Here is a 57,671-nt window from a genome sequence, read left to right as displayed (position 1 = left end):
ATTTGCTTTACGGTAATTGTAGAGATCGACCATTGCGTCGCGGCCATCGACCTCGAGGGTTGGGGTGATCATTACGATCACATTTTTACGGATCTGTTGAATGAACGGCGTCTCCTCGACGGCGATGCGATAAGCCATTTCCATCAGCATTTCTGGCGAACCGGTCTCGGTCGAATGGATCGAGCCCGAGGCCCAATAAATAGCCACGCCCTCTGCAATTAATTGCTTTGCGATCTCATCATTTATCGTTCGCGGATCGCCGAGCTTTGCCGTTATCTCTTTGTATCGAGCTAGTTTAGCGAGATTCGCTTCGTCCGAAACGACAACCGTCATCTGCTCACGTCCCTGCTCGCTTTTCTCAGGAGCAAGAAAGGTTTTGACCCTCGGTGTAGCCTTTTCAAGCTCACGAAAATACCGATTCTGGTCCTTTGTATAGGTGAGTTTGTCAGGCGTTCCGACCGGATACCCGAGCACCTTCATCGGCGAAGGCACGGTGGCCGAAGCCGGCAGATGATCTACAAATTCGGTCAGGAAAAACTTCTCGGTCGTGTTCTTTAAGATCGAGTCAGTATATTCCTTATCAATAGCCTGCGGAGCCGCCGCTGGCGTAGGCTTACCTTTGGGTGTCTGAGCAAGCGCGGAGCCGCACAGAACGAACAGCATTAGAGCCGAAACGAAACGCTTCATTGATGATCCTCCGTCGTTGGATTGACGATAAATTTAGTTAGAATTTCAGTTGAAATTGGTACGCGGAAATTGTATCAGACAATCTGCTCGTTACATATTTGTCCGAAATATTTTTGTGCGAAAGCCCGGCTTTGGTCGAAGTATTTACCACCTTATCGACCTACAAACGGTAAGTTTGGTAGAGGTATTTACGAGATTGGTCGAACGTCTTTTTCGGCAAAATTCGGCAAAGATCCGGCACTTTTCAGCCATTTCACCCAAAATTCCGACCCCCACCGCCGCCAAAACCACCACCCGTTCCACCGCCGCCAGCCGCCGCCGAAAAACTCACTCCGCCGCGAACCGGCGCCGTCCGCCGCCTCCCGCCGGATAGAAGCAAAAAATCCAAGATTCAAAAAGCTTGACGCAGTTGTCAACCTTTGTTAGAGTTCCTCGTAAATTCAAGGCCGTGTTCAAAACATCTGCGTCGATGAAAATATCCCGCTTGACACAGTCAAGGACCTCTTAAGCTACTCTCACGGATAAATAGTATGAAGAGACGCCTATCAATTTTCGCTCTAGTCATTGTCGGTTTTGTCGTTGGCGGTTTGTTTTTGACGACTCCTCTGCAGGCACAAATTCGGACAATCAGCCCTGAGGCGATTAGGCAGATGGAGTCCTTAGCCTACGAGAAGAGGTCACGCACTCCCGCCCAAAGGAAAATAGATTCGAATCTTCTATTCACGATAAAGATGGAGCGGAAGGAAATGATTGCCGACGGCATTCCGACGCTCGAAACAGGATTGACGGCCGACGATAAAGGCTACATCGAAGTTGAGATCACAGCCAACGTGACTGCAAAGCTGATGGAGGAATTAGAGCGGACCGAGGCGGAAATCATTGCGTCTCTCCCGGAGTATCGAAGCATTACGGCTCGGGTTCCTATTGCCACAATTGAATCATTAGCCGCAATGGACGAGATTATTTTTATCATGCCCAAACAGGAGGCGATGCTTTCACAGAAGGCGGAAACTCCAATTCTAAATTTGGCAAATTTGAATGCTTCCGTTTTCGATGACATTTTGACGATTGAACCTTCTTCAAATGTCGAAGAACGAGCAAGGAACGTCAGAAACTTTATTTCATCAAATTTTTTTAACGATTCGCGACCGGAAACCGGGAGTGTTACTTCGCAAGGTGATGTTACGCATCGATCAAATATTTTTAGATCGGCGACGGGATTGAATGGGGCCGGAATCAAGATCGGCGTGCTATCTGACGGTGTAAACACGCTTGCAGCCAGACAGGCCACCGGCGATCTTCCTCCGGGGGTTACCGTTTTACCAGGCCAGGCTGGCTCTGGTGACGAAGGTACCGCCATGCTGGAAATCGCTTACGATATAGCCCCGGGAGCGCAACTCTATTTCGCAACCGCAAAGCCGTCACCAGCTCAGTTTGCTCAGAATATTCGCAATCTACGAGCGGTCGGCTGCAATATAATCATTGACGATTGGAGCTATTTTGGGGAAACGGCTTTTCAAAACGGTCAGACGGCAAACGTTAATTCCAACACAAACAGCGGTGTTGTGGTTCAAGCGGTCAACGATGTGACCGTAGGATCGCAAGCCGGGGCACTCTACTTTTCTTCGGCCGGTAACTTTGGCAACAAAAATGACGATACCGCTGGTGTTTGGGAGGGTAATTTTGTTGACGGCGGTAACGCTATTGGTATTCCAGGCAATCTTCACAACTTTGGTGGGGCTATTTTTGACACCATCACTGCCTCCGCTAGCGGTACCAATCCTATCGTCCTTCAATGGTCTGATCCATTGGGAGGGTCTGGGAATAATTACGATCTTTTCGTATTAAATAGTGCGGGTACACAGATATTGGCGACGTCTAATAATCTGCAAAACGGAACTCAGGATCCAATTGAATGGGTACCAAATACTGTAAATGTTGCGGACAACTTAGTCGTTATTACGAAGGTTTCTGGCTCTGGTCGTTTTCTTCATTTGAACACAAATGGAGGAAAACTTGCGATTTCAACCTCGGGGGTAGTTTTTGGTCACAATGCTGGGCTTAATACCATCAGTATTGCCGCGAGTCCTGCGGCTTCCCCTACTCCGGGCGGCCCGATAGGCCCGTTCCCAAATTCATTTAATTCGAGCAACCAAGTCGAACGATTCAGTTCTGATGGTCCGCGCAGAATTTTTTACAATGCCGACAGCTCTCCGATAACGCCCGGCAACGTGTCTTCAACGGGTGGACAATTGCTTCAAAAGCCTGACATCACAGCGGCGGATGGAGTTACGACGACTACGCCAGGATTCAGCCCATTCTTTGGAACCTCCGCGGCTGCACCGCACGCCGGAGCACTTGCTGCTCTTCTGAAATCTGCCTGCCCATCGTCAACTAACGCACAACTTATCAATGCAATGAAATCTACGGCAATTGATATTGAAGCGGCGGGTACCGATAGAGATTCTGGTGCGGGTATTTTTATGCCGATTCCGGCACAAGCGGCTTTGTGTAGCCTTCCTTGTCCTACTACAGCCATTTCTGTCGGACAGGTGATTAACGGTTCACTGACAACTTCGGACTGTGTCTTTTCCGGAACAACACGATACGTTGATGTTTACACTCTTAACGGAATCAATGGACAAAACGGTAGTGTTTCAATGAATTCGACTGCCGTCGATTCATACTTATATATAGTCAATTCAAGTAATCAAGTGCTTTATCAAGACGACAACGGCGGTGGCGGCATGAATTCGCGCATTGTTTTCACATTACCTGCGACGGGCACATACCAAATCTATGCAACTTCTTCCACAGCCGGTCAGACGGGAAATTATTCTTTAACTTTAACTGCCCCAGCTCCGACGCCGACGCCTACACCAAATCCGACGCCAACGGTCACTCCAACACCTACGCCGAGCCCGAGCCCATCTCCTAGCCCGACCCCAGTTGTTTCCACACTGGAGGGGGACGTGGTGGATGCGAACGGAAACCCGGGCGGTGACGGTCTAATTCTGTCCAATGACGTAGCAGTTCTTCGACAGTTCGTCCTTGGCACGCGGGTTCCTGCTAACCAATCACAGTTTAATCGGGCCGACGTAAACGGCACTTGCGGAGACGGCAGTATTAATTCGGCCGACGTAACGGTGATTCGACAGTTTCTACTCGGAAATCTGACGCCATCGCCTACTTGTAACCAATTCAATAGCAGGCTCTTTCTGAGGAGTATATTTGGCTCTCATCGTTTCTGGGATCAGCAAACCTGATAATCGGAAGCGATCATCGAGACCTTGCCGTTTTTGAAGACGACGCGGGTTGTTCCGGGGCCTTCGCGATCGTTCATGGCGTAGAGCCAGATGGTTTCGCCGGTTTCGGGGTCTTTGTCGGTGGTGTATTTGCGGCCGTAGATCTTTTTTACGGTGGCTGGTGTGTCGCCGATCTTGATACCGGAAACGACGTAACCAGGAGCAGTCAATTCGAAGCCTTTGACCTCGAACGTTTTACCGCCTTTGCTGTCGCCATCCATCATGTAGAACGAAATGCCGGAGGCGTATTTGATCGACCTTTCATGCCCGCCGATGCAGCCTTCTTCTTTAGAGCCTTCGTCGGTGTCGGGCTTGCCAAGGGCTTTGACAACCTGGGCGTAGGTCGAGTCGAGGCCGATGCCTTTTAATTTGACCTTGGCGGGGTTAACCGTCTGAGCCGAGACCGAACCGGCGATCAATGTTAAAAAGACGACGATGGATAGTAAGGCTGGGATTCTCATATGATTTTGAGAATAAAATAGCACAAAACTGGAACGCCGGCATCCTGCCGGCAAGTTGTTGAATTTCAAAGGAAAAGGCCCAGGAAAATCCTGAGCCCGGGAACGCTGGCATCCTGCCGGCGTGCAAAAAGTGCCGGCAAGATGCCGGCGTTCCATTATCTGTCGCCGATCGCGACGTATTTCAGATCTCGGGCACCGATGTATTCGGCACGTGGGCGGATCAGTTTATTGTTGCCGTACTGTTCGAGGATGTGGCCTGTCCAGCCTGAGATACGCGAAACTGCGAAGATCGGGGTATAGAGGTCGAGCGGGATATTCATCAGATAGTATGTCGAAGCCGAGTAGAAATCTACGTTCGGGTGCATTCCCTTTTTCTCGAGCATGAGCTGCTCGATACGCTGCGACATCTCGTACCATTTGGTGATGCCGGTCTTGTCGGCCATGGTTTTCGAGAATTTGCGGAGCCAGGTCGCACGCGGGTCTTCGGTCTTGTAAACCGCGTGGCCGATGCCCATGATCTTTTTCTTGTGCTCGAGGGCATCTTCGACCCAGGCGTCGATCTTTGCCGGATCGTCGATCTCGATGAGCATTTTCATCACGTTGGTATTCGCACCACCGTGAAGCGGGCCAGCCAAAGCGGCGATACCAGCCGTGACCGCACCATACATATCTGCCAAAGTTCCGGCGACGACGCGCGTCGTGAAGGTCGATGCATTCAGCTCGTGATCGGCGTGAAGGATGAGAGCGATGTCGAACATTCTAGCTTCGTCAGCATCCGGCTTAACGCCGCGGAGCATGTACAAAAAGTTCTCAGCAATGCTAAGCGTGTGGTCAGGAGCAACAACTTCTTTGCCCTGACGAATCCGGTCCCACGCCGCAGCCAAAGTTCCGATCTGTCCGGTAAGCTTGATAGCCGCTTTGGTAGCGTTCTCGCGGTCGGTGCCGTGCCCGGCCTTGTCAAAAAAGTCGAGAGCCGAGACCGAAGTACGCAGAACATCCATCGGCTCAGCGTCTTTCGGGAACTGTTTCATCAAAGCGATGACCTCAGCTGGAGCTTCGTAGTGCTCACGAAGGTCAGCCTTCAATGCATCTAGCTCTTCCGCCTTAGGCAAACGCCCATTCCAAAGCAAAAAAACGACCTCTTCGAAGGTCGAATGCTCTGCCAGGTCGTGAATATCGTAGCCCTGATAAATAAGAATTCCCTGCTCGCCATTGACGTCGCCGATCGCACTTTGTGCCGCGACAACACCGCGAAGCCCTGCTGCACCTGCCGTAGTTTCTGTTGCTGTACTCATCTTAATGTTATCTCTTGATAAAAGTATCTAATCTCCAATCTTTGATTTTATCGAACCGCCCCATTTGTTACAAGCGCAGGGACCGAGTTGGTCTGACCAAATGTATCAAAAACTCGAAAAAAGGTATTCGCCGCTTCTCCTCGATCGGTTTCCGACTTTTTCACGTATTCGCAATTCCACCTATTCGTTTCAGAACAAAAAACGACCGGTTTGATCCGGCCGTGTTCTCTCTGAGTTGTTTTTATCTAGCTGCTATCTGATCTGCGTTTGATATGCCGTCTTGATCCGTAACTGCTGGTTGCGGGTGAGTTTGATATGTTTGCCGCGTTCGATCACGACGGCCCCGACGCCGAATGCGGCGCCGACTCCGGCCCCGACTGCGACACCGACAGGCCCGCCGACCACGCCGCCGATCAAGGCTCCGGCTCCGGTCGCTCCGCCGACCTTGAGAGCATCATTTTTCAGTGAACTCTGGCCGAGGGCCGTGCCTTCGAGATCAACTTTCTTAACGTTATCGCCTTTAACTGCAAGTACTTCCGTCAGGGTCGCTCCGAAGTTGCTCCAGCGGTTGTCGTCCAGAATAATGCGGTCAAATGTGAGCGAAAGCTCGCTGCGGCGTTTGATGCGGCCCGGTTTGAGGACCTTTGAAACGCGGCCTTCGACCATTGCTCCGGCGATCTCGGATGGTGAAACGATGCGGGCGGTGAATTTCTCGCCCTCGCGGCTCTGCTCCGTGCTGATGTCTTCCTGAAGTTCAAGTATCAATTCTGTTTCGCGCGGGATGATGATGATCGGCGTGCTATTCGACTGGTAATTGGTCGCAACCTGATCGACCTTTGCCGGCTGCTGATATGTAGGTTGGGTATTCTCGCTGTATCCGCCGTTAGAGGTTTGCACCGGTGCGTTGCTGCCTACCGTCGTTACATTTGAAGACTGGTTTTCGGCAAGCTGCGAATTATTGATGTAAACCGTTCCACGCTTTCTCAGGCTTGTCGGCAGGCTTGATTCGAACGAACGGCGTTCATAGCCCGTGTCGTAACCGGCTTCAAATCCCTGCTGATAGCCGTCGCGGTAATCTTCGATGGTTCCGTAATCCTTACTGTATGCACGGTCGGCCTTCGAGTAATCGTTGTGGCGGCTAAAATTCTTCGACGCACTATCTATCGTGTCGCGATAGCCCGACATGTAGCCATCCGAATATCCGGTGCGGTATCCACGCTGCAGAGCGACGCCTTCCTGTTTTTGTGTCTGAGCCAGAACCGGTGCCGTAAAAACGCTCGGCATAGCCATGGTCGTTAAAATAGTGCATAACGCGGTGACGCGTAGATTTCCACGAAACTTCATTATTATCTCTCCTGTAACTTGAGGCCGGATCGGCAAGAAATGTTGTACCTGCTTAAAGTTATACACTAATGCTTCATCTGATACAAGAACTTTTTGCTTAAGAATTGCTTAAGCAAAAAAAAGACGGCGGACCATCGGATCCACCGTCGGAGCATCATGAGGAGGGAACTTTTCTAAAAACTCTTACGGAAAAGATACGACATCCTGATAAAGAATGTTCGCCCGTTTCTGGTGAATCCTGGCTCGTACTGGCCGTTGAACGGGTTAAAGCTATTGCGGTTGAGATTGTCATTATAGCCCGCGTAAAAGGCCGTGCCGGGACTCGGCGTCCAGCCGAACAGGGCTTGGCCCGCGTAGTTCTTCTCGGTTCCGTCAAAATCGAGCCGGAATCGCGTGAACAGAAATCGCGTGAAATAATACGTCGAGCGAACACTGACAATATCCGAATCGTAAGAGCGGACCTTGTTGTCGTTACGTACCAAACGGCTCTTGGTGTAGCTAACCGAAACGCTGAGCGGATCGATCGGCGTTAATCTGACAAATAATTCCGCGTCACGCTGTGCACCGGGACCGGGATTCTGCAGTCCGGTAACAGGGTCGAAATAGAAATAATCGAATGAGTTAAGTATCGTCCCAAGGAAAAATCCGTAGCTCAACCGCTTGTTCGGCGTTTGCTCGAAATTTGTCGTAAAAACTTGCTGCCATGCCGATCGGGTTGGAGCACCGAGAAATGTGCCGAGCGGCCGCGTGGGCGAACGTTTAAGCCCAAACTCCTCTTCAAAGATCTTCTGGTAGGCGGTTTGCACACCTGCGTTTATGGACGTATTGCGAGCCAGGCTGATGCTTCCGTTGGTTTGAACATTCGCCGACGTCAGCTTGCCTTCCCAGTTATAATCAACGCCGCCCATCTGATTCCACTGGGCACGGATGATCTTTTTCTTCGAGTCCGATTTAGTTGAAAACCGGTTGAAGAAGAACATGAAATTGGTATTTGTCTGCCGTGTGAACCCCGAATCAGCCCGATAATATTTGCTTCTGCCGCCGGCTTCAAAAAACCAGCCGTGTGTTTCGGCGGAATAATCGAGATTCATGTAATAGCCAAGGCCATTGCCGGTCTTGTATTGATTGTATTTGCTGCCGAGAACCGTCACGCCGCCAAACGTGCCGCCGCCGCAGATGGCTTGATTCGATGCTGCCTGGATCGGATTCAGCGTCGGTTCGAACTCAGGGTCAAAGAAGCAGCGGCGCGAGGTCGTACCAACCACCTGAAACTGCCCGACCAGCTTCGGCGTGAACTTGATCCTGCCGTCGATCCCGCTCAAAAGATTCTTCTGCTCGGGGAAAGCTCGATAGGTCGCAAAAAAACCGATGTTGTTTTCGGAGCCGAAATCACGTTTTACACGGGCGACCGCAAACAGTGAGTTCTTATCGAGAAACTCATCGATACGCGGGCGAACATTCGGATCGTTGCGCTCGTTTTCGCTGTAGTTGCCCGGAGCGTTGTCCGATGCCGCGAGGATGCCGAATGACGTCTTACCCATTTTGCCCGTAAGTTTCAACGCGACGTCGGGATCGACGATGTTCCTTGAATAAAATACCTGCAGCGGCGAGTTAAAAATGTCTGCCCCTTCGAGAAAGAACGGGCGCTTCTCCTGAAAAAAGATCGGAAACCGCTGATTTGCCGTCACTACCGGAGCATCAGCCTCGATCTCGGCGAAATCAGGATTTATCGCGAGATCCAGCGTCACGCTCGGGTTGATCGTGTATTTCAGGTTAACGCCGATCTGCTTTTTGACCGGTTGATTAACAAATCTGCCGCCCGGAACTTCGTTAGCCTGAACCCGGCTCCCGGTCTCGCTGAGCGTGACGCTCGGCACGATCTCGAGCGTGCGTTCATACTTAATGTCATCAAGCCCGCTGATCTTGCCGTGCTGCGTGAGAAAGCCGGAAACATTGCGGTCCTCGGGCAGCCATTGATCGAATTCGTCATTGAACCGATCGATATTGCGTGCGACGTTAAAGCCCCAGAGCGTTCCTTTTCCTGTCTTGTAGCGAAGTGATTTGAAAGGTATCTTCGCCTCGACCGACCAGCCCCAGTCTTCGATCACGCCTTTCGATTCCATCACGATATCGACCGAGAAATCAGCCCCCTGGCCCTCAGTAAAAATACCGTCAGCCTGAATGCCGAGCGGATTGAATCCGATCACGTAGGCACGCCGGCGGTCATTGAAGGTGTCGAGCCACATGCGAACGTTGTCTTCGCTGAAAACGCTATCGCGTTTTGCGACGGTCGCCCGGATCTTGTCTTTGTCATCCCAGCATTTCCACGCGACGTAGAGATTCTTCTCGTCGTACATCATCATGAATTCGGTCGGTTTCGACGGTGATGTATTATTTCCGGGATAGGTCTGGTAAAAATCTTTGAAAACGGCTGCCTGCTTCCAGGCATCCTCGTCCGGCCGGCCGTCGATCACCATGCCCACAGCCATTTTTGGTATGTGCATCGGCCTCAGCTTTTCCGCCGGAACGGTAACCGCATTACCCTTGGGTGCTTCGGCCGTCTTGGGAGCTTCGCCGGATTCATTGCTCCGAGTTCCGCTGCCGTTAGTTTCCTGAGCGGAAACGCTAAGGATCGAGAGGAATAGAAATAGAATTATGAAAGAGATACTGCTTACGGACTTCATTAAAACACCTATTTATTGCTTTGGGGAAAATTCTAAGAATTAATGCAACGGAGCAATTGACTAAAACGATAGTTTAGTCAATAAGTTTCAAAAGAATTGGCGGCATGGAACGCATGCCGCCAGATCGACCTTAGTTCTCTGCACCGAGACGGTCTCGATTTTGAACGATGAGAGATCCTTCGTTGGAGATAAATCGATATTTACGGGAGCCGCTGCCGAACTTCCAGTTGCGTTCGGAGACCTGTTTGCCGTTCCCGAGATCCTCGACACGGAAGGAAAATCCGTCCTTGCCGCTTCCGGCTATATCAGCATCCAGATCGCCGGGAACGGTCAGGAGAAAGGTTCCGTCGTTGGTCTGGCCGGCAATTGAGGTGAAATCACCATCCATACGGATGTTGCCATCCAGTGTTTTAGCTATCAGGTCACCGCGAAAACCGATGATCCTGACGTTGCCGTCGGCGTTTGAAACGTTGAGTTTACCGTCCGAATCGCGAATGTCAATGCTCTGATCGCCGCCGGTAACCTGCAGCTCGCCTGAAACACCGTCGAGCCTGATCGTGCCGTTGGCATCGATCTTGAGGTTGGTTTTGCGCGGAACAAAGATCTCGATGCGTACGGGGCGCGATCCGTCAAAATATCCGTCACGAGCCTCATCCGAGGGATTGATGACCGTAATATTGACGGCTGATTCGCTGTGCTCGTCCTTGAGCGTGACCGGCTGGCGATTCCGCGCATCGGTAAACTGTGTGACGTTGTATTGAACTTCCTGTTTGTCCCAACCGCGGACCGTTACCGAGCAGCCTTTGCCCTGCACGGTCACTTTCGGCACACCCTTTACCGGAAATGAATTGCTCTTCTTTTCTACCCGCGGCAGCGTCGGAAAGAAACTTGCTTCGGCCATCCGCGCCATTGCGTCACGCTGCGCGTTCTGGGCATCACGCATACGGTCACGCATCTCATCGGATCTCATCAGATCTGCCGTCTTCGCGAGGGCGTCCGCCGTTACGACCATGGCTTCGGCGTTGATCTTATCCAGAACCGGCTGAATATTCTTCAGCTCAGCCTGTGCGTCAGCTATTGCTTTCTCGGCGACATTTGCCGAGACTGCGGCGGAAACCTTTGCCGATTCCTTGGCAGCCTTGGCGATCTGCTGGTTCATTTTTGCCGTGTCAAGCGATACGACAGCCGCTACACCGGCCATCCAATCCTCTTCGTCCTTATCCTTTTGCTGGAGAAGGTTGGTCGCCGGGCTCAGCGATCTGCCATCACTCTTGCGTCCGACAGAAAGGGCTCCGTTGACGCTCTCTAAACGGATCTGGACATCACCGCTGCCGAGTTTGCCATAGAGGTCGCGGCCGACGTATTTTCCTTTTCGCACCGGCAGCCCAAAATCGTTGCTGATAGCTCCGTTGAGCGATTCTGCCTTGACCGTGGCATTCGAGTCCGATGGGATCGTGAGATTGACGCGCCCGTTCACCGTTTCTAGCGAAATCTTGCTGCCCGTTTCGAGCCGGTCAAAATCAGCCTTGACCTCGCCGTTAACGGTCGAGAGCTTTGCCGTGCCGCGGAGATTGGTCGCATTGACCGATCCGTTGACGGCTGAGACAACGGTCAGGTTCACAAAATCAGAAACCGTGACAGATCCGTTGACCGTCTCAACTTCATTGAGCACCGCCCCTCTCGGAACCATCAGGCGAAACTCGACGTTGAGCTTGCCGCCGTTACGCCAACGTTCGCCGCTGTCCTTGCCCTTCCAGTCGTAATCGGTCTCGACGCTGAAATAATCCTGCCGCGATTCGATGCGTACTTCGACATCAGCGAGCCGTTCTTTGGAATCGGCGATCTTCGTATATTCGAGCTTAACCTCGCTGCGATCCCATGCCTCTATCGTGATCGAGCCGTTGACGTTCGAGATATTGACGCGGCCGTTCGCGTTCAGCGGATAAGACTTCTCAAACTTCTCGGTCTCATCAACCGCCGGACTAACTGCGGCCGGGGCTGTCTCTAATCGGTTTTCCGGCGTCGAAACGACAGTACCCTGCGATGTGTAAACCAAACCGGCGAAAAGTATCGTAAATAACCAACTCATAATTGCGTCTCCTAACAAAAACTGTTCGGGATGATAATGAATAATTTCCCGTATCTATGAGCAAAACACCGGCCGACTGGGATTTATGACAAATTAATTTGAAAAAATTTTACCGATCGATCCCGCCGGAATGCACAATGGCCATGCTAGACTTTTCGGGTTACTGCCACTCGGCCCGTTCGCACCGTTTTGAACGGGCATTTTCGCCTTCCATATGGTAGCATTTACGTTTTCGTTTTCCCTGGAAAACGCGATCACCAATGCGCCGTCAAACGGTATTGGGAATTACCGTGTTTGATGCGTAATGCAAGGCGCAAAACACAGGTTTGATGATGGAAAGTGAGACCCTAAAACCTCAAATGCTTATTTCCGACGATATACATCACTCGATCGCCGATGCCGACGACATCGAAGAGGTCTGGGATGACAGTATTGCGGTCGGCGATGTCGTACAAAATCTCCTTCATCACCCCGGCCAGATCATAACGCGTTGGAACTGGAAGGCTGCGCTGATGGGGGCCGTTCTGAGAGCCTCCTTTTATTTTACTGTCTATCAGGCGAGCCGTCAGAGTTGGCTCGTGACGCTTACTGCAGTTCTTGTCGAACTTTTTTTCCGCTTTATCACGACCGGAATGTCCGGTGCGGTCGTCCAATCGTTCCGTAAAGCAAAACCATTTTGGCTCGCTAATCTCATAGTTTCCATCGTGCTTCCGGCGTTCAGCCACGCGGTGGAATTCGTGACGCATTACGCCCAGGAGCGATATTTCTTTGACGTCTTCGGAGCTTCGGACAACAGCGTCGCCCGGCAGAGGGCTTTTGCGATCTCAGTGCTGTTCTCAGTTCTTTCCGCCCTCTTTAATCTCTTCGCCATGAAGCACGGCGTACTGCTCGTCGGTGCCGGCGAAGAGACTAGATCGCTCAAGGACGATATTAAGATGCTGCCGCGAATGGTTGGTGAATTTACCGCCTATTTGCCGGTACAGATCGCTAAATTCCTCGAAGAAGGAAAGATCATTAAGGCGTTGATCCCTTTCCTCGGTTTTGGATTTGCGGTCGGTACGATCCTCGGCACGGTTCGCTGGAAATGGCAGTGGGCATGGACGACGACGCTCGGTTCGTGGGCACTACTCACCTTAGCGGTCGTCATTACGCTCGTCGCGAGGTACATCCTCAAACGCAAAGGCACGATGTATCGCAAACGCTATTAACCTTCCCCTTTTTTAATGCTCGAACTCGTTTTTGCAAATTTGAGGGTCCGCCCGTTTCGCACGATTATTAGCGTGGTCGGCGTTGCTCTCGGCGTTGTGCTGGTCGTGATGTTCACGGGCCTCGCTCGCGGAATGACGCAGGACCTGGCGAAACGCGCGTCGAACTGGAAGGCCGAGATCGTCTTCACGCGACCGGGCGGAATGGACACGATGAGTTCGCACGCGTCGGTCAACATGGGCTATGTCCCCAAACTGCTCGAGATCGACGGCGTGGCGGCCACGTTGCCGATGTACAGATATGTTTCGTCGGATTCGAAAGGAACCTGGGGTTTCAGACAGATCGATGGCGTGGAATGGGAGCCGTTCTCAAAAATGAACGACATCCAGGCGGTCGAAGGCCGTGGCCCAGTCGCCAACGATGAACTCATTATCGATCAACGCCAACTGACCGACGAGAAACTAAAGATCGGCGATCCATATAGTCTCTTTGGCAGAACTTACAAGATCGTCGGCGTTTTCTCGCCGCCCTCAGGTGCCCGCATCAAAATGTCGCTCAAAGCAATGCAGGAAGCTCTGCAGAGCGACAAATGCACTTACATTCTAGTCAAGGTCAAAGACGGAGCCGATCCCGCAGCGGTCGCGGCAAAGATCGACGAGGTCCTGCCCGGCAACAAGGTCAGCCTGACCCGCGACATCGTCATCGACGCTCAGGAACGCATTCCGAACCTGAATACCTTTCTAAAAGTCCTCGTCGGCCTTGGTGCTCTGGTCAGCACGATCTTCGTCCTGCTCTCGATGTACACGACCATCACCGAACGCCGTAAAGAGATCGGCATTCTAAAATCGCTCGGTGCGTCGAAAGGATTCATCATCAAGACCATCGAGGGCGAAGCCTTTATCATCGGCATCCTCGGCCTCATCTTCGGCTTTGCCGCAGCCTTTCTCGCCGCCTACATCGTCGGATCGCAATTTAACCTCACCTTCGAATTCACCCGCGGCTGGATGCTAACGGCGGTCGCCATCGCCATCGGCGGCAGCCTCTTCGGGTCTCTGTATCCGGCGTGGCGTGCTGCGGGGATCGATCCGGTTGAGGTTATGGTGAATGAATAGATCAAAACATTTTTACCGCAGATAAACGCAAATAGACGCCGATAAGATCTTCTCTTGATCGGCGTCTATTTGCGTTTATCTGCGGTAAAAACACCTCTCTAAATTCTTCAAAATTTAATTTGTCTTTGATGTATAGATGGATTATTCTATTCCTATTGTTTCACACATGAAACATTATTTAATACCAAATGTCACACCTCGCCCTTGTCAAAACTCTTTCGCATTTACAGGAAGAGCAGCGGCATGTCGAGGAGATCGAGGTCGAAGGGTTTGGGCTGTCGGTGGTTCGCGGGTCGGTGACTGAGATCTCGGGCGAGCCGAGCAGCGGGAAAACGAGCTTTGCCCTTTCCCTGCTCGCAAAACTCACAGCCGACGGCGAAGTCTGTGCAGCAGTCGATGCGGCTGGTGGATTTGATCCGTGCACGGCAACGCAGGCCGGCGTAAAGCTCGAAAATCTGCTCTGGATACGCTGCAGCGGCGACATCGAAAAAACATTCATGGCCGCCGACTATCTGGTGCAGGCAAAGGGCTTCGGAGCGATCTGGCTCAATCTGTGCGGCCTGTCGAAGGACAAACTCCGCATGGTGCCAAAAACATACTGGTACCGCTATCGCACGCGAATAAAGGAAACGCCGACCGTCATGCTCGTCACCTCGCACGACGCCGCAACCGCATCTGCATCGCAGGGAGCCTTTGTTTTCTCTCGAGCAAAAACAGAATGGTCAGGCAGCGGAAAATTCAAACTGCTTCGTGAGTTCCATATAAAAACGCACTCACGAAAAACATTCCAAAGCCCCAAATTTTTAACGAGGATAGAGATGGATTATTCGGAGGTCTAGTACTTCGAAAGCTTCCTAAGCCATCGAAGATGGAAAGATGCCTAAACTCTACGCATGCATCATTTCGCCCGACAGTTCGCGGGACAAAGCTGCCCTTGTCGGCCTGGCGAGGCAATTTGCGCATACGATCGAGGTGATCGAGGACGGGATCTTATTCGACGTCAGCGGCCTCGAGCGGCTGATCGGCAAGCCTGATCGCGTAGCCCAAAAGATACTCGGGCAGATGCAAAAACAAGATGTCGCAGGCAATGTTGCTGTCGCGGACACAGTTGATACGGCGATGCTTCTAGCACGTTGCACAAGCCCGCGCGTAAGCAAGGGCGATACATCCAACGTCCGCAAATCGCCCCTGCTTACGCGCGGGCTTGTGCAGCCCAATATATTTGAGCAACTGCCGCTCGCCGATCTTGAGATCGAACGCGACACGCTCAATGTCTTTAACGAACTCGGCATCCGCACCGTAAAAGATCTGCTCGCCGTGCCGCATAACGATCTCGTCGGCCGTTACGGCAGATCTTTCCAAGACGTGATCGACGTGCTTGAGCAAAAAGGCCGCTCGTTCGTCACGCCGAATATCAAGGAAAACTCGGCGGCGTGGAAATTTGATCTCGACAGTGCGGTCGAGGATTTTGAGCAGTTGATATTTGTGGTCAACCACGGCCTGGAAAGGCTTTTTGCCGAGGTCAGCCATCACGGATTCAGCACCGAGCAGCTCGACATTTCATTTCGCTTATCGAACAAAGGAACGCGTGATTACGAGATAAAAACATCGTTCCCAACACTCGAACGCGTCTTCTGGCTCAAGCTCATAAACCTGCGAATTTCGCTCGACCCGCCGGAGGCGACGATCGTCGGTGTGAGCGTGGTTTCGCATTTCACCAAACCGAGACCTGATCAACGCGGCCTCTACGCCGTCTCACGGCCCGAGCCTGAAAGCCTTTTGCTAACCGTAAACAAGCTCAAAAAACTCGTCGGCGAAGATAATGTCGGCGTCCCGGTCCTGCTAAACCAACGCCTCGCGATGCCGTTCAAACTCGATGCGGAAGCGATGCCAGATGTCAGGAGAGAGACCGGCAGCGACCGGGCTCTTTCGGCGGAAAATAAATCGGGCACTATCGCCCTCACCTATTTCCGCCCGCCGGTCCGAGCCGAGGTTCTGGTACGCGAGGGTCGTCTGGTTTTTGTAAAAACCCACCTTTTCAGTGGCCACGTTATTAAATACAGCGGCATGTGGCGGGCAAATTCACATTGGTGGGACAGATCCTGGCGAACCCATGAATGGGATATCGAGCTAGAAAACAACGGCGTCTATCGGCTCTGCAAGGTGGATAAAGAGTGGTTTGTGTCGGGGGAATACGACTAGTTGCCGGGAACGCAGGCTGCCAGCCTGCATTTCAAAATAAACGCAGGCTGGCAGCCTGCGTTCCGAATATGTTCTGCGAACTTCACACACGCTCCGCGTTCAGCTTTCTATCCTCCGGCTCACAGCCGCAGAGGCTGGCGCAGCGTGCGGCGGAACTAGGAATGAGTGCCGCAGCGTTGATCGACCGCGACACGGTCGCCGGAGCGGTGCGTTTTTATTTCGAGGCAAAAGAGCATGGAATAAAGCCGATCATCGGTTCCGAGATCACGATGGACGACGGCAGCCTTTTGCCGCTCATTCCGATGACGCTCAAAGGCTATCAAAACCTCAGCAGGCTGATCACCGACATAAAACTCCGTAACAAAAAAGGCGAGCATTTCGCGACGCGAAAAGATATTGAGAAATTTTCCGAAGACTTGTTGTGCTTTACCGGCGGTGCGGATGGTTTTGTACACAAAAGCATCAAAAATGGCACGGGACAGCACGATCTCGGCTGGCTTAATCATGTATTTCCGGGTCGTCTTTATGTCGAGCTGCAACGCCATCACATACGCCACGAGGAAAATATAAATCAGCATCTACGCGGACTCGCCGCAAAGTTTCGACTCGACTGCTTTGCCAGCAACGGAGCCTATTTCGCCGACGAACATGACCGCGAGCTTTTTGACGTTTTTACCTGCATCAAAAATCACACAACTATATACGAAGCAGGAAAACTGCTTTCTGAAAATAGTGAACGATATCTAAAGAGCCACAAACAAATGCTCGCCCTCTTTGAGGACTTTCCTGAAGCAGTTGATATAACCGCAGAAATTGCCGAACGTGTCCAGTTCTCGATGGACGAGCTTCGATACAACTTTCCTGACTTCCCCATATCGTCAGGCGAAACAATGGAGGCTTGTCTTCGGGCAAAAACGATAGAGCGATCTTATGAACGATATAGACATGAACCCTGGTCGATAAGAAGCCAGGTAACATCGCGGCTCGAAAAAGAGTTCAACATCATCGAAATGAAAAAGCTGTCTGGTTATTTTCTGACAGTTTCTGATATCGCAGATTTTTGTGTAAGGGAAAAGATCTTGGCACAAGGTCGTGGCTCAGCCGCTAATTCGGTCGTCTGCTATTCCCTCGGAATAACCGCTGTCGAACCAATACAGAACAAACTGCTGTTTGCACGCTTTCTCTCTGAGAAATATGAGCAATATCCGGATATCGACATCGATCTTCCTTCGGGAGACGATCGCGAAAAGGTGATCCAGCACGTTTATCAAAAATATACCCGCACCGGTGCCGGCATGACGGCAAACGTCATCAGTTACAGAGGCAAATCAGCGGTCCGCGAGGTTGGTAAAACATTCGGCTTTGGCCCGGAGGTCCTCAAAAAACTCTCAAAGCTTAATTCTCACTACGAAACCTTCAAAGGCAAAGAACTTGACCGGCGATTAAAGGAAGAAGAATTTGACGCGTCAACCGATCTGGCTTTGAGAAAATTTGCCGATCTTTATCAGCGAATTTTAGATTTTCCGCGACATCTCGGCCAGCATTCCGGCGGGATGGTCGTTTCATGGGAAAGGCTTGACGGAATAGTGCCGCTCGAACCGGCCTCGATGCCGGGCCGAACGATCATCCAATGGGATAAAGATGACTGCGATGCTCTGCAGATAGTAAAAATAGACCTTTTAGGTTTGGGAATGATGGCGGTTTTAAGAGACACCATCGAGCTGATCGACAAGCATCATGGAAAGAGACTCGATCTGTACAAGATCTCAAAAAATGACGACAAGGTCTTTGAAGCTCTGCAAAACGCCGATACGGTCGGCATGTTTCAGGTCGAAAGCCGTGCTCAGATCGCGTTCCTTCCGAAATCCAAACCAAAAGTGTTTTATGACATCGTGGTCCAGGTCGCGATCATTCGCCCCGGCCCGATAGTCGGAAAAATGCTGCACACGTATCTCAATCGACGTCAGGGATTGGAAAAGGTCGATTACATTCATCCCTCGTTAGAGCCTACTCTCAAGCGAACTTTAGGTGTTCCGCTTTTTCAAGAGCAGCTCTTGAAGATCGCGATGGACGTAGCCGGATTTACCGGTTCGGAAGCTGAAGAATTGCGTAAAGCCATGGGGTTCAAACGCCCTGACATAAAGCTCGATCTGATCGGCGAAAAACTGCGAGCCGGGATGACCGAAAGGAATATACCTGAGGTTATTCAAGAAAACATCGTCGCCTGCGTAAAGGCTTTCTCAAACTACGGTTTTCCTGAATCTCACGCATTCAGCTTTGCCCTGCTCGCTTACGCATCGGCCTATTTCATGGTTCATTACCGAGCCGAATTCATGACGGCGATGTTCAATAACTATCCGCTCGGATTTTATTCTGCGGCAACTCTGGTAAAAGATGCCCAGCGGCACGGGCTGCATTTCCGCCCGCTGGATATAAATAAGTCGCAGTATGAATTCACCGTCGAGGAAGACGATGTGCGCGTGGGGTTGAAATACATACGTGGGTTGAGGGCGGAAGTCGGGAGAAAGATCGTTGCGGAACGCAGGCTGCCAGCCTGCGAGTTTGCGGCGGACACGCAGGCTGGCAGCCTGCGTTCCGGCGAATATACAAGCATCGCCGACCTCATCGACCGTGTTCCTGAGATAAATAAACGTGAAATAAGAGCTTTAAGCATCGCCGGAGCTTTGAATTTTGATAATACGATTCACCGTCGCCAGGCTTTGTGGGAATCGGAACTCGCGATCCAGCCGCAGGGCGATCTCTTTAATCACGGATCGCGGATTGCGGATCGCGGATTTACTAATTCTGATTCAGAAAACTCCGCGAGAAGGGAAAAATCTCCTAACAACACAGAATCCGCAATCCGCATTCCGCATTCCGCATTCCTAACCCGCCTTGAAGGCCTCGAACTGGTCGATGCCGATCTACGCAAAACCGGAATCTCTATCGGCAAACATCCGATGGCTTTTTTCCGTGAGGATCTGAACCGTCGCGGCATTTTATCTGCTCAGCAAACGCTCAACCTCAAAAAAGGCCAGGTCGTTTCGTCGGCTGGAGCGGTCATCATCCGCCAGCGGCCGATGTCGGCTAATAATGTTGTTTTTATAACGCTTGAGGACGAGACAGGCTTTTCGAATTTTGTCGTGATGCCGGATAAATTCGAAGAATACCGTGCGGTGATCAATCAGAGTAATTATCTGATCATTAGAGGCATATTCGAGGAACGCGGAATGTTAAAGGCGATCCATTTCACTCCGCTGACAGAAGCGAAGACAGAAGTTGTGGCTCACAACTTCAGATGAGTTATGAACGTACTATCCGAACAGTCCATCGATATCTCGCGAACCGTGCAGCAAACGTACAAGTTCGACCGAGTCGTCGTCAGCCAGATAAAAGAGGAGATAGGCTTCAAATCTCTTGACCGGCCAGATACGAAGGGTGAGGCCATTCATATTCTTAAAAGCCTTGACCCTGCCTATCAACGGCATTCTCGAAAGTTGCTCAAGGCTGTCTTCAACCGCGACGAGGAAGGAGATACCGATATCAAGGTTTTCCTCAGCGATGTAAACGAAGCACTCCTCGATGTCGCGTTCAGCCTGTGGGCGTTTAAAGATGGGACGAGTCATCACTTGATCTTGGCCTGCAAACGCTTGAGCCCTCGTTCTTTTATCGCCTCAAAATCTTTTTTCGTCAAAGGCGTTGGATCTCCGCTCTTTAAGCCTTCGACCAGAAGGTCTTCCAACCTTCTTTCGCGACGCTCGTGCATATATCGGCGAACCAGATCGCGAAAGAACTCACTCGTATTTCCGTACCCTTCATTGGCGATGATCTCGTCAACGTCCTGTTTCATCGAATGAGGAAGCGAAATGTTTATTGTGGATATTGATGACATAGTCGAATGATAGCGAATCAAACAACATTTGGCAATAGATGGCAAAGAATAGAACACACGATGATCATGCGATCGCCCTGGTCGATTGCAACAACTTCTACGCTTCGTGCGAGCGGGTGGTCAATCCTGAGCTGCTCACGCGGCCTGTCGTTGTTCTTTCGCATAACGACGGGATAATTATTTCGCGGAGCAATGAGGTAAAGGCTTTGGGTGTGCCGATGGTGGCGCCTTTGTTTCAGTATCGTGATCTGCTTGAGCGAAATAATACGGCGATAATCTCCGCGAACCACGCACTTTATTACGAATTCTCCCACCGCGTGATGAACGTCCTCACCGAAGACATCGGTGCCGAAAAGCTTGAGCTTTATTCCATTGATGAAGCGTTTATCGACGCCGGCGTTCCCGACAAACTCTCGTACCTCGGCACCCATATCAAAAACAAGATCCTCGAGATCACAAAGATCCCGGTTTCCGTCGGCGTCGCCCGCACCAAAACCCTGGCAAAGCTCGCGAACAATATTGCGAAAAAATCTGCTAAGGCGAACGGTGTTTTGGACCTATATGATTCGCCGTACACAGATCTGGCGCTTAAAAAGACGGCGGTTGGGAGCATTTGGGGAGTCGGGCCGCGTTCGGCGGTGCATTTGGAAGGCCGTGGGATCAAAACGGCTTTTCAATTGAAGAATTCCGATCCCGAAATGGTCCGCGGACTGCTGAACCAGTTCGGCGCTCGAACGGTTCTGGAGCTAAACGGCACGAAATGCCTCTCGATGGAGGTCACCGAGCGTGATAACAAATCGATCGCTCACACACGCACCTTCGGCCAGCCGCTGAGCGATCTCGCGGAACTGAAGAACGCCATTTTATACTTCACAACGCGTGCGTTAGAGAAAATGCGTTGGAATGGGCTCGCTACCAAGACCGTTTCGGTCTTTCTGCAGACAGATCGCTTTCGCCCCGTGCCTGCGATGTATTTCAAAACGCACGCGTATAAGTCCGTCTATCATTCCGACGTGACGAGCGAGATCTATGGATGGGTCGAGACCTGTCTGGACAAGGTTTTCGTGCCCGGTTATCAGTACAGAAAAGCCGGAGTGATCCTCAGCGATCTCACGCAGACCGGACGCATTTCAAATCGCCTCTTCGAACGCCGCGATTTCGAACGGCGGCATGTTCTGAGCAAGATAATCGACGAAGTAAACTTCCGCTACGGCCGCGACGTCCTCCGTTTCGCCGCTCTCGAAGACAAAGGCGGCTGGCAAGGCAAAAGCGAACACCGCGGCAACGACACATACCATCACGTCGGCCGCGATACGCTTGGGCAAGGGAAAGTTTTTAGTAAATCTGTGAGGTTTTTGTAGACTTGAGGAAAGCCCCTGATAGAATTTGATTAAATATGTCTTACTTGAGGGTTCTATTCGTATTATCATTTGCCTTTTTCGGGTGTGCGTCACCAGATAACATTCCGATGGAAACAAACAGGGCCGTTAGTAATAGCAGTCCGGTAAGTTCGTACACACCGGAAGCTGCTGGACCCCGGCTGAAGGATGAAAAGACAAAAAGGGTGAATCTTGCTGACTCCACGATGGAAATTCGCGATTCCATGAGGGCCATCAAAATTCTCCCGCTTGACTCTAGTGTCTGGGAGTTCAAAAACGATGAGATGACCGTCACTATCGAGCAAGGGTATTATAATGGTCCGTTAGAAAAGGATTACGGGGATTTGGACTACCTAGAATTTCAGAAAGTGGTCGACGGAGAGGAATGTAAGATTACTACCCTTAAATTTGCAGATGCTTCGGAATATAAGGAGCCTAAGAAACAGTTCAATGTGAACGCTCGGTTTAAGGAATCGCCGCGTGTCGGTAACCCGGTCTCTATATTTATCATCTACCAGAATGCAGAATCAAAACAAATTGCACTCGATATGATAGATTCGGTACGATTTACTTCTCAACCGAAAAAACCGTGAAGCCATCACATCATCTATGATCTTTTCCCAAATATCGTCATCCCGATCCCCAAAATGATCATAATTCCGGCTACCAGCAATCGCGTCGAGAAAGTTTCCGCCAAAAACACAATTCCGCCGACCGCAGCGATGACTGGGACGGATAATTGCAGGACGGCGGCGCGGGTGGCGGTGTGGAATTTTAGGGCGGTGTACCAGATCGTGTAGCCTACGCCTGAGGCGACTGCTCCGGAGAGGATGGCGAGGATGATTCCGCGGCTGGAGAGATGTATTTGGGGATAAAAAACGGCCGCGACGACTGCGATCATGGGCAAAGATCGGACGAAATTGCCCATTGTGTCTGCCAAAGGGTCCTTGCTGCCTCTGCCGCGAAGCGAATATGCTCCCCACGCGGTCCCGGCGGCTGCCATCAGTGCGGAATTAAGTAAAGGCGGCGACGTTAGGCCCGGAAACACCAGATAAACAAGCCCGCCGACCGCGATAACCAGCCCGAGCCACTCCAAAACCTTCGGCCGCTCGCCCCGAACCAGCGAAACCGCGATCATCGTCATCTGCACCGACCCAAACAAGATCAACGCCCCTGTTCCCGTGGTTAAACCTAAGTAAGCGAACGAAAAACAAACCGCATAAGCAAACAAAAAGAACGCCGAAAGCCAGTTTCCGCTCTGCAGAAGACCGCTGCCCCCTGGCACAAGCCCGCGCGTAAGCAAGGGCGAATCCTCCGACTCGCGTAATTCGCCCTTGCTTACGCGCGGGCTTGTGCCACGGCTACGAACAGCAACCAACGCCAAAAGCATAACCGCACCCGCCAACAGCCGGATCGAAGTAAAACTCGCCGCATCGATCTCATCCTTCCCCAAAGCCATTCGGCACAGGATCGAGTTGAACGCGAACGCAAAAAGCGCGCAGCTTGTGTAGAAAAAACCATTCAAAATCATTTTCAACGCAACGACGCTAAGCTGCAAAGACGCAAAGGAAGAATATGAAATAATCCTTTGCGTCTTTGCTTCTTCGCGACTTTGCGTTAAATCTCCCCGTTTCTTCTCCTATTCTCCTCCACTCCCTTTCTCCCCGTCTTTCTTCTCCGGCCTCATGTGCGGGAACAAAATAACATCGCGGATCGAGTGTTTGTTGGTCAGGAGCATGACCAGGCGGTCGATTCCGATGCCGATGCCAGCGGCGGGCGGCATTCCGTAGCTTAGGGCACGGATGTAATCTTCGTCGAGAACCATCGCTTCCTCGTCGCCGCGTTCGCGCTCGGACATTTGATCCACAAAACGCTCGTATTGTTCCTTCGGATCGTTCAATTCAGAGAATCCATTGGCGACTTCCATTCCGTTTATAAACAATTCGAACCGCTCCGCGATATTTGGATCCTCCGGCGAAGCTTTCGAGAGCGGGGAGATTGATTTTGGGTAATCAACAATGAAAGTTGGTTGAATCAGCGTCGATTCAACATGTTCTTCGAACGATGCGAGAAGTTCTGCGGCCGAGTCAGAACCACCTGCGGTAGCTGGTGGTTGAACTGTGTCGTTCTGCATGTCGGTTGTGGTCGGCTGACTTAAACCACCCGCTACCGCAGGTGGTACTGACAGATCAGCGACCGCATCTCTCATCGAAGTTCTCTTGAAGTTCGTGAAATCTATCTCATTCTCACCATATTTCACCACCAAACTGCCGTCATTTGCCTTAGCGACGGCGTCTTTTATCATGGTTTCGGCGAGATCCATCATGCCGTTGACGTCCATGTAGGCGACGTAGAATTCGAGCATGGTGAATTCCGGGTTATGACGCTGCGAAAGGCCTTCGTTGCGGAAGTTTCGGTTTAGTTCATAAACTTTCTCGAACCCGCCGACGACCAGACGCTTTAAATAAAGCTCCGGAGCGACGCGTGCGTAAAGCGGGATGTCCAAAGCGTTATGATGCGTCTCAAAAGGCTTCGCCGCGGCTCCCGTAGCCTTCGGCGTGAGCATCGGCGTCTCGACCTCGATAAAGCCGGAGTCGTCGAGAAAGCGTCGAAGGCCGGAAACAAGTTTTGCACGCCGCTCAAAAACCTCGCGGGTCGTTAAACCGTCATGTTCGACCTGCAGCGTTGTCGCAATTAGATCCGCGTAACGAAAACGCCGCTGCAATTCCGGATCGGCGATGCCGTGCATTTTGTCAGGCATCGGCAGCATCGCTTTGGCCAGGAACTGGAGCTTTTCGACATGCACGCTGAGTTCGCCGGTGTTTGTGATGAATAAATATCCTTCGGCACCGACAAAATCTCCGTGATCAAGCAATTGCCACGCGTTCCAACCGTTTTCCTCGTCGAGCGTGTCGTTTCCGTCATTCAAAACAAGCGCGAGCGGGCCTTTTTTGTTGCAATAGATCTGCAGCTTATTGATTCCGTCCGTAAGATGAACAAAATTCCCCCGCGTCGGCGTTGTCAGCCTGCCGGAGATGCGTACGCTGCCAAAAGCTTTTAATCTCTCATTCAATGCATCTTTCAACTCCGCCGGCGGCCGCTCACGTTCAGCGAGAGTCGCGACGACAGCTTTTATCTCGTCAACGATCTCGACGACCGGTGCGTAGGCTTTTAAATTCGTGATCGTGTCTTCCACGCCGGAGATCTTGCTCCGCACGAACTTATTCGGATAAACGTTACCAACCAACGCCTTCAACGCAGCAAGCGAAGCCTTGCGCGCCTCGACCTGATCGTTCGGCTCAATGATCTCGTCAAATGATGGAATGCTCATACTTTACTTTCGAAGTTCCGCTAAATTGATAACAAAATTCTTTCCCTGAATATAAGGATCTGGGCCTATAAGTGCTTCGTCGCCGACGAAAGAAACGGTATTAAATGACGTTCCAACCGTGTCATCAAAATCGTCGTCATGATAGATCACTTTCTCAAAAACAAGCTTTTGATCCTTATCAAAAACTTTCGCAACGGCGCCCATGCGGGGAAAAAATGGTCGCGGCCAGAGTCTTTTCTCGTAAACGTTTACTGTCCACGCGCCGTCCGGACTTTGAGAGGAGGCTCTTAAACGTGGAATAAAACCCATACTGCCTGTAACTAGAACGAGGCAGTAAATAACGCCGATCAAAATCGGTGTCAATATCAGAATCCATCGCTTATTTATCGGTAAATACATGATAAAGAGCTAAAAAGGAGCCCGAAGATTCGAACTCTTGATTATAGTTAACCACCGCGACCACGGCAAACTTCTTGCAAATATGGCAAAATGAATGTACCGCAGGAGAACGTGTGCGAAGGGCGTCGATGCCCCCGCGATATGTTTTCTGCGGATAGGTGTGTTTATGGTGGATGTGTTCGATAAATTGTTGGCGGAAATAAAGGGCGGCACGCGTGTGGTGAGCCTGAGCGGAATGACCTCGGTCTCGTCGAAGGCATTTGTGCTCGCAAAACTGCGCGCGGAAACCGGAAAGACCTTCGCGGTCGTGACGGAATCGAACACTTCGCTTGAGGAGTGGAATTCGGACCTCGATTTCTTTTCATCTGAGATCTCAGATCTGAGATCTCAGATAATCGTCCTGCCATCATTCGAAGCAGATCCATACTCAGGCGTTTCGCCCCACGCGGAAACGCAGGAACGCCGTGCACTTGGGCTGTGGCAGTTAAAGAATCATAAGAGCGAATTCGTTCTGCTTTCCGCCCGCTCGATGATCCAGCGAACCGTTTCGCCGGACGAGATCGCTGCTTTGGGCTGTGTTTTGATCCGCGACAAAGATTTTGCCCCCGAAACGCTGATCGAGCGTCTGTTTGCGGGCGGATATGTTCGCGAGGAACCCATCTTCGGTCCGGGACAGCTTTCGGTTCGCGGCGGAATTGTCGATGTGTGGTCCCCGGACGCTGATTCGCCTGTGCGTGTGGAGTTTTTTGGCGATACGGTGGAATCGATCCGTTCGTTCGATCCCGAAACGCAGCTTTCGACGGGGCAATTAAAAGAGATCGCTATCGCTCCGATGCGAGAGTTTGCTGCGTCGGTGCAGGATTTTAAGGATTGGGCATTTTTTGCACGCGACCGGTTCTCGGATGGTAAATTCGCCCGCGGATTAAAGGACCGTACAGATTTTGCGGAGCAAGGCGAAACTTTTTCAGGCTGGGAATTTTTAATTCCAGCATCAAAACCACTCACCGCAACAATTTTCGACCATCTTCCCGACTGCATCTTCGTCATCGACGAACCGACCGCGATCGAACACAGCCTGACCGGGCTGTACGATCATATTGATAACAGTTACAGAGCGACGATAGATTCCGGTGAAGTCGGGCTTGCTCCTGACGAGCTTTTCTTAACGCCTGACCAACTCCGCAAAAAGTTGGAAAGTACAACGAGTCTCGAGATGCGTGCGTTGGGCCGAATCGCCGCTGAAACGGACGAACAGTTTCAGCTCGGGTCAGAACCGGGAGCGATAGCTACTGGGTTTCCTGATAGCGGTGAAAAGAGCCCAGTCGCGATCGCTCCCGGTTCTGCCCCTCGGAAACCGATCTTTTTGTTTTCATCCGCTTCGAAAGCAACCGAGATCGAGTTGCGATCCCGTTCGACGCAGAAGTTTCACGGGAATATCCAGCAATTCGTTATCGAACTGGGATCGGCAGCAAAATTCAAATCGGCGAAAGGCCGAACCGAGATCATTATCCAAACGCCGGGAATGGCCGAGCGTTTGGAAGAGATCCTTCGCGAATACGACGCGACGCTCGCGGGCGATTCGATCAGGATCGGAACTGTTTCCGGCGGTTTTGAGCTGCCGGCGTTCGACCTGACGGTTTATACCGAGGGCGATATTTTTGGCGAGGTGACGCAGGGCGAGTTTCGTCCGGCGAAGGAACCGGCGAAGCGTTCGAAGAGCAAACTCGGCGCGTTCATCTCCGATTTTCGCGATCTCAAGACTGGCGATCTCGTAGTTCACATCGATCACGGCATCGGCCGATTTGACGGTTTGCAGACAATAGCGTCCGCAGGAACGGAACGTGAGTTCATGCTGCTCATCTACTCGGACAATGCAAAATTGTTCGTGCCGGTGGAGCGTATGGATCTCGTCTCGCGGTATTCGTCGGGCGAGACTACGACCGCGACACTCGACCGCCTCGGCGGCCTTGGCTGGCAGAAAACTAAAGCGAAAGCCAAACGCGCGATGCGTGACATGGCTGACGAACTGCTCAAGCTTTACGCCGAACGCAAACTCGTCACCGGGCACGCCTTTCCGCCCGACGCACCTTGGCAGCATGAGTTTGAGGACGCATTTCCTTTCGATCTGACCGTCGATCAGGCCGCTGCGATCGAGGACGTCAAGACCGACATGGAAACGCCGACCCCGATGGATCGCCTCATCATCGGCGACGTTGGATACGGCAAAACCGAGGTTGCGATGCGTGCAGCGTTCAAGGCCGTGATGGACGGCAAACAGGCCGCGATCCTGACGCCAACGACCGTGCTTGCGTATCAGCATTTCGAGAGTTTTAAGAAGAGATTTGCGGCGTTTCCCGTAAAGATCGATCTGCTGTCGCGTTTTCGTTCGTCTAAGGAACAGAAAGCAGTGTCCGAAGCAGCAGGCAAAGGCGAGGTTGATGTTCTGATCGGTACACACCGAATTCTGTCGACCGATGTAAAACTGCCAAAACTCGGCCTCGTTGTCATCGACGAAGAGCAGCGTTTCGGTGTCGGGCATAAGGAAAAGCTGAAGCAGCTAAAGAAAAAGGTCGACGTTCTCACGCTTTCGGCGACGCCGATTCCGCGTACGTTGAATATGTCTTTGCTCGGCATGCGTGACATGTCCGTGATCGAAACGCCGCCGCGGGATCGTCTGGCGATCAACACGCAGGTCGTGCAGTTCTCCGAGAACGTTATTCGTTCCGCGATCGAGCTCGAACTCGCCCGCAACGGCCAGGTGTTTTTTATTCATAACCGGGTTGAGTCAATCGAAGCCATCGCCGCTCTCATCAAAAAGATCGTCCCCGCCGCCCGCGTTGCCATCGGCCACGGGCAGATGAACGAGAAGGAAATGGAAGAGGTGATGCTCGATTTCGTCGATTTCAAATACGACATCCTCGTCGCAACGACCATCATCGAAAACGGGATCGACATCTCGCGTGCGAACACCATAATCATTAACCGAGCCGACAATTACGGCCTGTCGCAGCTTTATCAGCTTCGCGGCCGCGTCGGCAGATCAAATCGCCGTGCTTATGCGTACTTGCTGATCCCAAGTGAGATCGAGCTAACGCCGATCGCGAGACGACGTTTGAGTGCGATCCGCGAATTCTCGGACCTCGGAGCGGGATTCAGACTTGCGGCTTTGGATCTTGAATTGCGAGGAGCCGGAAATATTCTCGGGGGCCAGCAATCGGGACACCTCGATGCTCTCGGCTTCGATCTTTACACGAAAATGCTCGAACGTACGATCGGCGAGATCCGCGGCGATGAGATCTCGGACGAGACGAGCGTTTCGATCAATCTGGGTATCGATGTCGCTATTCCGAAGGATTACATTTCGGATACGAGCCAGCGCCTCAGAACTTACAAACGCATCTCCTCCGCCGAGACCGAGGACGAACTCACGACTATCCACGCCGAGATCGAGGACCGCTACGGACGTATTCCGCGTTCGGTCGATAACCTTTTCGCATACGGCCGCCTCAGGAAACTAGCCGAACGCATGGCCATTGTCTCGATCGACCGCACGGCTGACGGCATCGCGATAAAACTCGGCGAATCGGCCCGCGTTTCGCCAGAGAAGCTGATGCAGTATTTATCTGAGAATGAAGAATCGAATTTCTCACCGAGCGGCATTTTAAGAATTCCGGTGAAAACAGCAGATCCGATCAAATCGGCCTCTGAATGCCTGACAGCGATCAGATCGTGATCATTCGGTGCAGTCGTTAAAATCGGAGCCATCGCAGATGAAGAGCGACGGGGCGTATTCGCGGGTTTGACGGCGGACGTTATCCCAAACGGGCGAATGCAGATATTTTTGCTTGGTCCATCCTAGTTTCGCTCGGTTTTTCCAGACGAATTCGTACGCGTCCTTTTCGTCCTTGCCCAGCAGGTGTCTCGCTTCGTGGAGTAAGATCGCCGCTCGTTCGGTCTCATCGACCGGATAAGTAAAGAAATCCGGGTAAAGCGTCATTATCTCGAACGGGAAATTCGTCGCGGCAAATGCATTTTCCTTCGGGATCATGGAATTGAACCAACTATCGCTTGCCCGATAGACCGTATACCGGTCAAGCATCATTGCCTCCGTCTCGAAGCCCTGTGACCGGATGATGTTGATCGAATCGCGAACAGTAGCCTTCTGATCGAACGTAAGCGACCTGGACGTGCCGATCAGCGAAAGGTAAAAGCCGATCAGGAGGGCGAAGCACACCGCGATGCAGATCACAACGCGAGTTAGGATCGAAGGCTTTCGCGCGACGCCGCCGGTGATCGTTGTCGCATTTTCGCCGAAAACAGCCTCACAGCGAACGCATTCTGAGGCGTCCGCGTAGTTCACGAGACGGCAATTGGGACATTTTTTGTTCATCAGAAGATCGTTGGGAGGCCGCAGAGACCTGCATTTTTTAAAAACGACTAATCAGGCAGTATTCCTGTTATCGGTGCTTTCGCGGCTCGCAATAAACCCGCCGCCCGGTTTCTGCATCATACCCACGTTTGCGCAAAACGTCATTGGGTAATATTATTTCCCCTTACGGCCAATAGGAGTTTTTTTTGATGAAATATTTAAGGCAGCTATTTTTTGTATCGCTCGCAGCTCTGATGCTGAGCATTCCGGTATTCTCGCAGGAAACGCAAACGAAGGTTGTTGACGAGGTCGTCGCACAGGTAAATGACGGCGTTATAACGCTCTCGCGCGTAAAACGCGAGTCGAGGGGCATTGTCGACAGCTACGTGCAGGAAGGCAAATCTCGCGAAGACGCGCAAAAGTTGGTTGACGAAAAGCAGGGCGAGTTGATCGCAAGTTTGATCAACGAAGAACTCCTCGTACAGAAAGCCAAGGAAAACGGTTTGGACAGTAATATCGAGGCGAGCCTCAATCAGCGGTTCCGCGAGATCATGAAGCAATACGATCTGAAAACCGTTGAGGAGTTGTATGCCCAGATGGAAAAAAGCGGCGTCGATCCGAAACAGATCCGTGAGGACTGGAGAAAACAGGCGACCCGCGACCGCGTTATCGAGAAAGAAGTCCAGATGAAGGTTTACTGGGCGGCAAACGGTAAGGAATTAAAAGACTATTTTGAAAAGAACAAGTCCAAATTCACGACGCCCGAGACCGTTTCTTTCAGTGAGATCTTCTTAGGGTTTGCCGGCCGCGACGAGAAAACGGTCCGTGAAAAGGCGAAAGAGATCGCGGCTCAGCTGAAAGCCGGCGGAAACTGGGACAAGATCGCTAAAGAAACCTCTGATCCCGGCGTGATCACCAACGGTACCGGAAAGGCCGAAAAACTTAAGGTAAAAGACCTTGTCGAAGTTATCTCAAAACCGATCGCGGGCCTCAAAACCGGAGAATACACTTCACCGTTCGACGTTGAGCAGCTCGGTGTCGTGATCCTTCGCATCGATGAACGTCAGCAAGCGAGTTCGGAATCGGTCTTCGACGAGAATGCCGTAAGAATGGCGATAATGAGTGAGAAGGTTCCCGATGAACAAAAGCGTTTTATGGCCAAACTTCGCGAGAATTCGTACATCAAGATCGCCGACGCTTATCGCCCGCTCGTTGCACCGATCCTTTTCGCCGATGAACGAAAGGACAAGCCAACAAAGTAACGTACGATCACTTAGGAAATAGAAAAGGGCCGGAAGATTCAATTCCGGCCCTTTCTTATTTGATCAGTTCGTTGATCGCGTTCTCGAATATCTCAACCCGGCGTTTCGCCCGTTTAACCTCGGGATGTTCCAGGCCGTAGCTTCGAAGGAGCCTCGCTTGTTCGGTTTCGAGTGAAGCTTTTTTAACGAACAGCTTGCCGACCCCAAGTGTCAGCTTTGCGGCTTCCGATGGCTTTGTGGCAAGGATCCGGGCAGTAGACCGTTCTAAGGCCGAAAGCTCAAACCGAAGATCGAGCAGCTTCGGGTTGGCTTCAGTATAGTCCGCCGAAACGGCTTCCAGATCTGCCTGAACCTCCGTCTTTCGAACGAGCACCTCAGCATAGGCAGCAGAGGAGCGGATCGCTGTATTATCGCCGGCCTGGCCAAGACAAAATGCGGGAAAGATCAGCAGGGCCGCTATGATGATAGATCGCATAAACGCCTCTACTTCGGATCAAATGTAAAAAAGTCCGGTGCGAGCGGCTGATTTAGTCTGTATTCGGCAACCTTGATACCCCAGATGTTTTTATACATTCCACTAGTACCGTTATTTGAGAGCTCCGCACGAAAAGTATGCGGCAGTGTAATTCCCTCGACAGCTTTGAAATCTGAGAAATTCTCAGCCAGGATAGCCACGCCGCTCGCCCGGCGGTTCTGCTGCCCAAATGTCCCATCGGTCGGCTGTATCTCGTAGCGATATTCCGTACGGATGTGATTGAAGGTATCGGCGTCAAAATAGAGCTTGATAGTAAATTCAGGAGAACCGCCGCCCGCCGGGTTGTAATCGATCACATAGGCCTTGCGATCATTCACCTTCTTTGTTCCGCCGCCACCTAGCTTTGGTTTGGACTTTTGGATGTCCCAAAGCGGCCACCTCATCGACATCGCTCCTGTGAAGAGCCCTTCGCTCAACATCAATTGATGATCTGACAGAAATGACCCGAGCAGCGAACGGCTGCCGGCGGTTGTAAACGGCAGGCTGGTTTTGCCGTCAAAATAGCCGATCTTTTCAAACGGATATTCCTTTGAATTCAGGCTGATGATAAAGAATAGATTTCCCGGGTCCGACACAACGACGGCTTTGCCGCCGCCCTTGACGACCGGAACATTCGATTCGAACTCACTCGCCCCGAGTGCCATGATGCTCTTGAGAGCATCGCGGTCGCCTTTAGACCCGACGGCGTTCAGGTGCTTGGCGATGATCTCTTCGGGCTTTAGATTCTGGGCTGAAAGCCACATCGATGAGCAGGCAACGATCAGCAGAAAAAGGGGAAGCTTCTTAAGGTTTCTCATAGCGAAGGTATTTGACGATCTCCTTTCAAATTTACGGCCCCTTGATACAAAAACTAATTCGCGGCAGTTGATGCAATCAGTTCCGATGGCATCTGATACGGATTTCCAGCGCCGGCGTCGCACGAATCTATTATCAGATCACGATCAGCATCAGCTTCCACATGGCCATCGCCGAACGTCTGACTTCGCTCGAGAGCTTCGAAATAGGTCGTGATATTATCGAGGATCTCATCTGCCGAATGCGAATGGTAAAGCGTTTGGCGAAACTGGGCACCGCCGACCAGGCCTTTCGTGAACTGCCCGGCGAGCTGCTTCATTTTGCCCAGGCTGACGATCTCAGGCATTTCCTCGCGGCACATTGAGAAGAATTCAAGCAGAACGTGCTTTTTCTCGTTGAGATCCGGCTGATATGGCTCGCGGCCCTCGATGACGTCCTGGAATTGGCGAAAGATCCACGGATTCTGCATCGCACCGCGGCCGATCAGAATGCCGTCGGTCCCGGTCTCACGCCATTTGGTCATTCCGTATTCGATCGTCGTGATATCGCCGTTGCCCGATACCGGAATGCTCACAGCTTCCTTCACCTGCCTGATCAGATCCCAATTTGCGAGGCCCTTATAGCCCTGTTCCCGCGTTCGTCCATGCACCTGAATGTGTTCGACGCCGCACTGCTCGGCCATCTTCGCAACATCGACCACATTGATCGTCGATTCCGAATAACCGGTTCGCAGCTTTAGCGTCAGCGGGATCGTAATCGTTTTTTTGATCTCTTTCAGAATGTTCTCGAGCAATTGCGGGTCGCGAAGCAATCCGGAACCGCCGCCATTCTTTACGACCTTCGGAGCCGGACACCCGCAATTTACATCGAGAATATCTGCACCGATCTCCTCAGCCATCTCGGCTCCCATCGCCATTCGGTCCGGCTTTCCGCCAAATATCTGCACGGCGTAGGGACGCTCCTCTTCATCAAAACGCATCTGACGTTTCGATTTGGGATTCCCCCGTGTGAGTCCCTCGACCGAAATAAACTCAGAAACGACCAAACCCACACCTCCCCGCCGCTTTATCAAGCGGCGGAAGGTGTAGTCAGTAACCCCCGCCATTGGTGAAAGTATGAGCGGCGGGTTTATTTCGATATTGCGGATCTTAAAGGGTTTCATGTTGCCAGCTTGATGTCAGGCTGCAATCTTTTCCATAGAACTTCTATGAAGCACAATGAACTGCTCTGGCCGCAAAGCCAGCAGGCCGTACGTTTGCCCGTCGGTATCGACAAATTCAACCTCGTAAGCCTCGCCATCGTGATAGCTCTCAACGATCGCCCCCATATTCCCACGCACTAAACCCGCTTCGGGAAGGTCCTCGATCAATGCAACCGAATCAAACATTTCAGGTTTTTTCATAACTCCCCCAAGTTAATCGATAACATAGCAGGTGATCAATCGTGGCATTTCGCTACCACGATTGATCATCCAAATACTTCTGATTCGAGCACATCTGTCACCACGAACGAAGTCGAAATCCACGATATATCTGTCGCCAAATACATCGGAAACTCCGGCGACCGCTTCATTGGAATTAACGGCATTCAGCAGGGCTGACCGCAAAACCTCGTAATTGATCTGCGTTATCCCAAGGGCCGAAGCGAAGACTTTCGCCTTATGTTGGCCAACTTCGTTCGTCTGATCCAGGCAATAATTAACCAACTTTTCGACGGCAACGACGGCATTTTCCGCATTCGGAATACGCACGGTTACTTCGAAGCTTTCTTCAACTCAATACCAGTCGCTTCGAACGAAATTTCGCTTACTGAACCATCCGAATTACGATTCGGGAATTTCGCTCCGTCGTCGTTGATCATGTGATCGACCTCTTCCTTCGAGAGCACTTTGACCGTGAGAACGCCTTCAGCACGAGCCAAAGCTCCTGCGGATTCGAGCGGGATGAAGAACGCGTGGTCTTTCATCTTGACGCGAACGCTCTTGCCGTCTTTCTTTGGCGCGAGTTCAGCCCAGCAGCCTTCGGTCTTGCACGAACGAACGATAACGCCTTCAACGCGAACAAGTTTGCCAGAGAATTTCGTCGGATCCGCGAGGACCTTAGCGAGCGAGACTTTCTGTGCAGAACCTATGGCCGCACCGCGCTTCATGTAGCTGGTCGTCGGGATCGCTTCGGTTTTGTCTTTGTCGGTCGGTTTGCCCTTTTCCATCTTTTCCTGAGCAAAAGCTCCGAGTGTGAACGCAAGGATCAGGCTGGTCAAAATTACAAGTTTTTTCATAAAGTTATGTTTCCTCTCAAAATTCAATAGAATTATTTGGGTATTATATCAGTTTTCGCAGCCAGAACGCCGCTCGATGTAACAATTTGCGTCATAAACGACCGTCCCGTTCATGATCGTCATAAGGACCTTGGCGTTCCTGATATCGTCCGAACGCATCCTGAAAATATCGTCGGAAAGAACAATTAGATCCGCAAGTTTGCCGACAGAGATCGTCCCCTTCTGATTTTCCTGAAACTCCGCATAGGCCGAGCCGATCGTGTAGGCTGAAACTGCCGTTTCGACCGACACCGAGCCTGAACGAGAATTAACCGCCGCGTGGATACCCGCCAAAGGATCGATGTCGATCATCGATGCATCCGAGCCGAAAGCCACCTTTGCTCGCGAGCGAAAAATGAACGGATAGTTATCACCCGCATCACCATCGCGGTAAAACAATGCCGGCTGCATCGAAGCAATGATCGACGATCGCGAAAGCCTGGCTATGTCACCTGCCGAGATATTTCGAGCATGCTCGACGCGAAAACGGCGGTCACGCTTTCCATTCTTAGATGCAGCAAATTCGAATGCGTCGATCGTGTTTTTATTCGCTCGTGCCCCGATGGCATGCACCATGATCTGCATTCCTGCCTTGTCGGCTTTTGCAATACGAGCTCCGAGTTCGCCGCGTTCGTCGCTGCTGCCATCGGAAAAAGTTTTGACGCAGCCGCCGCGAACCATCTCGTCGCCCGTCGCCGCATGGAGCCCGATCGATTTGTCCTTTTCCCAATCGCTCATGCCGACACATTCATAGATGCGGGTCTTCAGCTTTCCGGCTTTCGCCATTTCGTGATATGTAGCGAGCAGGTTGTCTGAATGCACGTCCTGCACACTCGTCACGCCAAGCGATGCGGCGTAGCTGCTTGCGGCTTCGGTTATCTCAGCCCAGTTGGTGGCATTATCTTTTGGTATCGAATTTCGGATGAGCTGCAATGCCTTCCCGGTTACGACACCTGTCGCCCGGCCCTTGGGATCACGACCGACTTCTTTGTAGTTTGAACCAATATTTTCAGTGGGAATTCGAGCAAGTTTGAAGGCAGCGGAATTTACGAATGCGAATGCGGGATCGGCCAAATATATCAACACCGGATTGTTGGAGCTGACCGAATCAAGAACTGCTCGGCCCGGCAATGAACCAGAAGAGAGTTTTGCGCCGAGAACCCAACGCCCTTTTGGCAGAAAGCGGGTGAAATGAGCGACGCGGTCGAGCAGTTCCTGCTCGTTTTTGATATTCGATGCTTCGAGGTGTGAGAACCAGTTTCCAACGCCCGTAAAATGCACATGAGCGTCATTGAACCCCGGAATAACCAGTTTGCCATTGGCATCAATGACCTTCGTACCCGGCCCGATAAGCTCCCGGATCTTATCGATCGAGCCCACGGCAATGATCCTCGCATTGGAAACCGCTATGGCCGATGCAGTCGGCCTCTTTACATCCATCGTGCGAATATTCGCATTTGTAATGACCAATTCTGCGGGCGACTGTCCCGCAGCAATTATCGGAAACACGAGCAGGATCAGCTGGCTGAATAGGCAACGCATCTTTGAACCGATCGGATCGTGAAAAGGTCTGCTGATCAATAGATAGAGAAACTGTACTCGACTTCGCGGATGACATCGACAGTTTGTCCATCGATCTCAGCCGGAAGGAACTTTATCTTTCTCGCCGCCTCGATAGCGACGTCATGAAGCAGGTGCGGGCCCGACACCACCCAGACGGTTCCAATGTCGCCGGTACCCTTGAACTCGACCTGTAAGATGACAGTGCCCTGCACATTTTCCATTCTGGCTCGATCATCATATCGGGGACGCGGCTTATTAAGTATCAAAAGCTGTTCAGAATAAAAAACATCCTGATCGATCGTTTGTTTCCCGTTCACGACGCGAACCGCGTTCGACTGCTTGCGAGCCTGAAAATCTTTGATCTTCTGGCTTGTTTGAAGGTCTTCGACCGAGATCCTGGATCGGGGCGTTGGCTGCGTTCCCTTATTTTCAGCGATCCGGTTCATGTTCACTATTATCGAACCCAGAAACTCGGCAAGGTGTTTGTCATTATCGTCCTTAGCCAGGACGTCGACCGAATAAAATCCCGCTTTCGTTCTGAAGTATAAAGAGATGCGGTAGATCTTCTTTTTTGCTACGTAGATCCCTGTTTCAAAACCGGGGCCCGAGCGTTGTGAACCGACAAATCCTTCTTTCTCTTTGACCTTTTTAAAGTAGTTCAACTGGGCCGTTCCGCTTGAGGATCGATTGAACATTACGCGGAAGGAAACTCCCGGAACACCCGCCGAGATATTAACGAGGTCTAGGGCTTTGTCGTTATAAACGACGATCTCGCCGGGCAGCATGACCGAGAAGTCGTTGTCTTTACTTACTATTGTCCTCCACGTCGTTTCATTAGCACTTTGTGCGTACGACGTGAGAACACAAAGAAAAAGAAGTGGAAGTACAAGAAATCTCATTTCGATTCAAAAACAACTTTGCCGTCAACGATGGTTTTCAGAACCTTGACGTTCCATATCTTAGGCGGATCGATAGTAAAGATGTCGTCGGACAAAATGACCAAATCGCCAAGCTTCCCGACCTCGAGAGTTCCCTTCCAGCTGTCCTGAAATTCACCATATGCTGATCCCCACGTGAACGATCTTACCGCCTCATCAACTGAGATCTTCTGTTCCGGGATCCATCCGTTCGGATTCTTGTCGTCAAGCGTGCGGCGAGTGACTGCTGCGTAAACGCCCCACAGCGGATTAAGCGGAGCGACCGGCGAATCGGAGCCGAACGCTAAAACCGCACCGGTATCAAGCAGCGTTCGAAACGCATAAGTTCCCTTTAAACGCTTCTCATCGATCCGCTTCCATGCCCAGCGGCCGTCGTCGATGATATGGAATGGCTGCATCGAGGCCACAACCTTGAGACTGCCGAAACGCTTGATGTCTTCCTGACGAAGGTGCTGCGAATGCTCGATGCGAAAACGCCGGTCGCGTGGGCCATTTGCCTGAATGGCCTTTTCGTAAATATCGAGGATCGTTGCGTTTGCCTTGTCGCCAATGGCGTGGATGTTGATCTGCAGGCCGGCCTTATCGGCGGCTTTAACATATTCCTCGGTTTTTGGGATGTCCTCGCCCGCCAGGCCTGACGTCTTTGGATCATCCAGGTATGGCTCGAAAAGCCACGCGGTCGTCGAGCCCAGGCTTCCATCCGCATAGCCCTTTAAGCAGCCTACACGCAGCATCGCTGAACCGAATGCGTACCGAACACCCGTGCGTGCCCAGCGTTGGTAATCGGAAAGCGGCGAGCAGCCGTAGATCCTGGTTTTCAGCTTGCCCTGCCGGATCAATTCCTGATAAACGCCGACATCCGTTCCACCCGAAACGTCTGTAACGCTTGTGATGCCGAGGCTCGCAGCGTGCTCGGTCGCCGCCTGGGCGAATTCCATTTTCTCGTCCCAACTCGAATCGGGAATCACCCGATAGATGTACGACATTGCCGCGTCTTTGAAAACGCCTGCCGGATTTCCGGATGCATCACGCACGATCAAACCGCCGTCAACTTCTTTAGTTTCTTTATTTACACCGGCAAGCCGCATCGCGAGACTATTGGCGAGTGCCATGTGGCCGTCAAGGCGATCGATAAAAACGGGATTGTCGGGAGTTGCTGCATCTATCAGGGCGGCCGTCGGGAGTGCGTTCGGCGTCCAATTTTCATGGTCCCACTTTCCGCCCAAGATCCAGCGGCCCTTGGGCAGCTTTGCCGCGAACGCTTTGATCCGTGCTACGAATTCCGCCGGTGTTTTGGCGTCTCGCAGGTCGACCGAAGAAAGCTGCGACCCGGTTTCCATAAAATGCACGTGCGCATCGTTGAATCCGGGAACGATCGTTTTGCCGCCGGCGTCAATGACGCGCGTATTCGCACCAACCAGCGATCTCGTATCGGCATCTGAACCGATGGCAATGATCTTGCCGTTGAGCATTGCGATCGATTTGGCGATCGTCCGCTTGGCATCCATCGTGCGGATGTTAGCGTTCGTGATGACGAGGTCAGCTTGGCTCGTTTGAGCGACGATGTTGAGATGCACACACAGAGAAAGGGCAAACAGGACAGCGAGGACGGTAAACTTTTTCATATTTGTTCGAAGCGTAGAAAGTGTATCCTTGGATTGAGCCGATTATACCAATGAAGCAGAAGTATATCCACATTTCGAGCATCTTACTCACTCTGGCCGGCTTTGTTTTCATCGCATTCCTATACATTTCCGAGCCGCGAACGATCGCCGAGGTCGCGACAAAAAGCCAGGTCGCAATAGGCACTTACGAGATAAATAAAGAAGAATTTACGCGTGGAATGAATGCTTTCAGGTCAGAAGACTTCGGCGGCGCCCGTCTCGCGTTCGAGCGGGCGGATCCCGAGAAACGCGACGCGGCTACGCAGTTTCTCATTGCCTACAGCTTCTACCGCCAAGGCTGGGGACGTTTGTCGAATGACGATGCATTGTTTACGAGCGGACTAGCCGCCGTGGACCGCGCGATCGCGGTCGATCCGAACTATCGAACGACAGATCAAACCCTCGGGATAAAAACAGCTACTGATCTAAAAACTGAATTCGAAGACGGACTAAAGATCACGCCGTCCGATTTTAACCCGATGAAACTGACGCGTGAACGCAAATAAGTCAGAACCGCCTGCGTAAGTGGGCGGAACAAAGACGGCATACAACCTATGCAAGAGAACGAAGAGACGACAGCTACTGAGATACAGATCGGCGAACAAAACACCGTAATCCGTTTTCCCAGGCATCGTAACGAAAAGGCTACACAGACAGGTTATCTGACGTACCTCGTGCTCCCCGCGATCTTCATTGCGGTCACACTTCTCGGCGGACTGCGGCTCGGGGCGGCGGATAATGCGTTTATTTTTCTCAAACCGGCTTTGGTGTGCCTCGTTTTTGCTGCGTTGACGCTGGTTCTGTTCTTTCGCTCAGGGATGATCTCGATCGATGGATGGATCGCTGAAGACAGCCCGCTGCTCGAGAATGCAGCCGGTGTCACGGTTCTGCTCTCGTTGTTCACAGCAACCGTTCAACTCTATAACTCGCTGCTGCCGGAGCAAGGATTGACGTTTTGGGTCGTGGGATTCTGTTTCTTCTGGACGATCTGGAATAACCTGTTCGCCGAGTTCGACGCTAAACGCCTGCTGCGGAGCATGATCGCCCTGTACGGACTCGCCTTCGCCGTTAAATTTCTCGTCCTCGCAAACATAACCGCCGCCCCAACTGGTAGCTGGTGGCAGCGGTTATTTGAAAATCCCGGCAAAGAAGCCTTCACCTGGCTGTTGGAACTGCCGAAATACTCGGCCGGCACGGGCTACATTCAGTTTTTCACGCTTACGTTATATCTGATCGGACTTTTCTTGATCCCGCGAAAGATAAAATAATTAACGAAGAACCGCGGTAATCGTTTTCCCGTCACGCCGAACCCGAACGGTTCCTGTCTGAACATTCACCGACTCGATCACATCGCCCACCTGAATTCCGGCACTTGCGGCTGAGCCGCTGACCGACTGAATTCTGCCGCCGCTTCCCGACGAACTCGCCGCGATCCCGACCGAAGCCAAAAACTGACTGGCCGAAACCAGAACTTTCTTAGGAGGTCCCGGAGCATTGTCGTCGATCTCGTCCGGCTGGCGGATACTAGCTGCGTTCGACTGGCCCAGATCGACAGAACCGCCGCCCGGCTTTTCCGTTTTAACGTCCGTAGTTACAGGCGTTTTCTGCACGGTCTTTACGACCTTGTTTCCCTGATCAGGCGTTTTCACCTCGGCAACTGTCGAACCTGCGGGAATTTCCCGAACTGCTTCAGGCTGCGACGTAACCGCATCCGAAACCGGAATAACTGGCTGTGAAGGAGCGTAGGCAACCGCCGGCACATTCGCTTCTTCGGTCGAATACATCGTCTTAAAGCCGAAATAGCTACCCACCGCAAGCAGCAAAACAAGCGGCATCGCATAGCGCACTGAAACCGGCAGCCAGGACGAACGACGCTCGACGGGACGGCCTTTCGCTATGCGAGCCTTCACGTGAAAGTCAAAATCTTTCGGAGCCTGAACCCGATTTAGCGTGCCGATCAGACGGGCAACGTCTAGATGTTCCGGTTCCTGCATGTTTTTCTCTTCGTTAACCATTATAAATAATTCTGCAATTTCTCTTTCAATAACGCCCGCCCGCGGCTGATGCGTGATTTTGTGGTACCTAAGCCCAGTTCCATGATTTGGGCGACCTCATCGTAGGACTTCCCTTCGACATCGCGAAGAATGACGGGCACGCGGTATTTCTCAGGCAAGGCCGCGATCGCCTTGGCGATGATCTGGCTGCGTTCGTCATCGACGAGTTCCTCGTCGGCCAGTATCTTGCCGTCCGTCGGTTGAAACTCGACCTCGCTGTCGTCCTCGCCCTGAAAGAGCCCGGTCAAGCTAAGCAGCTTTCGCCGCTTTCGCCTGCGGATCTCACTAATTGCGAGGTTTGTCGCGATACGATAGATGTAAGTCGAAAACGCATATTGAGTGTGATATCTGTCGAGGGCAAAATAAACCCTGACAAATGTCTCCTGAGCGAGGTCGACCGCCTCTTCGTAATCATTCAAAAATCTATAGAGATAGTTCGTTAACGGATTCCGGTAACGCTGCATTATCTCGGCAAAGGCAGATTCGTCACCATTGCGCGTGGCGTCGACGAGTTCGTGGTCGGTGAGCTTTCCGTCAGCCATATGCTTACGCTGCGCCCCCACACCAAAAGTTCTTGTACTGTCGAAAGCCATACATCCATACTATTAAAAACGTAATCTTGTATAAAACAAAATCAGCCCTCGATATAGATCACGCCCGGCCGCCGAAATTGTTCCGAAATTTCGGCGGCGGGCGTGAAAGTTCGCTAAAGATCGACCGGTTTTATCGTCATTACGAGAAATATCGTATCGTTCACACCCGGCATATTCAGAGTGCCGATCAGCGTCGGAACATTTTCAGATAGCCCGACTTTGTTAAGCGTGAGGCCTATCTGTTCGTAATTAACAGCAGATCGCTCTTTGCCGGATTCGTCTTTGATAACACTGGTAATCACGGGCACTCGAGCTCCAAACCTAAACGTTTCTATCTGGAATGCCTGACTGCCCTTTGCGGTTTGGCCGGTCTTCAGTTCGTTAAGCGTCATTTCGATGAAGTTTGGCGGCTGGCTCGCGAGATCCCGCCCAAAATTGGCCCCGCTTTTATATTCGAACTTTCCCCGATTGGATATTCGGCCCAGGAGTGTCTCTGCGAGGCGGTAGTTCGAATACGAATAACTCGATTTCAAACGCTGCGAAATACCCGAGAGCGTCGAAGGAAGATTTCCCTTTTGCCCTCCGTCATTCGACCCCATCAAAAGCTGGAGCGACACCTCATAACTCGGTTCCAGCGCAGCCTGTCCAAAACCCAACACCGGCAATAAAAACAGCACGCCGGACACACCTATACTTACAATCAATAATTTGATCTTATTCATCAATAGTCTCCTGAAATAGTTTTCGGGGAGTAGCAATCAGTTAAACAGATCAGGCAGGAGAAAGTTGCAAAAAGATTCAAAGGGCGACTGGAGCGCAATCGTCACGCTTGCCAAGCGTTCAAGAGAACGCTGACGGCCGGGGTTATTGATCGAGTTGGAAATTTGTAATGTGCGTCACGCCGGAGGAACCGGCGTTGGCAAGCGGGACGCTTGCGCTCCAGTCCTAACCGGCTTTGAACAATTCCTCATCCACCTTCTGGCCGAAGGTGATGGTGCCGATGTCGGTTTCCTCGATGATCTTGTCATCGGCCCAGAGAACAGTGCGGAACGGCACGAGGGTTCCCTGTGCGTAGTTGTAATCGTAGAATTTGCGGCGGTATTTTACCCCGGCTTCCTCATAGGTGAGCATCATCACGCGCCATGATTTGGCACTGACGTAGAAGCGAGTTTTTCGCTGCTGCTTGTCGGTCACGTCGATCATGTAGTAATCGACACCCATCACCTTTTCACGCGAAGCCATCTCGATGGTCGAGCCGTTCTCTTTGTATCTTAGAAACGCCTCGAGCCCTCTTACTATCTGATTTTCAAATCCCTTTGCGGCATCTTCGCGAGGAGCAAAGACGGTGTTGTTGAAAACGCCGTAGATCTTGTCGTCGTTAAAGACCAGCGAATAGCGGGCGTTCGGGAATTCCTGGTCCAGTCGGATCTTTTCTTTATTGATGCTCTCGCCGCGAATGACAAATTTCTGATAGGTCGCCTCTTCCTTCTTGCCGTCGGGCATCGTATAGATCGCCTTGCCGCGCTCGGACGCTGTCTTGCGGATCTGGTTCAAAAGCGCCCGCCCGCCGCCATACCCGTAGGCAAAAATGAGCGACGTCTCGACGACCTGCTCAGCCGTCACGGTTTTCGGGTCGAATTTTACCGGAGCCGGCGTCCCGGCTGGTTTTGCCGGCGTCGCGGTTGGCGACGGTGACGGAGACGGAGCCGGCTCAGTCTGGCCGATCGCGGCCGAACTACACACAAGCGCAAATAGAGCGACGGTTAGAAATGATCTGAAACGCAAAAGCACTAAGAATTCTCCTCGAAACATCGGATTGTAACACAAACCGCCCCGCCAAACACCAGTCCGCCGGTGCAAACCGTATGAGATTGATGTTTATCGCACCAGAAAAGATGCACGAAACGGAACGGAAAATGGTTAATGCTTAATGCTTAATGGTAAATGCCAGGAACGCATACGCCCTGCGATGTTGCCCGCTTCCGTTTACCATTTACCATTTACCATTTACCATTAGCTTTAATGCACATCGCCCTCTACGAACCCGAAATACCCCCAAACACCGGCAACATTGCCCGGCTGTGTGCGGCCACGTTTACGAGCCTGCATATCGTTGGTGTAACTGGATTTAGAATGGACGACCGGACGCTGAAACGCTCGGGGCTCGACTATTGGGACGAGGTCGATCTGCATCGGCATATCGACATGGCAGAGCTAACTGCGAGCCTGCCCGATTCTCGTTTTCTATTTCTGACGACTAAAACAGACCGCCTATATACCGACTGGATCTACGAGCCAAATGACTGCCTAGTCTTCGGCCCCGAAACCCGCGGCTTACCGGAAATTCTCCTCGCCGAAAACGCCGGCCACTGCCTCACCATCCCAATGCCAAACCCGAATGTCCGCAGCCTGAATCTCGCGAACAGCGTCGCGATCGTTCTTTATGAAGCGATCAGACAAAGTACAAAGTAATTGCTCCCGTAGGGCGACGATTCTAGAAGCATTCCTACGGGCTTTGCCCGTCTATTTGCGGAAAAGCTCTGCTTTTCCGGTGAGTTTATAGAATGCTCTCGCGGCTCTGCCGCCGATCTTTGAGATTCGAAAACAAGGGGCGGCATAGCCGTAAAGTCGTTGGTGAGGCTCACGGAAAAGCGGAGCTTTTCCGCAAATAGAGCGGCACAGCCGCATTTTCCGGGCACCCTTTCCCCGTCGATTCACGTCCAATAGCTGTCATTTGAGGTGGCACATCTCTTTTAGGACGGAGAAAAAGGTTATGGACAGAATTAAGAAATATTTCGCACTTTCATTCGCAGTTATCGCATTAACGATTGCCGGATTCGGCACTCAGAGTTTCGCGGCGGCGAAGCCCGAAAAATCAGTTGAGCAGCAGATCTATTCGAAGCTTCGCGGGCTGCCGCGGTATGGCGTTTTTGACAACATTACCTATCAGGTCAACGGCGACACGGTCGTTCTGAGCGGCAAGGTCATCACGCTCGGCACAAAACGTGACGCGGCTACGGCGGTCAAGGATATTCCCGGCATCAAGAATGTCGTGAATAACATCGAGGAACTGCCCGTCGGTTCATTCGACGACCGCATCCGGCGTGCTGCGTTGGTGACGTTCACTAATCGCGGCCCGGGACAGTACTTCTCGACGATCAACCCTGACGTCAGGATCATCGTCCAAAACGGCCGCCTAACGCTCGAGGGCTTCGTATCAAGCCGCAGCGACGCGAACACACTAAACATCCTCGCCAACGGTATCAACGGAGTCTTCGAGGTAACCAACAACCTCATCGTCGGCCGCGATACGCGAAGATCGTAAGGAATCAACAAAATCCCAATAGAAAAAAGCCGGGCAGCGATGCTCGGCTTTTAGTTTCTATCAGGCTGGTCCGATCTAGGGGGCAGTCCGACCGCGCGGTCATCCGCAAAACTTCTACAAAAAACAGGTCGATCTCTACTGTGGTCGTTGGGATATAGCCGTTTCGAGTTCCGAAATAAATTTCTTTAAGTCGGCATTTTTGTAACGACCATAATTGCTAAATGGATGTAAAAAATCGGCCGCTAGGCCATCAAGCGGCTGAACGGTCTCTCCATTAACTTCGAAACCCGTTTTGATAACGAAATCCCTTCCAAGTTCGTCCCATTTCAGGAACAGTATATACTGGCGATCTCTCTGCGGAAGTTCACGTCCCCATTCACCTCTTTGTTGAACCCGTCCCGAGCTAAACCGCACCTTGCCGCCCTCACGTTCGGCTACGATGCTTGATCCAGGATTGACTCCAAGCCCGCTGCTGTTCTTAAAGATCTTGTTTACGGTCACCTGAAATTCGGAATATAAGGCGGTCTTATCGTTGGAAACGAAAGCCCGTGCACCAGTCACTGTCCCAAGCACCACAATATCGCTTTGATCGACCGGAAGTGGCTGATCAGCGGGCGAGTGAGCACCGGGGTTGTGAAAGACGGTGTCCTGATCCTCGAACTTGTCGAGCGGTACGGAGGTCTTGTATTTTCTGCCTCGCTGGATCCTAAGTTCTTTTTCCGATGGACTGAGCGATCCCTCCGCCTCGAAATCGACTATCGGAACATCCCCCGACTGCCGTATCCGCCCCTGAAGTTCCGGCGGGATCTTTTCTTGTGTATACGCGAACGGGGCAAGTAGAAAGATCGTGGCCAGCGATAAAAAAATTGCGGGGATCGTTTTCATTTTCCGTCAGGCCAGGCTCCGTGTGATGAGCAAACAATATTTCAAAAATCGGGTCTAAGTCAAGAAATATTCCTTTTGCCCAGTAGATACCGCAAGACTAATCGTTTTTTTTAGTCCTCCTTTTTGTTCCTGCTTTCAACGCCTTCGGCAATTGCCTTGTACAGCAACTTCATAAAAGTCATCTCGTCCATACCAGCATACGCCCTGGACTTCTCCGAACCGTTGAGGTTCTTTACGCCATCGGCTTTCAACTCGTAACCTGAGACAATTTCATAATTCGGAGTCTTTTCTTTGTTTTTCAGAAATAGCACATATCGGCGGCCTACAAGCGGCATCAAAAGCCCTCCAATACTATGAAGCCGTTTCCTTCCATTCTCGAACTGGACATAACCTCCTTCACGGTCCACGCATAGTGATTCGCCCTTTGAGACGCTGATATCATTCTTTTTAAGAACGTCAGAAATTCGAAAGCTGAACTCGGAATAAACGCGCTTTTTGTTGTTTGACAAATAGGCGTTAGCATCCAGAATCTCGCCGATGACAACGAGCTCACTTTCATTTACCGGTAAGCCTGGTGTGAGTTCAAGATCTTCCGTGATGGTAAAGACTTCCTCAGTGTCATCAACAGGTGCCTGACTTATTATTTCCGGCATGCGGCCCTTGTCATAACGCTTGCTTTTCAGACTCCTTTCAGCTCTCCGTTCAGGACTCGAATTTTCTGGAGCATTGTAAAGTGCGGTAGGATACTGGCTGTAAAACTCCCTTTTTTGTCGTTCTTGTTCCGATATATCTTTTTGCTGACCACGGGTATGGAAAGAAACCAGCACGGGTGCCATTGACGCGATCGCAACAACTACGAGTAACGGTTTCTTATTGATCAGCATATGAACCTCGGATAAAAAATAGCGCATTTTAATCAACGATAAAGTCTAATGCAATATTGCAGGCCTGATGTTATGAAGTTGATTCCATCGGAGTCGAGTGTTAGAAAACACTCAGAGTTTTGACAAGAAACTGACCCGATGGAATCAACAATGACAGTATACATCGGGGTTGATTTTCACCCATACGAGCAGACGGTTGCTTATTGTGACGAGAGGGATGGAGAGGTGCGGTATCGGCAGTTTCTGCATTCGGACAAGCAGTCTTTGAAGGCGTTTTATCGCAAGTTTGGAGACGAGGTGGTTGTCGGGGTAGAGGCGACGGGTTGTTTGTGGTGGTTTGAAAAGCTGCTCTTTGAAAACGGAATAAAGGTAAAGATAGGTGATCCGAGGCTGATCAGGCGAGCTGCGTTGTCGCGACACAAGAACGACTTTCGTGATGCGGAGACGATCCTGGATCTCCTGGTGAACGGCTCGTTTCCCGAGATCACGCCGAGGAGCGAGCGGAGCCGCGAGATGCTCACGATGCTCAATCATCGGCATTTTCTGGTGAAGAAGCGTACATCGATCGCAAACACGCTACAGGCGTTCGCTCGATCGAAGGGGCTCGATAAGTTTCGGCTTCAGACACTTAAACGGCAGAAAGAGCTTCTCGATGCGGTTTCGACCGATATGGAGCGGCTCATCGTCATATCGCGGTTTTCTTTATACAACGAATTGTCTAAAGAGATAGCGGCCTTTGACGCGAAACTTGCGGAGGAGGCGGATAAAGATGCAAAGACGCGCCTTCTGATGACGCATCCGGGCATCGGAGTGGTCACCGCTCTGGCACTCATTCACACACTAGGCGACGTCCGCCGCTTTCGACGCAAGGAAGAGGTAGTCGCGTTCGTAGGACTGGACCCGCTGGAGAAAAGCTCCGGCGAGAAGAGACGAATAGGCTCGATCAGCAAGCATGGCTCGCGACTCACGAGGCATCTGCTCGGTCAGGCCGCCCAGACGTGCCGCGATCATGGGATCAAGGCACATTACTTACAAGTTAGCCGTCGACGCGGCCGCCCGAAAGCAAAAGTCGCAGCGGCCCGCAAACTGCTCATCAACTGTTACGTCATGCTTCGTGACAACATCAGCTACGAACAGTTTGCAACCGGCGGGGCGAAGTTGGCCTGTGCGAGGGGTCAGGAGAGGTGAAGAGAAATCTTCAGTCTCTGAAGGTCTGATGGCACGGCCAGCCATCTCGATAAAGCGTCGGGATGAGCCGATCTAGTTTCATGTAGCCAGTTAAATCTGTGCACGAATAGATGATGGCACTCGCCACAAACGGCGGTGCGAACTGAAAGTAAATCTAACAATAAAAGGAGGCGGGTTGGTTATTGTCGAAACGAACATGACTTCGAATCACACCAAAACTCGGTGCGACCGACGAAGTGCGCTTGACTCATGGCTTAACTTCATAGATGACCCAAGATTTCTGGATTTCTACAACGGAAACAAAGGTTAGACCACAAATAACGATGACCATGAGAATTAAAACAACCCGACTATTGGGATATAGCATTGTCTTAGTTCTGCTTCTCTGATCTTGATTGCGATGCTTCAGAAAGTGCCTTACGTACCTTTGATAAAAGTACCGTTTGATCCATTCCGAAGTAGGATCTCGTTTCGGTGGAAGCAGTCAGATTTATGACACCACCATCCTTTAATTCATAGCCGTTGATAATCTCGTAGTTCGGCCCTTTTTCCCGGTTCCTTAAAAAAAGAATGTATTTGCCACCGACCTGAGGCATCGATAATGCTGCGATACGATGTAATCGCCTCAGCCCGTTTTTATATTCAACGAACCCTCCTTCTCGGTCCACGGTGACAGAACCCTCTTTTTTTATATTGCCAGTCGTATCCCGTAGAATTTCGTCGATTTGAACTGTAAATTCGGAGTAGACGGTTTTTTTATTGTTTGAAAGGTGCGCGGCAGCTTCCAGCACCTTTCCAATTAAAATCAATTCGCTTTCTTTGACAGGTATTGCGGGAACCGATAGATACTCGTCGGTTTGAAGTACTCGTTCTTCGTCTTCCCACATCGGAAGTGTAGAGTCTACCAATCCGCCTGCATTTTGATACCTTTTTCCTGCAAGCTGTCTCCTCGCTCTCCGCGCGATATCCTGCTCCTCCGGTTCATCATATCGTGCGGTTGGGAACCGCTTCCTTAATTCTCTTCGCTTTTGTTCGATATCGGGCTGAATCTTAGTGGTCTGCCCTTCGGTGCGGAAAGACACCATCAAGGCCGCACTGGTTGCGACCAGCACAGCCATAGCGATGATGATTGGTTTTTTCCGCTTATGCATATACAACTCCTGTGGAAATTACTCAATGTTTAAGGAAGGAACACACGTTTTTCATTATTTCCTCATTTCTGCTCGCGAGCGAGAGCGGGAATGTCTCGCGACAGAAAGGTTGTAGTCGATCAGACAGGCTAAACAACCGTGGAAAAGGTCGCTTCCAAGCTTTTGAAAGTACGATCAGAATATTCCCCTAGGATGAGAAACGCAAGGAAATTCTTTCTAAACAATTTCGTCCTAAAGGTTCGATCGGAGTGTGTCGTCAGGACCTTTGACCAATCTCCCAAATACCTCTACCAAACTTCGTGAAACAGTGAAAAATGGGGTGATTCACCTCTACCAATCGCGCGGCTGTTTTTGGCTCCGGCGGCGACGGAAGAGTGGGCAAAAGTCAGTATTTATGGGGATCTCAGCCTTAGTGCTGGCAAAAGTGTGAATCGATTCACACTTTTTGTCGGGGTTTTCTTGGTAAAGTTTGGCGAAAAGTGAAAAAACACGAAATGACCCGGTTCGAGAATGGCATTTTCGAGCCCCGGCGGTACGCATTCGCATTCCCGCTTTGCCTTTGTCGCGGCAATCGGTCATTATACTCGTTTGCCTTCGGGCGGGGATTTACAACTATGATCGCACCAGAAAAGATTCGTAATATCGCAATTATCGCTCACGTCGACCACGGCAAGACCACGCTTGTCGATGCGATGCTGGCACAATCAGGCACGCACCGTGACAACGAGGCCGTCGTCGACCGAGTGATGGACTCCATGGATCTTGAACGCGAACGCGGTATCACGATCATGGCGAAGAACACCTCGGTCCGCTATGGCGACTACAAGATCAACATCCTGGACACACCGGGCCACGCCGATTTCGGCGGTGAGGTCGAACGCGTTCTTAAGATGGTCGATGGCATCGTACTGCTCGTTGACGCCGCCGAGGGCTGCCTGCCGCAGACGCGTTTCGTGCTGCGAAAGGCTCTCGAACTTAAGCTTCCCTGCATCGCTCTCGTAAATAAGATCGACCGCCAGGATTCGCGTCCAGAGGAAGTACTCGACGAGATCTACGACCTCTTCATCGACCTCGGTGCTAATGACACGCAGATCGAATTCCCTGTTCTTTACTCGATCTCACGAGACGGCATCGCTAAGAAACAGCTCGCCGACGAATCGAAGAACCTTATCCCGCTGTTCGATCAGATCATCGAAAGCATTCCGGCACCGCACGCACTTCGTGCCGATTCGCTGCAGCTTTTGGTTGCAAATATCGATTACAACCCGTTCGTCGGACGCCTCGCGATCGGCCGCATATTCTCCGGCGAGATCGCTAAGAATCAGGAAGTAGCGGTCGCAAAACGCGATGGCACCGTTGTAAAAACCCGCGTAAAGGAGCTTTTCGTTTTCGAAGGCCTCGAACGCACTACGGTCCCGGACGCTGGAACAGGAGAGATCGTCGCCCTTGCGGGATTCGACGACATCGAGATCGGCGAAACGATCACGACCGTTGAAAATCCGAAGCCTTTGCCGGTCATCAACGTCGATGAACCAACGATCGCGATGATCTTCGGCGTCAACACTTCGCCATTCTCAGGAATTGACGGCAAATTCGTCACTTCGCGTCAGATCAAAGAACGCCTAGACCGCGAATTGCTTGGCAACGTTGCACTTCGCGTTGAACAGACCGCAGCCGCAGAGCAGTTCAAGGTTTCGGGCCGCGGTGAACTCCAACTCGCCATCCTCATCGAAATGATGCGCCGCGAAGGCTATGAGCTTCAGGTCTCAAAACCGGAAGTTATCACCAAAAAAGGACGAAAAAACCGGCGAAACGCTCGAGCCTATCGAATTGGTGGTTATTGACGTCCCTGAAGAATTCATCGGAGTCGTAACCGAAGCCATGGGCCGCCGCAAGGGCCAGATGACCAAGATGATCAATAACGGCTCGGGTCGTGTGAGATTGGAATTCGAAGTTCCTTCTCGTGGATTGATCGGTTTCCGGGGCGAATTCCTGACAGAAACCAAAGGAACGGGATTGCTCAATACGCTGTTCCTTCGCTTCGATAAATACCAGGGCGACATGAAATCGCGTCAGACCGGCTCGCTTGTTTCGGACCGCATGGGCGAGACGAACACCTACGCTCTCTATAACTTGCAGGAACGCGGCGTGTTATTCGTTAAGCCGCAGATCAAGGTTTACGAAGGAATGATCGTCGGCGAAAACGCCCGTGCGGTCGATCTCGACGTAAACCCGATCAAGGAAAAGAAACTCTCGAACATGCGTACAACTTCGGCCGACGAAGCCATGCGCCTCGTTCCGCAGCGTGAAATGTCGCTCGAGCGTGCACTCGAATTCATCGCCGACGACGAGCTGATCGAAGTCACGCCGAAGGCGATCCGCCTGCGCAAACGCGTGCTGAAAGCGAACGAACGCCCGAAGAAATAACCAAGCGTTTGACTGCAAATACGAAAGGATGTCTGAAGCTCAGGCATCCTCTTTTTTTATCTCTGAGCCAACGTCCTCTTCCCGCTCATCATCCTCGGTATCCGGGTCATAGACCTCATAACCATGAGAGTCGTCGTAATAGTAACCGCGATCTTTCTGATCCTCGGCCCAATTCGGCTTTTCGGCATTATTCTCTGCGTCGATCTTCCGCTTCGGCATTTCCGGCATAAATCATTTATAATCGATTCAAATTTCAACACAAAGTGGCTTTTATGAATTCGAAGAAATACTTACTAAGTTTCGTACTTGCATTCTGTACGTCTGTCGCGTCCGGCAATGCCCAGCAGCCAGCACCGGCTCTGCAGCCATCAGCTGATCTGCAGTATCAGGTCGGAGCAACGCTATATATGCAAAAAGCGGCGGAATACCGTGCTCTCGCCTATCAGGCATTTAACCTGGCCCGCTGGCAGCTCGACGCTGACCTCGACAAAAAGAACCTCAAAAAACTTCCAAAAGAAGAGCAGAAAAAGCCGCGAGCCGTAGTCGTCGATATCGATGAGACCGTGCTCGACAATTCGCCGTCACAAGCCCTCTCGATCAAAAACAAAACTCCGTTCAATCTGAACGAATGGTACACATGGGGCGAGATGCGAAAGGCAAAGGCGATCCCCGGCTCGGTTGATTTTTTGAACTACGCCGTTTCAAAGGGGGCAAAAGTATTCTTTGTCTCGAACCGCGATGAGGTACAAAAGCAGGCAACGATGGACAATTTGAAGAACGCCGGTTTCGCGGATATTTCGGCTGAGAACGTCATCCTTCGCACAACCGAATCAACAAAAGAACCCCGACGGAACTTGATTTTGCAGAAATATCGCATCGTTATCCTGATGGGCGATAACCTTGATGACCTTTCGAACGTATTTGAACGGAAGAGCGTCACCGACCGCTTTGCTGAGGTCGATAAAGTAAAAAACGATTGGGGCAAACGCTGGATCGTCCTCCCTAACGCCATGTACGGCACCTGGGAAAACGCGATCTACGAATACGGCCGCCTGACCGATGCCCAAAAAGCAGAAAAACGTGCGGCAGCATTGGAATTGCCGTAAAATATCGGTATGAAGAGGACACCGGAGGAAAAGCTATTGCACCCTCGCCCCGGTAGTAAGATCGCGGCGGCGAGAGATTTTGGCATCGACCTGACCCTGACGGTTTCGCAGTTGCGGCTTACTCCCCAAGAGCGTATCGACAGCCTACAGGAGTCTATGAACTTCCTTGCCGAGTTGGATTCATCGCGGTCGCATGGTCCGGTAACCGATCGTCGCTGAAATGACCGATCTCAGAAAAGCGATCTTAAGTCTCACCGCTAATAACGTTGACTTTGTCATCGTCGGGGGAGTTGCGGTTACCCTGCATGCGTCGGGCTACATTACGAGAGATCTGGATTTCTGCTACTCACGCGAGAGATCGAACATCACAAGGCTTGTTGCAGCCCTTGCTCCATTCTCCCCGACACCTCGGGCCTGGCCGCTAGGACTTCGATATATCTTTGATGAAACTTCAATTCGAAACGGTACAAATTTCACTTTCGAAACAACGATCGGCTCGATCGACCTACTTGGCGAAGTAAAGGGAATAGGCGTTTATCAAGATGCTGTGGCAAATTCGGTTCAATACGAGATCTATGGCCAACCGATACGGGCATTGAGCTTAGACGCCCTGATAGTTTCGAAAACAGCGGCCGACAGGCCTAAAGATCATTTGGTACTACCGGAATTGTTGGCCTTGAAAGAAGCTCTCGATCCAGACGAAGACTAGGGATGACCAAATACCCATAGACGGTTATACTGCTGGGGACTGGCCGAAATCTGTAAGAAAAAACTGGGAAGGAAAATTAATGAAATCGATACTATCGTTCATTTTTATAGTTGCTTTTTGCCTTAATCCGCTCGCCGCGAATGCTCAGCAGGCGGTACCTGCTAAAAAGTTCGATCTTACGATCGACAACATCATGCGCGGGCCGGATCTGGTCGGGTATGAACCGACGGGCGTTCGGTGGTCGCCGGATAGTAAGAAGGTATATTTCAGCTGGAAGCGAGCCGGCGAACCGCGAAATGCCGACATTGCGACGTATGTCGTGGACGCGGACGGCAGCGGCCTTCGCAAACTTTCCGAGGAAGAAGCAAAACAAGCACCGCCTAACGGCGACGTGTCAGATGACAAAAAGACGACAGTTTATACCGATAGCGGCGATATTTTCCTCTACAACAACCAAACGGGTGAACGGCGACAAATAACCAAAACCGCTGACATCGAAGCGAATCCCCGTTTTGTCGGCGATCAGCGTCATATCTCCTTTACGCGGCAGAATAATCTTTACTCTTTCTCGCTCGATAGCGGTTTACTGGAGCAATTGACGGATATTCGCCCGGCAGGGGGACCGGGCGGCGGACCTGGTGGCCCGGCTGGTGCAAACAACGACGCAGCCCGTCGCGGAACCGACAGTCAGGAGACGCTGAAAAAGGAAGAACGGGAGCTGCTCGACGTCGTTCGCGAACGTGCCGAAAAACGAGAAGCGGATGAGAAAAAGCGAAAAGCTAGGGAAACGCGTAAGCCGTTTCAGCTTACGCAGGGGCAAACGGCCGGAAACCTGTCGCTTACCCCCGACGGAAGATCCGTGATCGTCGTCGTCAATGAAAGTGCGACCGGAGCAAAAAATACGATCGTTCCCAACTACGTCACGGAATCCGCCTACACCGAGGACATTCCGAGCCGCTCGAAAGTCGGCGATGTTCAGGGCCGCAGCCGGATCGCGATCATCAGCGTCGAAAATGGCGAGTCGAAATGGGTCGACCACGGGCAACGTTTACCAGCCGCAGCCCCAACGCCGAGGGCGGAAGGAAATTCAACCAGTGAAGCTGCTCTGGAACGCACGGCCGGACAAGGCCAAGGTACGAACCGTGGCCAGGCCGGCCCTCCTCAGCCTCGCGACCGCGACGTGCAGTTGTCACCGCCGCAATGGTCTAACGACGGCAAGAACGCTGTGATGCAAGCGAGGTCCGCCGATAACAAAGACCGCTGGATAATGCAGCTTGACCTGGCGACGGGAAAAGCTAAAGTTCTGGCAACGATCCATGACGACGCTTGGGTTGGCGGCCCGGGCGGATTTTCGCTTGGCTGGCTGCCCGATAATAAGCGAGTGTTCTTTCAATGGGAACGCGACGGGTTTTCTCACCTTTACATGGTCTCGATCGACGGTGGAACGCCTGTTCAATTAACCTCGGGCACATTCGAAGTTTCCGATGTTCGGCTATCGGAGGACAAGACGAAGTTCTATTTCACGTCGAGCGAAGGCAGCTTTTTTGAACGCAATCTGTACTCAATGTCCTTTGACGGTGGGGCTCGCACCCGCCTGACCTCGATGCCGGGGAACAATCAAGCCATCGTATCGCCGGACCAGGCAAAGCTGGCTATTCTCCGATCATTCGCCAACAAGCCGACGGAGCTCTACCTCGCTCCGAACAAAGCCGGCACGACAGAAGCCGAGATAAAACAAGTCACGAATTCCCCGACCGACGAATGGAAGTCTTATAACTGGATCGCCCCGCCGATCGTCAATTTCAAGGCCCGTGACGGTGCGACGGTTTACGGCCGTTTATATAAACCCGCGAATTTCAAAAAGGGCGGCCCGGCGGTTCTGTTCGTTCACGGTGCCGGTTACCTGCAAAACGTCCATAACTGGTGGAGCAGCTATTACCGCGAATATATGTTCCATCATCTTTTGATGGAAAAGGGCTACGCTGTTTTGGATATCGACTATCGCGGCTCAGCGGGCTACGGACGCGATTGGCGAACCGGCATCTACCGCTTTATGGGCGGCAAGGACCTGACCGATCACGTCGATGCGGTGGATTATCTTGTCAAAGAGCACGGCGTAGACGCGAAACGCGTCGGCCTTTATGGCGGTTCGTATGGTGGATTTATTACCTTGATGGCCATGTTTACGACGCCGGACGTCTTCGCGGCCGGTGCAGCACTGCGTCCAGTGACCGATTGGGCTCATTACAATAACGGCTACACGTCAAATATTCTCAATCTGCCGCAAAGCGATCGTGAGGCCTACCGCAGGAGTTCGCCGATCTACCACGCCGCCGGATTAAAAGGGGCACTTCTCATCTGCCACGGAATGGTTGACGTCAACGTACACTATCAGGACAGCGTTCGCCTTGCTCAAAAGCTGATCGAGCTTCGAAAGGAGAACTGGGAACTTGCCGGTTATCCGGTCGAGGACCACGGGTTTGAGCAGCCGACCAGTTGGGCGGACGAATACAAGCGGATCTTTAAGCTGTTTGAAACGAATTTGAAGGCTCCACCAACAACTGCTCCAACCCCAAAAAAGAAGTAGTAGAAGGCAGTGCATCACTACGACGGCGAATCGAGTTTCACTTCGATTCGCCTTTTTCAGTGCTTTGGCCAGCGAATTATGGTCATAATAATGGAATTGTGGGAAAATAGCGGTTTATGCGAATACTTGTAACCGGCGGAGCCGGATTCATCGGTTCACATTTGTGTGAACGCCTTCTCAATGAGGGCAACGAGGTCATCTGCCTCGATAACTTTTTCACCGGCCGCAAGGTGAATATCGCTCACCTCATCGACAACAAGCAGTTTGAGGTCATCCGGCACGACGTGACGGAGCCGATCTTTCTAGAGGTCGATCAGGTCTATAATTTCGCGTGTCCCGCATCGCCGGTTCACTATCAGTACAACCCGGTCAAGACCGTCAAAACAAATGTGATGGGAATGATCAATATGCTCGGGCTCGCGAAACGCGTAAAAGCGAGGATCCTGCAAGCATCGACCAGCGAAGTTTACGGCGACCCGATCGAGCATCCGCAGACGGAAAGCTACTGGGGCAACGTCAACCCGATCGGCCTCAGAAGCTGTTACGACGAAGGCAAACGCGTTGCTGAAACACTTATGATGGATTACCACCGCCAAAGCAACGTTGACACGCGTATCGTGCGTATTTTCAACACTTACGGGACGCGAATGCTGGAGAATGACGGTCGCGTGGTATCGAATTTCATCGTTCAGGCACTGAGAGGCGAGGAATTGACGATCTACGGCGACGGCTCGCAGACACGTTCGTTCTGCTACGTCAGCGACCTCGTGGACGGCATCATCAAACTGATGAACGCCGAGGGCGACGATGTTCACATGCCGGTCAACCTCGGCAATCCCGGCGAGTTCACCATGAAGGAACTAGCGGACGAAGTCGGCATCGCCACAGGCAAAGATATCCGCATCAAATACCTGCCGCTGCCGCAGGATGACCCAAAACAGCGTAAGCCAAATATCGAACGGGCCACTTCGCTTCTAAATTGGCAGCCGACAGTTCCACTTGCTGAAGGGTTGAAGAAAACGGCGGCCTATTTTTCCGGAGTTATCAACGGATGATGTGGTCTTGTTTTTTAAATTGCCACTAGCTTTAGCTAGTGGAATAAGTTTATAAGGATGTAGTCGGCTTTAGCCGAAATTTGGCTAAAGCCCGGGTCTAACTAGGATCCAACCACTAGCTAAAGCTAGCTGCAATTGATATGAAAATTCTCATTACAGGCGGGGCCGGTTTTATCGGCAGCCACCTTTCCGACAAACTGATCGCCGAAGGGCACCAGATCACGGTCATCGACGACCTTTCGACCGGGCGTTATTCGAATATCGCCCATCTCGAAGACAAACCCGGCTTTCGCCTCATCATCGATACGGTTCTCAACTCAGCACTGATGGAAGAGTTGATCCGCGAGACCGACCGTGTTTATCACATGGCAAGTGCCGTCGGCGTGAGGCTGATCATGGAGCAGCCGGTGAAAACGATCGAAACGATCTTTCACGGCACCGATACGGTTTTGAAATTCTGTTCACGCTACCGCAAACGGGTCCTCATTCCAAGCACGTCAGAAGTCTACGGCAAAGGTATCTCAGTTCCATTCAATGAGGACGATGACCTGCTCACAGGTGCGACCGACAAACACCGCTGGGCTTACGCGTGTGCCAAAACGCTCGACGAATTCCTCGCTCTCGCTCACTGGAAGGAAACGCAGCTTCCTGTCGTCGTCTGCCGTCTTTTTAATACCGTTGGGCCGCGTCAGACCGGGCAATACGGGATGGTCGTTCCTCGCTTTGTGCAGGCTGCACTGAAGAACGAAACGATCGAGGTTCACGGTGATGGAACACAGTCACGCTGCTTTGGCCATGTTTTGGATGTGGTCGAGGGACTAACGCGTTTGATCGAAACGCCGGCCTGCTTTGGAACGGTCGTTAACCTCGGGAATAGCG

General features: G+C 51.7%; 50 protein-coding genes and 1 pseudogene (2 of these 51 running past the window's edge). 22 read left to right on the top strand and 29 right to left on the bottom strand.

The features are described 5' to 3' along the window. Nucleotides 1-687, bottom strand: the start of a protein-coding gene (locus tag IPG22_15270; protein MBK6589647.1) for a hypothetical protein. It extends 2,280 nt beyond the left edge of the window; the window shows 687 of its 2,967 coding nt (coding positions 1-687); its start codon is at nucleotides 685-687; its stop codon lies off the left edge, out of view. Between the two features lie 530 nt (nucleotides 688-1,217). Between IPG22_15270 and IPG22_15265 the strand changes: the two genes are divergently transcribed. Beyond that, nucleotides 1,218-3,953: a S8 family serine peptidase gene (locus tag IPG22_15265; protein MBK6589646.1), complete on the top strand. Its 2,736-nt coding sequence runs from the start codon at nucleotides 1,218-1,220 to the stop codon at nucleotides 3,951-3,953. Here the strand turns inward: IPG22_15265 and IPG22_15260 are convergent. From IPG22_15260 to IPG22_15240, 5 genes are all read right to left on the bottom strand, one after another. Next, the gene (locus IPG22_15260; protein MBK6589645.1) at nucleotides 3,941-4,453 is read right to left on the bottom strand and encodes a hypothetical protein; all 513 of its coding nucleotides are present in this window, start codon (nucleotides 4,451-4,453) and stop codon (nucleotides 3,941-3,943) included. The two genes, IPG22_15265 and IPG22_15260, sit on opposite strands and share 13 nt — an antisense overlap. 155 nt (nucleotides 4,454-4,608) lie before the next feature. Continuing rightward, entirely contained in the window at nucleotides 4,609-5,748 is a 1,140-nt protein-coding gene (locus IPG22_15255) for a citrate synthase (GenBank protein MBK6589644.1), read from the bottom strand. A gap of 252 nt (nucleotides 5,749-6,000) precedes the next feature. Next, the gene (locus IPG22_15250) at nucleotides 6,001-7,092 is read right to left on the bottom strand and encodes a hypothetical protein (protein MBK6589643.1); all 1,092 of its coding nucleotides are present in this window, start codon (nucleotides 7,090-7,092) and stop codon (nucleotides 6,001-6,003) included. A 173-nt stretch (nucleotides 7,093-7,265) separates the two neighbouring features. Then, nucleotides 7,266-9,776 (bottom strand): carbohydrate binding family 9 domain-containing protein, encoded by a 2,511-nt coding sequence (locus tag IPG22_15245; protein MBK6589642.1) that lies wholly within the window; start codon nucleotides 9,774-9,776, stop codon nucleotides 7,266-7,268. A 130-nt stretch (nucleotides 9,777-9,906) separates the two neighbouring features. Beyond that, on the bottom strand, nucleotides 9,907-11,865 hold the full coding sequence (locus IPG22_15240) for a DUF4097 family beta strand repeat protein (GenBank protein ID MBK6589641.1): 1,959 nt from the start codon (nucleotides 11,863-11,865) through the stop codon (nucleotides 9,907-9,909). Nucleotides 11,866-12,197: 332 nt separating this feature from the next. Here IPG22_15240 and IPG22_15235 point away from each other — a divergent pair, with 332 nt between their 5' ends. From IPG22_15235 to IPG22_15215, 5 genes are all read left to right on the top strand, one after another. Further along, on the top strand, nucleotides 12,198-13,073 hold the full coding sequence (locus tag IPG22_15235) for a hypothetical protein (protein ID MBK6589640.1): 876 nt from the start codon (nucleotides 12,198-12,200) through the stop codon (nucleotides 13,071-13,073). Between the two features lie 15 nt (nucleotides 13,074-13,088). Continuing rightward, nucleotides 13,089-14,183 (top strand): ABC transporter permease, encoded by a 1,095-nt coding sequence (locus IPG22_15230; protein MBK6589639.1) that lies wholly within the window; start codon nucleotides 13,089-13,091, stop codon nucleotides 14,181-14,183. A gap of 188 nt (nucleotides 14,184-14,371) precedes the next feature. Then, entirely contained in the window at nucleotides 14,372-15,022 is a 651-nt protein-coding gene (locus tag IPG22_15225; protein MBK6589638.1) for a hypothetical protein, read from the top strand. Between the two features lie 37 nt (nucleotides 15,023-15,059). After that, nucleotides 15,060-16,385, top strand: a complete 1,326-nt coding sequence (locus IPG22_15220; GenBank protein ID MBK6589637.1) for a hypothetical protein — start codon at nucleotides 15,060-15,062, stop codon at nucleotides 16,383-16,385. A gap of 68 nt (nucleotides 16,386-16,453) precedes the next feature. Then, entirely contained in the window at nucleotides 16,454-19,687 is a 3,234-nt protein-coding gene (locus IPG22_15215) for an error-prone DNA polymerase (protein ID MBK6589636.1), read from the top strand. 12 nt (nucleotides 19,688-19,699) lie between these two features. Here the strand turns inward: IPG22_15215 and IPG22_15210 are convergent, their stop codons facing one another. Beyond that, nucleotides 19,700-20,011, bottom strand: coding sequence for a type II toxin-antitoxin system RelE/ParE family toxin (locus tag IPG22_15210; GenBank protein ID MBK6589635.1), 312 nt, complete (start codon nucleotides 20,009-20,011; stop codon nucleotides 19,700-19,702). Next, nucleotides 20,011-20,277 carry a type II toxin-antitoxin system ParD family antitoxin gene (locus tag IPG22_15205; protein MBK6589634.1) on the bottom strand — a complete coding sequence of 89 codons (267 nt, stop codon included), beginning with the start codon at nucleotides 20,275-20,277 and terminating at the stop codon, nucleotides 20,011-20,013. Before IPG22_15205 ends, IPG22_15210 begins: the two co-directional genes overlap by 1 nt. A 38-nt stretch (nucleotides 20,278-20,315) precedes the next feature. Between IPG22_15205 and IPG22_15200 the strand changes: the two genes are divergently transcribed. Both IPG22_15200 and IPG22_15195 read left to right on the top strand, forming a co-directional pair. Further along, nucleotides 20,316-21,638: a Y-family DNA polymerase gene (locus IPG22_15200; GenBank protein ID MBK6589633.1), complete on the top strand. Its 1,323-nt coding sequence runs from the start codon at nucleotides 20,316-20,318 to the stop codon at nucleotides 21,636-21,638. Between the two features lie 107 nt (nucleotides 21,639-21,745). After that, nucleotides 21,746-22,249, top strand: a complete 504-nt coding sequence (locus IPG22_15195) for a hypothetical protein (GenBank protein MBK6589632.1) — start codon at nucleotides 21,746-21,748, stop codon at nucleotides 22,247-22,249. A 14-nt stretch (nucleotides 22,250-22,263) separates the two neighbouring features. Here the strand turns inward: IPG22_15195 and IPG22_15190 are convergent, their stop codons facing one another. The 3 genes from IPG22_15190 to IPG22_15180 form a co-directional block, all read right to left on the bottom strand. Beyond that, nucleotides 22,264-23,187 (bottom strand): DMT family transporter, encoded by a 924-nt coding sequence (locus tag IPG22_15190; GenBank protein MBK6589631.1) that lies wholly within the window; start codon nucleotides 23,185-23,187, stop codon nucleotides 22,264-22,266. A 108-nt stretch (nucleotides 23,188-23,295) separates the two neighbouring features. After that, nucleotides 23,296-24,987 (bottom strand): lysine--tRNA ligase, encoded by a 1,692-nt coding sequence (gene lysS, locus IPG22_15185; protein ID MBK6589630.1) that lies wholly within the window; start codon nucleotides 24,985-24,987, stop codon nucleotides 23,296-23,298. A 3-nt stretch (nucleotides 24,988-24,990) separates the two neighbouring features. Further along, nucleotides 24,991-25,338 (bottom strand): hypothetical protein, encoded by a 348-nt coding sequence (locus tag IPG22_15180; GenBank protein MBK6589629.1) that lies wholly within the window; start codon nucleotides 25,336-25,338, stop codon nucleotides 24,991-24,993. 142 nt (nucleotides 25,339-25,480) lie between these two features. Between IPG22_15180 and mfd the strand changes: the two genes are divergently transcribed. Continuing rightward, the gene (gene mfd, locus IPG22_15175) at nucleotides 25,481-29,119 is read left to right on the top strand and encodes a transcription-repair coupling factor (protein ID MBK6589628.1); all 3,639 of its coding nucleotides are present in this window, start codon (nucleotides 25,481-25,483) and stop codon (nucleotides 29,117-29,119) included. Here the strand turns inward: mfd and IPG22_15170 are convergent, their stop codons facing one another. Beyond that, nucleotides 29,120-29,776 (bottom strand): hypothetical protein, encoded by a 657-nt coding sequence (locus IPG22_15170; GenBank protein ID MBK6589627.1) that lies wholly within the window; start codon nucleotides 29,774-29,776, stop codon nucleotides 29,120-29,122. A 188-nt stretch (nucleotides 29,777-29,964) separates the two neighbouring features. Here IPG22_15170 and IPG22_15165 point away from each other — a divergent pair, with 188 nt between their 5' ends. Continuing rightward, nucleotides 29,965-31,017: a peptidyl-prolyl cis-trans isomerase gene (locus IPG22_15165; GenBank protein ID MBK6589626.1), complete on the top strand. Its 1,053-nt coding sequence runs from the start codon at nucleotides 29,965-29,967 to the stop codon at nucleotides 31,015-31,017. A gap of 55 nt (nucleotides 31,018-31,072) precedes the next feature. Here IPG22_15165 and IPG22_15160 read toward each other — a convergent pair whose 3' ends face one another. Genes IPG22_15160 through IPG22_15120 form a run of 9 tightly spaced genes read right to left on the bottom strand, consistent with a single transcriptional unit; the run spans nucleotide 31,073 to nucleotide 38,789 of the window. Next, nucleotides 31,073-31,492, bottom strand: a complete 420-nt coding sequence (locus IPG22_15160; GenBank protein ID MBK6589625.1) for a hypothetical protein — start codon at nucleotides 31,490-31,492, stop codon at nucleotides 31,073-31,075. Between the two features lie 8 nt (nucleotides 31,493-31,500). After that, a complete protein-coding gene (locus IPG22_15155; GenBank protein ID MBK6589624.1) occupies nucleotides 31,501-32,349 on the bottom strand; it encodes a hypothetical protein in 849 nt (282 codons plus the stop codon). 53 nt (nucleotides 32,350-32,402) lie between these two features. Further along, on the bottom strand, nucleotides 32,403-33,509 hold the full coding sequence (gene dusB / locus IPG22_15150; protein ID MBK6589623.1) for a tRNA dihydrouridine synthase DusB: 1,107 nt from the start codon (nucleotides 33,507-33,509) through the stop codon (nucleotides 32,403-32,405). Nucleotides 33,510-33,524: 15 nt separating this feature from the next. Further along, on the bottom strand, nucleotides 33,525-33,749 hold the full coding sequence (locus IPG22_15145; protein MBK6589622.1) for a DUF4926 domain-containing protein: 225 nt from the start codon (nucleotides 33,747-33,749) through the stop codon (nucleotides 33,525-33,527). Nucleotides 33,750-33,761: 12 nt separating this feature from the next. Beyond that, nucleotides 33,762-34,097 (bottom strand): hypothetical protein, encoded by a 336-nt coding sequence (locus IPG22_15140; protein MBK6589621.1) that lies wholly within the window; start codon nucleotides 34,095-34,097, stop codon nucleotides 33,762-33,764. Nucleotides 34,098-34,099: 2 nt separating this feature from the next. After that, entirely contained in the window at nucleotides 34,100-34,624 is a 525-nt protein-coding gene (locus IPG22_15135; GenBank protein MBK6589620.1) for a DUF4920 domain-containing protein, read from the bottom strand. A gap of 48 nt (nucleotides 34,625-34,672) precedes the next feature. Continuing rightward, a complete protein-coding gene (locus IPG22_15130) occupies nucleotides 34,673-36,205 on the bottom strand; it encodes an amidohydrolase (GenBank protein MBK6589619.1) in 1,533 nt (510 codons plus the stop codon). Between the two features lie 35 nt (nucleotides 36,206-36,240). Next, a complete protein-coding gene (locus IPG22_15125) occupies nucleotides 36,241-37,125 on the bottom strand; it encodes an energy transducer TonB (protein ID MBK6589618.1) in 885 nt (294 codons plus the stop codon). Next, nucleotides 37,122-38,789 carry an amidohydrolase gene (locus IPG22_15120; protein MBK6589617.1) on the bottom strand — a complete coding sequence of 556 codons (1,668 nt, stop codon included), beginning with the start codon at nucleotides 38,787-38,789 and terminating at the stop codon, nucleotides 37,122-37,124. Before IPG22_15120 ends, IPG22_15125 begins: the two co-directional genes overlap by 4 nt. A gap of 50 nt (nucleotides 38,790-38,839) precedes the next feature. Between IPG22_15120 and IPG22_15115 the strand changes: the two genes are divergently transcribed. Together IPG22_15115 and IPG22_15110 are read left to right on the top strand one after the other, a co-directional pair. After that, the gene (locus IPG22_15115; GenBank protein ID MBK6589616.1) at nucleotides 38,840-39,334 is read left to right on the top strand and encodes a hypothetical protein; all 495 of its coding nucleotides are present in this window, start codon (nucleotides 38,840-38,842) and stop codon (nucleotides 39,332-39,334) included. A 48-nt stretch (nucleotides 39,335-39,382) separates the two neighbouring features. Then, on the top strand, nucleotides 39,383-40,096 hold the full coding sequence (locus tag IPG22_15110; GenBank protein ID MBK6589615.1) for a hypothetical protein: 714 nt from the start codon (nucleotides 39,383-39,385) through the stop codon (nucleotides 40,094-40,096). Here the strand turns inward: IPG22_15110 and IPG22_15105 are convergent, their stop codons facing one another. The 4 genes from IPG22_15105 to IPG22_15090 form a co-directional block, all read right to left on the bottom strand. Beyond that, nucleotides 40,097-40,843: a hypothetical protein gene (locus IPG22_15105; GenBank protein ID MBK6589614.1), complete on the bottom strand. Its 747-nt coding sequence runs from the start codon at nucleotides 40,841-40,843 to the stop codon at nucleotides 40,097-40,099. Continuing rightward, on the bottom strand, nucleotides 40,843-41,424 hold the full coding sequence (locus tag IPG22_15100) for a sigma-70 family RNA polymerase sigma factor (GenBank protein ID MBK6589613.1): 582 nt from the start codon (nucleotides 41,422-41,424) through the stop codon (nucleotides 40,843-40,845). The genes IPG22_15105 and IPG22_15100 overlap by 1 nt, the downstream gene beginning before the upstream one ends. 164 nt (nucleotides 41,425-41,588) lie before the next feature. After that, nucleotides 41,589-42,197, bottom strand: coding sequence for a hypothetical protein (locus IPG22_15095; GenBank protein MBK6589612.1), 609 nt, complete (start codon nucleotides 42,195-42,197; stop codon nucleotides 41,589-41,591). Nucleotides 42,198-42,420: 223 nt separating this feature from the next. After that, nucleotides 42,421-43,266, bottom strand: a complete 846-nt coding sequence (locus IPG22_15090; GenBank protein MBK6589611.1) for a hypothetical protein — start codon at nucleotides 43,264-43,266, stop codon at nucleotides 42,421-42,423. 231 nt (nucleotides 43,267-43,497) lie between these two features. On the opposite strand from IPG22_15090, the gene IPG22_15085 reads away from it, so the two are divergent. Both IPG22_15085 and IPG22_15080 read left to right on the top strand, forming a co-directional pair. Beyond that, nucleotides 43,498-43,947, top strand: coding sequence for a tRNA (cytidine(34)-2'-O)-methyltransferase (locus IPG22_15085; protein MBK6589610.1), 450 nt, complete (start codon nucleotides 43,498-43,500; stop codon nucleotides 43,945-43,947). Nucleotides 43,948-44,248: 301 nt separating this feature from the next. After that, nucleotides 44,249-44,800, top strand: a complete 552-nt coding sequence (locus tag IPG22_15080; protein MBK6589609.1) for a BON domain-containing protein — start codon at nucleotides 44,249-44,251, stop codon at nucleotides 44,798-44,800. A gap of 135 nt (nucleotides 44,801-44,935) precedes the next feature. On the opposite strand, the gene IPG22_15075 is transcribed toward IPG22_15080, so the two are convergent. Then, a complete protein-coding gene (locus tag IPG22_15075; GenBank protein ID MBK6589608.1) occupies nucleotides 44,936-45,685 on the bottom strand; it encodes a hypothetical protein in 750 nt (249 codons plus the stop codon). Between the two features lie 110 nt (nucleotides 45,686-45,795). Further along, nucleotides 45,796-46,569, bottom strand: coding sequence for a hypothetical protein (locus IPG22_15070; GenBank protein ID MBK6589607.1), 774 nt, complete (start codon nucleotides 46,567-46,569; stop codon nucleotides 45,796-45,798). 150 nt (nucleotides 46,570-46,719) lie between these two features. On the opposite strand from IPG22_15070, the gene IPG22_15065 reads away from it, so the two are divergent. Continuing rightward, nucleotides 46,720-47,757, top strand: coding sequence for an IS110 family transposase (locus tag IPG22_15065; GenBank protein ID MBK6589606.1), 1,038 nt, complete (start codon nucleotides 46,720-46,722; stop codon nucleotides 47,755-47,757). A 371-nt stretch (nucleotides 47,758-48,128) separates the two neighbouring features. On the opposite strand, the gene IPG22_15060 is transcribed toward IPG22_15065, so the two are convergent. After that, a complete protein-coding gene (locus tag IPG22_15060) occupies nucleotides 48,129-48,908 on the bottom strand; it encodes a hypothetical protein (GenBank protein MBK6589605.1) in 780 nt (259 codons plus the stop codon). 614 nt (nucleotides 48,909-49,522) lie between these two features. Between IPG22_15060 and typA the strand changes: the two are divergent. Beyond that, nucleotides 49,523-51,335, top strand: a pseudogene (typA, locus tag IPG22_15055) (translational GTPase TypA). Nucleotides 51,336-51,374: 39 nt separating this feature from the next. On the opposite strand, the gene IPG22_15050 reads toward typA, so the two are convergent. After that, on the bottom strand, nucleotides 51,375-51,563 hold the full coding sequence (locus IPG22_15050) for a hypothetical protein (GenBank protein MBK6589604.1): 189 nt from the start codon (nucleotides 51,561-51,563) through the stop codon (nucleotides 51,375-51,377). Nucleotides 51,564-51,607: 44 nt separating this feature from the next. Between IPG22_15050 and IPG22_15045 the strand changes: the two genes are divergently transcribed. The 6 genes from IPG22_15045 to IPG22_15020 form a co-directional block, all read left to right on the top strand. Then, a complete protein-coding gene (locus tag IPG22_15045) occupies nucleotides 51,608-52,441 on the top strand; it encodes a 5'-nucleotidase, lipoprotein e(P4) family (protein MBK6589603.1) in 834 nt (277 codons plus the stop codon). Between the two features lie 9 nt (nucleotides 52,442-52,450). Then, nucleotides 52,451-52,660: a hypothetical protein gene (locus tag IPG22_15040; GenBank protein MBK6589602.1), complete on the top strand. Its 210-nt coding sequence runs from the start codon at nucleotides 52,451-52,453 to the stop codon at nucleotides 52,658-52,660. A gap of 1 nt (nucleotide 52,661) precedes the next feature. After that, complete coding sequence (locus IPG22_15035; protein ID MBK6589601.1) at nucleotides 52,662-53,150, top strand: hypothetical protein; 489 nt, start codon at nucleotides 52,662-52,664, stop codon at nucleotides 53,148-53,150. 79 nt (nucleotides 53,151-53,229) lie between these two features. Then, on the top strand, nucleotides 53,230-55,737 hold the full coding sequence (locus tag IPG22_15030) for a S9 family peptidase (protein ID MBK6589600.1): 2,508 nt from the start codon (nucleotides 53,230-53,232) through the stop codon (nucleotides 55,735-55,737). Nucleotides 55,738-55,853: 116 nt separating this feature from the next. After that, nucleotides 55,854-56,792, top strand: coding sequence for an SDR family oxidoreductase (locus tag IPG22_15025; protein ID MBK6589599.1), 939 nt, complete (start codon nucleotides 55,854-55,856; stop codon nucleotides 56,790-56,792). 140 nt (nucleotides 56,793-56,932) lie between these two features. Continuing rightward, a protein-coding gene (locus tag IPG22_15020) for a GDP-mannose 4,6-dehydratase (protein ID MBK6589598.1) crosses the window boundary here: on the top strand, nucleotides 56,933-57,671 show its 5' portion. It continues 248 nt past the right edge of the window; the window shows 739 of its 987 coding nt (coding positions 1-739); the start codon lies at nucleotides 56,933-56,935; its stop codon lies off the right edge, out of view.

It is taken from the genome of Acidobacteriota bacterium, assembly GCA_016703965.1.
Taxonomy (GTDB): Bacteria; Acidobacteriota; Blastocatellia; order Pyrinomonadales; family Pyrinomonadaceae; genus OLB17.
This window is presented reverse-complemented; position numbering and strand designations above follow the sequence as displayed.

Coding starts and splice junctions, on each gene's coding strand:
- IPG22_15260 (MBK6589645.1), bottom strand. CDS start 4,453: ATGAGAATCCCAGCCTTACTATCCATCGTCGTCTTTTTAACATTGATC.
- IPG22_15195 (MBK6589632.1), top strand. CDS start 21,746: ATGGAAACAAACAGGGCCGTTAGTAATAGCAGTCCGGTAAGTTCGTAC.
- IPG22_15070 (MBK6589607.1), bottom strand. CDS start 46,569: ATGCTGATCAATAAGAAACCGTTACTCGTAGTTGTTGCGATCGCGTCA.
- IPG22_15110 (MBK6589615.1), top strand. CDS start 39,383: ATGCAAGAGAACGAAGAGACGACAGCTACTGAGATACAGATCGGCGAA.
- IPG22_15105 (MBK6589614.1), bottom strand. CDS start 40,843: ATGGTTAACGAAGAGAAAAACATGCAGGAACCGGAACATCTAGACGTT.
- IPG22_15235 (MBK6589640.1), top strand. CDS start 12,198: ATGGAAAGTGAGACCCTAAAACCTCAAATGCTTATTTCCGACGATATA.
- IPG22_15210 (MBK6589635.1), bottom strand. CDS start 20,011: ATGACTCGTCCCATCTTTAAACGCCCACAGGCTGAACGCGACATCGAG.
- IPG22_15030 (MBK6589600.1), top strand. CDS start 53,230: ATGAAATCGATACTATCGTTCATTTTTATAGTTGCTTTTTGCCTTAAT.
- IPG22_15245 (MBK6589642.1), bottom strand. CDS start 9,776: ATGAAGTCCGTAAGCAGTATCTCTTTCATAATTCTATTTCTATTCCTC.
- IPG22_15135 (MBK6589620.1), bottom strand. CDS start 34,624: ATGAAAAAACTTGTAATTTTGACCAGCCTGATCCTTGCGTTCACACTC.
- IPG22_15170 (MBK6589627.1), bottom strand. CDS start 29,776: ATGAACAAAAAATGTCCCAATTGCCGTCTCGTGAACTACGCGGACGCC.
- IPG22_15160 (MBK6589625.1), bottom strand. CDS start 31,492: ATGCGATCTATCATCATAGCGGCCCTGCTGATCTTTCCCGCATTTTGT.
- IPG22_15040 (MBK6589602.1), top strand. CDS start 52,451: ATGAAGAGGACACCGGAGGAAAAGCTATTGCACCCTCGCCCCGGTAGT.
- IPG22_15240 (MBK6589641.1), bottom strand. CDS start 11,865: ATGAGTTGGTTATTTACGATACTTTTCGCCGGTTTGGTTTACACATCG.
- IPG22_15145 (MBK6589622.1), bottom strand. CDS start 33,749: ATGAAAAAACCTGAAATGTTTGATTCGGTTGCATTGATCGAGGACCTT.
- IPG22_15035 (MBK6589601.1), top strand. CDS start 52,662: ATGACCGATCTCAGAAAAGCGATCTTAAGTCTCACCGCTAATAACGTT.
- IPG22_15050 (MBK6589604.1), bottom strand. CDS start 51,563: ATGCCGGAAATGCCGAAGCGGAAGATCGACGCAGAGAATAATGCCGAA.
- IPG22_15045 (MBK6589603.1), top strand. CDS start 51,608: ATGAATTCGAAGAAATACTTACTAAGTTTCGTACTTGCATTCTGTACG.
- IPG22_15025 (MBK6589599.1), top strand. CDS start 55,854: ATGCGAATACTTGTAACCGGCGGAGCCGGATTCATCGGTTCACATTTG.
- IPG22_15080 (MBK6589609.1), top strand. CDS start 44,249: ATGGACAGAATTAAGAAATATTTCGCACTTTCATTCGCAGTTATCGCA.
- IPG22_15200 (MBK6589633.1), top strand. CDS start 20,316: ATGGCAAAGAATAGAACACACGATGATCATGCGATCGCCCTGGTCGAT.
- IPG22_15095 (MBK6589612.1), bottom strand. CDS start 42,197: ATGAATAAGATCAAATTATTGATTGTAAGTATAGGTGTGTCCGGCGTG.
- IPG22_15130 (MBK6589619.1), bottom strand. CDS start 36,205: ATGCGTTGCCTATTCAGCCAGCTGATCCTGCTCGTGTTTCCGATAATT.
- IPG22_15255 (MBK6589644.1), bottom strand. CDS start 5,748: ATGAGTACAGCAACAGAAACTACGGCAGGTGCAGCAGGGCTTCGCGGT.
- dusB (MBK6589623.1), bottom strand. CDS start 33,509: ATGAAACCCTTTAAGATCCGCAATATCGAAATAAACCCGCCGCTCATA.
- mfd (MBK6589628.1), top strand. CDS start 25,481: ATGTACCGCAGGAGAACGTGTGCGAAGGGCGTCGATGCCCCCGCGATA.
- IPG22_15265 (MBK6589646.1), top strand. CDS start 1,218: ATGAAGAGACGCCTATCAATTTTCGCTCTAGTCATTGTCGGTTTTGTC.
- IPG22_15230 (MBK6589639.1), top strand. CDS start 13,089: ATGCTCGAACTCGTTTTTGCAAATTTGAGGGTCCGCCCGTTTCGCACG.
- IPG22_15120 (MBK6589617.1), bottom strand. CDS start 38,789: ATGAAAAAGTTTACCGTCCTCGCTGTCCTGTTTGCCCTTTCTCTGTGT.
- IPG22_15205 (MBK6589634.1), bottom strand. CDS start 20,277: ATGTCATCAATATCCACAATAAACATTTCGCTTCCTCATTCGATGAAA.
- lysS (MBK6589630.1), bottom strand. CDS start 24,987: ATGAGCATTCCATCATTTGACGAGATCATTGAGCCGAACGATCAGGTC.
- IPG22_15060 (MBK6589605.1), bottom strand. CDS start 48,908: ATGCATAAGCGGAAAAAACCAATCATCATCGCTATGGCTGTGCTGGTC.
- IPG22_15115 (MBK6589616.1), top strand. CDS start 38,840: ATGAAGCAGAAGTATATCCACATTTCGAGCATCTTACTCACTCTGGCC.
- IPG22_15250 (MBK6589643.1), bottom strand. CDS start 7,092: ATGAAGTTTCGTGGAAATCTACGCGTCACCGCGTTATGCACTATTTTA.
- IPG22_15190 (MBK6589631.1), bottom strand. CDS start 23,187: ATGATTTTGAATGGTTTTTTCTACACAAGCTGCGCGCTTTTTGCGTTC.
- IPG22_15155 (MBK6589624.1), bottom strand. CDS start 32,349: ATGAGAAACCTTAAGAAGCTTCCCCTTTTTCTGCTGATCGTTGCCTGC.
- IPG22_15125 (MBK6589618.1), bottom strand. CDS start 37,125: ATGAGATTTCTTGTACTTCCACTTCTTTTTCTTTGTGTTCTCACGTCG.
- IPG22_15100 (MBK6589613.1), bottom strand. CDS start 41,424: ATGGCTGACGGAAAGCTCACCGACCACGAACTCGTCGACGCCACGCGC.
- IPG22_15215 (MBK6589636.1), top strand. CDS start 16,454: ATGTTCTGCGAACTTCACACACGCTCCGCGTTCAGCTTTCTATCCTCC.
- IPG22_15085 (MBK6589610.1), top strand. CDS start 43,498: ATGCACATCGCCCTCTACGAACCCGAAATACCCCCAAACACCGGCAAC.
- IPG22_15165 (MBK6589626.1), top strand. CDS start 29,965: ATGAAATATTTAAGGCAGCTATTTTTTGTATCGCTCGCAGCTCTGATG.
- IPG22_15075 (MBK6589608.1), bottom strand. CDS start 45,685: ATGAAAACGATCCCCGCAATTTTTTTATCGCTGGCCACGATCTTTCTA.
- IPG22_15225 (MBK6589638.1), top strand. CDS start 14,372: ATGTCACACCTCGCCCTTGTCAAAACTCTTTCGCATTTACAGGAAGAG.
- IPG22_15220 (MBK6589637.1), top strand. CDS start 15,060: ATGCCTAAACTCTACGCATGCATCATTTCGCCCGACAGTTCGCGGGAC.
- IPG22_15065 (MBK6589606.1), top strand. CDS start 46,720: ATGACAGTATACATCGGGGTTGATTTTCACCCATACGAGCAGACGGTT.